Annotated in this window: 49 protein-coding genes, 1 tRNA gene and 1 pseudogene; 23 read left to right on the top strand and 28 right to left on the bottom strand. The window is 70.0% G+C overall.

What is annotated here, in order from left to right; genetic code table 11:
* Positions 1-160 precede the first annotated feature (160 nt).
* The 4 genes from MEICH_RS24365 to MEICH_RS0109145 all read right to left on the bottom strand — a co-directional run bounded on the left by MEICH_RS24365 (position 161) and on the right by MEICH_RS0109145 (position 5,577).
* Positions 161-1,747 (bottom strand): YfjI family protein, encoded by a 1,587-nt coding sequence (locus tag MEICH_RS24365; protein WP_051304066.1) that lies wholly within the window; start codon positions 1,745-1,747, stop codon positions 161-163.
* Entirely contained in the window at positions 1,744-2,607 is an 864-nt protein-coding gene (locus MEICH_RS0109135) for a toprim domain-containing protein (protein WP_027892357.1), read from the bottom strand. The genes MEICH_RS24365 and MEICH_RS0109135 overlap by 4 nt, the downstream gene beginning before the upstream one ends.
* 11 nt (positions 2,608-2,618) lie before the next feature.
* Positions 2,619-2,840, bottom strand: a complete 222-nt coding sequence (locus tag MEICH_RS0109140) for a MerR family transcriptional regulator (RefSeq protein ID WP_157202688.1) — start codon at positions 2,838-2,840, stop codon at positions 2,619-2,621.
* A 520-nt stretch (positions 2,841-3,360) separates the two neighbouring features.
* Positions 3,361-5,577: a diguanylate cyclase gene (locus MEICH_RS0109145; RefSeq protein WP_027892359.1), complete on the bottom strand. Its 2,217-nt coding sequence runs from the start codon at positions 5,575-5,577 to the stop codon at positions 3,361-3,363.
* A gap of 240 nt (positions 5,578-5,817) precedes the next feature.
* Between MEICH_RS0109145 and MEICH_RS0109150 the strand changes: the two genes are divergently transcribed.
* Entirely contained in the window at positions 5,818-6,855 is a 1,038-nt protein-coding gene (locus tag MEICH_RS0109150) for a LacI family DNA-binding transcriptional regulator (protein WP_027892360.1), read from the top strand.
* A gap of 225 nt (positions 6,856-7,080) precedes the next feature.
* Here MEICH_RS0109150 and MEICH_RS0109155 read toward each other — a convergent pair whose 3' ends face one another.
* Positions 7,081-8,493: a lyase family protein gene (locus MEICH_RS0109155; protein WP_027892361.1), complete on the bottom strand. Its 1,413-nt coding sequence runs from the start codon at positions 8,491-8,493 to the stop codon at positions 7,081-7,083.
* Between the two features lie 199 nt (positions 8,494-8,692).
* On the opposite strand from MEICH_RS0109155, the gene MEICH_RS0109160 reads away from it, so the two are divergent.
* Complete coding sequence (locus MEICH_RS0109160; protein WP_027892362.1) at positions 8,693-9,514, top strand: transglutaminase family protein; 822 nt, start codon at positions 8,693-8,695, stop codon at positions 9,512-9,514.
* A 113-nt stretch (positions 9,515-9,627) separates the two neighbouring features.
* On the opposite strand, the gene MEICH_RS0109165 is transcribed toward MEICH_RS0109160, so the two are convergent.
* Together MEICH_RS0109165 and MEICH_RS0109170 are read right to left on the bottom strand one after the other, a co-directional pair.
* A complete protein-coding gene (locus tag MEICH_RS0109165; protein ID WP_174422432.1) occupies positions 9,628-10,266 on the bottom strand; it encodes an anti-sigma factor in 639 nt (212 codons plus the stop codon).
* Positions 10,266-10,820 (bottom strand): RNA polymerase sigma factor, encoded by a 555-nt coding sequence (locus MEICH_RS0109170; protein WP_027892364.1) that lies wholly within the window; start codon positions 10,818-10,820, stop codon positions 10,266-10,268. The genes MEICH_RS0109165 and MEICH_RS0109170 overlap by 1 nt, the downstream gene beginning before the upstream one ends.
* A 262-nt stretch (positions 10,821-11,082) precedes the next feature.
* On the opposite strand from MEICH_RS0109170, the gene MEICH_RS0109175 reads away from it, so the two are divergent.
* The 4 genes from MEICH_RS0109175 to MEICH_RS0109190 all read left to right on the top strand — a co-directional run bounded on the left by MEICH_RS0109175 (position 11,083) and on the right by MEICH_RS0109190 (position 15,058).
* Positions 11,083-11,730 carry a response regulator transcription factor gene (locus MEICH_RS0109175; RefSeq protein WP_027892365.1) on the top strand — a complete coding sequence of 216 codons (648 nt, stop codon included), beginning with the start codon at positions 11,083-11,085 and terminating at the stop codon, positions 11,728-11,730.
* The gene (locus tag MEICH_RS0109180) at positions 11,727-12,989 is read left to right on the top strand and encodes a sensor histidine kinase (protein WP_027892366.1); all 1,263 of its coding nucleotides are present in this window, start codon (positions 11,727-11,729) and stop codon (positions 12,987-12,989) included. Before MEICH_RS0109175 ends, MEICH_RS0109180 begins: the two co-directional genes overlap by 4 nt.
* 138 nt (positions 12,990-13,127) lie before the next feature.
* Positions 13,128-14,510: a monooxygenase gene (locus MEICH_RS0109185; protein WP_027892367.1), complete on the top strand. Its 1,383-nt coding sequence runs from the start codon at positions 13,128-13,130 to the stop codon at positions 14,508-14,510.
* 11 nt (positions 14,511-14,521) lie between these two features.
* On the top strand, positions 14,522-15,058 hold the full coding sequence (locus MEICH_RS0109190; RefSeq protein WP_051304067.1) for a hypothetical protein: 537 nt from the start codon (positions 14,522-14,524) through the stop codon (positions 15,056-15,058).
* A gap of 190 nt (positions 15,059-15,248) precedes the next feature.
* On the opposite strand, the gene MEICH_RS0109195 is transcribed toward MEICH_RS0109190, so the two are convergent.
* Positions 15,249-16,037 (bottom strand): PhzF family phenazine biosynthesis protein, encoded by a 789-nt coding sequence (locus MEICH_RS0109195; protein ID WP_027892369.1) that lies wholly within the window; start codon positions 16,035-16,037, stop codon positions 15,249-15,251.
* A 45-nt stretch (positions 16,038-16,082) separates the two neighbouring features.
* Between MEICH_RS0109195 and MEICH_RS0109200 the strand changes: the two genes are divergently transcribed.
* Positions 16,083-18,380, top strand: a complete 2,298-nt coding sequence (locus tag MEICH_RS0109200; protein ID WP_027892370.1) for a PD-(D/E)XK nuclease family protein — start codon at positions 16,083-16,085, stop codon at positions 18,378-18,380.
* Between the two features lie 307 nt (positions 18,381-18,687).
* Here the strand turns inward: MEICH_RS0109200 and MEICH_RS0109205 are convergent, their stop codons facing one another.
* Genes MEICH_RS0109205 through MEICH_RS0109215 form a run of 3 tightly spaced genes read right to left on the bottom strand, consistent with a single transcriptional unit; the run spans position 18,688 to position 20,225 of the window.
* Positions 18,688-19,560 (bottom strand): aminotransferase class IV, encoded by an 873-nt coding sequence (locus MEICH_RS0109205; RefSeq protein WP_027892371.1) that lies wholly within the window; start codon positions 19,558-19,560, stop codon positions 18,688-18,690.
* Between the two features lie 42 nt (positions 19,561-19,602).
* The gene (locus MEICH_RS0109210) at positions 19,603-19,989 is read right to left on the bottom strand and encodes a type II toxin-antitoxin system death-on-curing family toxin (RefSeq protein ID WP_027892372.1); all 387 of its coding nucleotides are present in this window, start codon (positions 19,987-19,989) and stop codon (positions 19,603-19,605) included.
* Positions 19,986-20,225: an AbrB/MazE/SpoVT family DNA-binding domain-containing protein gene (locus MEICH_RS0109215; RefSeq protein WP_027892373.1), complete on the bottom strand. Its 240-nt coding sequence runs from the start codon at positions 20,223-20,225 to the stop codon at positions 19,986-19,988. The genes MEICH_RS0109210 and MEICH_RS0109215 overlap by 4 nt, the downstream gene beginning before the upstream one ends.
* Positions 20,226-20,287: 62 nt before the next feature.
* Here MEICH_RS0109215 and MEICH_RS0109220 point away from each other — a divergent pair, with 62 nt between their 5' ends.
* Both MEICH_RS0109220 and MEICH_RS24370 read left to right on the top strand, forming a co-directional pair.
* A complete protein-coding gene (locus MEICH_RS0109220; RefSeq protein ID WP_027892374.1) occupies positions 20,288-23,008 on the top strand; it encodes a UvrD-helicase domain-containing protein in 2,721 nt (906 codons plus the stop codon).
* Between the two features lie 212 nt (positions 23,009-23,220).
* A complete protein-coding gene (locus MEICH_RS24370; RefSeq protein WP_084542251.1) occupies positions 23,221-24,372 on the top strand; it encodes a serine hydrolase in 1,152 nt (383 codons plus the stop codon).
* A 177-nt stretch (positions 24,373-24,549) separates the two neighbouring features.
* On the opposite strand, the gene MEICH_RS28545 is transcribed toward MEICH_RS24370, so the two are convergent.
* Positions 24,550-25,302: a hypothetical protein gene (locus MEICH_RS28545; RefSeq protein ID WP_157202689.1), complete on the bottom strand. Its 753-nt coding sequence runs from the start codon at positions 25,300-25,302 to the stop codon at positions 24,550-24,552.
* A gap of 62 nt (positions 25,303-25,364) precedes the next feature.
* Here MEICH_RS28545 and MEICH_RS0109235 point away from each other — a divergent pair, with 62 nt between their 5' ends.
* A complete protein-coding gene (locus tag MEICH_RS0109235) occupies positions 25,365-26,288 on the top strand; it encodes an arginase family protein (RefSeq protein WP_027892376.1) in 924 nt (307 codons plus the stop codon).
* Between the two features lie 63 nt (positions 26,289-26,351).
* Positions 26,352-27,113 carry a carbon-nitrogen hydrolase family protein gene (locus tag MEICH_RS27950; protein WP_084542254.1) on the top strand — a complete coding sequence of 254 codons (762 nt, stop codon included), beginning with the start codon at positions 26,352-26,354 and terminating at the stop codon, positions 27,111-27,113.
* A gap of 138 nt (positions 27,114-27,251) precedes the next feature.
* Here the strand turns inward: MEICH_RS27950 and MEICH_RS24375 are convergent.
* The 5 genes and pseudogenes from MEICH_RS24375 to MEICH_RS0109265 form a co-directional block, all read right to left on the bottom strand.
* Positions 27,252-27,407: pseudogene (locus MEICH_RS24375) on the bottom strand (addiction module antidote protein); the annotation flags it as partial.
* Between the two features lie 178 nt (positions 27,408-27,585).
* Complete coding sequence (locus tag MEICH_RS0109250) at positions 27,586-28,512, bottom strand: hypothetical protein (protein WP_027892378.1); 927 nt, start codon at positions 28,510-28,512, stop codon at positions 27,586-27,588.
* Positions 28,475-29,722: an imidazolonepropionase gene (gene hutI, locus MEICH_RS0109255; RefSeq protein ID WP_027892379.1), complete on the bottom strand. Its 1,248-nt coding sequence runs from the start codon at positions 29,720-29,722 to the stop codon at positions 28,475-28,477. Before hutI ends, MEICH_RS0109250 begins: the two co-directional genes overlap by 38 nt.
* A 103-nt stretch (positions 29,723-29,825) precedes the next feature.
* The gene (gene hutU, locus MEICH_RS0109260; protein WP_027892380.1) at positions 29,826-31,472 is read right to left on the bottom strand and encodes a urocanate hydratase; all 1,647 of its coding nucleotides are present in this window, start codon (positions 31,470-31,472) and stop codon (positions 29,826-29,828) included.
* Complete coding sequence (locus MEICH_RS0109265; protein ID WP_027892381.1) at positions 31,469-32,164, bottom strand: GntR family transcriptional regulator; 696 nt, start codon at positions 32,162-32,164, stop codon at positions 31,469-31,471. Before MEICH_RS0109265 ends, hutU begins: the two co-directional genes overlap by 4 nt.
* Before the next feature lie 125 nt (positions 32,165-32,289).
* Between MEICH_RS0109265 and hutH the strand changes: the two genes are divergently transcribed.
* Complete coding sequence (gene hutH, locus MEICH_RS0109270) at positions 32,290-33,810, top strand: histidine ammonia-lyase (RefSeq protein ID WP_027892382.1); 1,521 nt, start codon at positions 32,290-32,292, stop codon at positions 33,808-33,810.
* A 171-nt stretch (positions 33,811-33,981) separates the two neighbouring features.
* Here hutH and MEICH_RS0109275 read toward each other — a convergent pair whose 3' ends face one another.
* Positions 33,982-34,452 carry an EVE domain-containing protein gene (locus MEICH_RS0109275; protein ID WP_027892383.1) on the bottom strand — a complete coding sequence of 157 codons (471 nt, stop codon included), beginning with the start codon at positions 34,450-34,452 and terminating at the stop codon, positions 33,982-33,984.
* Between the two features lie 67 nt (positions 34,453-34,519).
* Between MEICH_RS0109275 and MEICH_RS0109280 the strand changes: the two genes are divergently transcribed.
* The 3 genes from MEICH_RS0109280 to MEICH_RS0109290 are packed head-to-tail and all read left to right on the top strand — an operon-like array spanning position 34,520 to position 36,963.
* Positions 34,520-35,032 (top strand): hypothetical protein, encoded by a 513-nt coding sequence (locus tag MEICH_RS0109280; RefSeq protein WP_157202690.1) that lies wholly within the window; start codon positions 34,520-34,522, stop codon positions 35,030-35,032.
* A gap of 21 nt (positions 35,033-35,053) precedes the next feature.
* Positions 35,054-36,400 carry an FAD-binding oxidoreductase gene (locus MEICH_RS0109285; RefSeq protein ID WP_027892385.1) on the top strand — a complete coding sequence of 449 codons (1,347 nt, stop codon included), beginning with the start codon at positions 35,054-35,056 and terminating at the stop codon, positions 36,398-36,400.
* Between the two features lie 17 nt (positions 36,401-36,417).
* The gene (locus MEICH_RS0109290; protein ID WP_027892386.1) at positions 36,418-36,963 is read left to right on the top strand and encodes a DUF1648 domain-containing protein; all 546 of its coding nucleotides are present in this window, start codon (positions 36,418-36,420) and stop codon (positions 36,961-36,963) included.
* 82 nt (positions 36,964-37,045) lie between these two features.
* Here the strand turns inward: MEICH_RS0109290 and MEICH_RS0109295 are convergent, their stop codons facing one another.
* The 3 genes from MEICH_RS0109295 to MEICH_RS0109305 form a co-directional block, all read right to left on the bottom strand.
* Positions 37,046-38,125, bottom strand: a complete 1,080-nt coding sequence (locus MEICH_RS0109295) for a prephenate dehydrogenase/arogenate dehydrogenase family protein (protein WP_027892387.1) — start codon at positions 38,123-38,125, stop codon at positions 37,046-37,048.
* A 122-nt stretch (positions 38,126-38,247) separates the two neighbouring features.
* Positions 38,248-39,285, bottom strand: coding sequence for a 3-deoxy-7-phosphoheptulonate synthase (gene aroF, locus MEICH_RS0109300; RefSeq protein ID WP_027892388.1), 1,038 nt, complete (start codon positions 39,283-39,285; stop codon positions 38,248-38,250).
* A 591-nt stretch (positions 39,286-39,876) separates the two neighbouring features.
* Positions 39,877-40,290 carry a hotdog fold thioesterase gene (locus MEICH_RS0109305; protein ID WP_084542255.1) on the bottom strand — a complete coding sequence of 138 codons (414 nt, stop codon included), beginning with the start codon at positions 40,288-40,290 and terminating at the stop codon, positions 39,877-39,879.
* An 84-nt stretch (positions 40,291-40,374) separates the two neighbouring features.
* On the opposite strand from MEICH_RS0109305, the gene MEICH_RS0109310 reads away from it, so the two are divergent.
* From MEICH_RS0109310 to MEICH_RS24380, 3 genes are read left to right on the top strand one after another with little or no spacing between them, the layout of a single operon-like run.
* Positions 40,375-41,109: an alpha/beta fold hydrolase gene (locus MEICH_RS0109310; RefSeq protein ID WP_027892390.1), complete on the top strand. Its 735-nt coding sequence runs from the start codon at positions 40,375-40,377 to the stop codon at positions 41,107-41,109.
* 9 nt (positions 41,110-41,118) lie between these two features.
* A complete protein-coding gene (locus MEICH_RS0109315; RefSeq protein WP_027892391.1) occupies positions 41,119-41,478 on the top strand; it encodes an alpha/beta fold hydrolase in 360 nt (119 codons plus the stop codon).
* 18 nt (positions 41,479-41,496) lie between these two features.
* Positions 41,497-42,285, top strand: a complete 789-nt coding sequence (locus tag MEICH_RS24380; RefSeq protein ID WP_051304070.1) for a sporulation protein — start codon at positions 41,497-41,499, stop codon at positions 42,283-42,285.
* Positions 42,286-42,583: 298 nt separating this feature from the next.
* On the opposite strand, the gene truD is transcribed toward MEICH_RS24380, so the two are convergent.
* Positions 42,584-43,651 (bottom strand): tRNA pseudouridine(13) synthase TruD, encoded by a 1,068-nt coding sequence (truD, locus tag MEICH_RS0109325; protein WP_027892392.1) that lies wholly within the window; start codon positions 43,649-43,651, stop codon positions 42,584-42,586.
* A gap of 41 nt (positions 43,652-43,692) precedes the next feature.
* On the opposite strand from truD, the gene tilS reads away from it, so the two are divergent.
* A complete protein-coding gene (gene tilS, locus MEICH_RS27075) occupies positions 43,693-45,264 on the top strand; it encodes a tRNA lysidine(34) synthetase TilS (protein ID WP_157202691.1) in 1,572 nt (523 codons plus the stop codon).
* Between the two features lie 22 nt (positions 45,265-45,286).
* Positions 45,287-45,378 (top strand) — tRNA-Ser (locus tag MEICH_RS0109335).
* A 449-nt stretch (positions 45,379-45,827) separates the two neighbouring features.
* Here the strand turns inward: MEICH_RS0109335 and MEICH_RS30575 are convergent.
* The 4 genes from MEICH_RS30575 to MEICH_RS0109355 all read right to left on the bottom strand — a co-directional run bounded on the left by MEICH_RS30575 (position 45,828) and on the right by MEICH_RS0109355 (position 49,016).
* A complete protein-coding gene (locus MEICH_RS30575; RefSeq protein ID WP_027892394.1) occupies positions 45,828-47,243 on the bottom strand; it encodes a glycosyltransferase in 1,416 nt (471 codons plus the stop codon).
* The gene (locus tag MEICH_RS30580; RefSeq protein ID WP_027892395.1) at positions 47,243-47,491 is read right to left on the bottom strand and encodes a HEAT repeat domain-containing protein; all 249 of its coding nucleotides are present in this window, start codon (positions 47,489-47,491) and stop codon (positions 47,243-47,245) included. Before MEICH_RS30580 ends, MEICH_RS30575 begins: the two co-directional genes overlap by 1 nt.
* A gap of 889 nt (positions 47,492-48,380) precedes the next feature.
* Entirely contained in the window at positions 48,381-48,734 is a 354-nt protein-coding gene (locus MEICH_RS0109350) for a response regulator transcription factor (protein ID WP_027892396.1), read from the bottom strand.
* A 60-nt stretch (positions 48,735-48,794) separates the two neighbouring features.
* Positions 48,795-49,016, bottom strand: coding sequence for a response regulator (locus MEICH_RS0109355; protein WP_027892397.1), 222 nt, complete (start codon positions 49,014-49,016; stop codon positions 48,795-48,797).
* A gap of 839 nt (positions 49,017-49,855) precedes the next feature.
* On the opposite strand from MEICH_RS0109355, the gene MEICH_RS24395 reads away from it, so the two are divergent.
* Complete coding sequence (locus MEICH_RS24395; RefSeq protein WP_051304072.1) at positions 49,856-53,185, top strand: ATP-binding protein; 3,330 nt, start codon at positions 49,856-49,858, stop codon at positions 53,183-53,185.
* Between the two features lie 105 nt (positions 53,186-53,290).
* Here MEICH_RS24395 and MEICH_RS0109365 read toward each other — a convergent pair whose 3' ends face one another.
* On the bottom strand, positions 53,291-53,779 hold the full coding sequence (locus tag MEICH_RS0109365) for an RrF2 family transcriptional regulator (RefSeq protein ID WP_027892398.1): 489 nt from the start codon (positions 53,777-53,779) through the stop codon (positions 53,291-53,293).
* Between the two features lie 125 nt (positions 53,780-53,904).
* Between MEICH_RS0109365 and MEICH_RS0109370 the strand changes: the two genes are divergently transcribed.
* Positions 53,905-54,765 carry a sulfurtransferase gene (locus MEICH_RS0109370; protein WP_027892399.1) on the top strand — a complete coding sequence of 287 codons (861 nt, stop codon included), beginning with the start codon at positions 53,905-53,907 and terminating at the stop codon, positions 54,763-54,765.
* 41 nt (positions 54,766-54,806) lie between these two features.
* Here the strand turns inward: MEICH_RS0109370 and MEICH_RS0109375 are convergent, their stop codons facing one another.
* Positions 54,807-55,094 carry a rhodanese-like domain-containing protein gene (locus tag MEICH_RS0109375; RefSeq protein ID WP_027892400.1) on the bottom strand — a complete coding sequence of 96 codons (288 nt, stop codon included), beginning with the start codon at positions 55,092-55,094 and terminating at the stop codon, positions 54,807-54,809.
* A gap of 305 nt (positions 55,095-55,399) precedes the next feature.
* Here MEICH_RS0109375 and MEICH_RS0109380 point away from each other — a divergent pair, with 305 nt between their 5' ends.
* Positions 55,400-55,867 carry a redoxin domain-containing protein gene (locus MEICH_RS0109380; RefSeq protein ID WP_027892401.1) on the top strand — a complete coding sequence of 156 codons (468 nt, stop codon included), beginning with the start codon at positions 55,400-55,402 and terminating at the stop codon, positions 55,865-55,867.
* Positions 55,868-55,881: the final 14 nt, after the last annotated feature.

Raw genomic sequence — 55,881 nt, forward strand, 5'->3', positions numbered from 1 at the left:
GCGTCCCCCCAAAAATCTTCAAAACCCCTCGAAGGGGCGTTGACAAAACCGACAAAACCTGGGGTAGGGGGGGTTTTGTCAGTTTTGTCAACGGGGGTAGAGGGGGTTTCCGTGATTTTTTGCTCCGCCTCAAGGCGGATGTGGCGGGGACGGTAGACCTTCATCCTTGCCCCCCCCTCAGCTCGGGGTGCAGCCGCACCACCTCGGACGGGCGGCCTCCCAGCGGCCCCGGCTCCACCTCCACCACCCGCAACCAGCCCAGCCGCTCCAGCAGGGCCAGGGCCTCGCCCAGCCGCTCCCCGTCCGACCAGTAGCGGCTGGAGCGCTGCACCTCCCGCACCGTCTGGCCGTCCGCCACTGCCCCGGCCTCAATGTCCTCGGCCAGGCGGTGGGCGGCCAGGACGGCCCCGTTCGTCTCGGGAGCGTAGGCCTTGCGGGCGTGCTCCTCGAGGAACTCCACCCAGTCCAGGGCCATCTGCACCGCCTCCAGGCCCACCGGGGGGAGGTCGCTCAGCAGGCGGTAACGCTCCCCTTCGCAAATCCACAAATAGTCTTGGGCGGCAACTCCCACCAGATGAAAGACCACCGCCAGCGACGCGGCCAGGCTCCCGTACTTGGCGATGTGGGCGGCGAAGTGGGGGGTAGCCTCAAGCTCCCTGCCCCTCAGCCTGCGCTCGTGGCCGTCGTGCCACGCGGCGAAGGCTCGCCCCGCCTCGGGGGTGAAGCATACAAGATGCGGCTCCAGGTCGTTTTCGTTGTCAGGGGAACGGAACTCGAGACCGTCCAGCCGGGCGAACACCTCATAGGCCCGCTCACGGGCGGCCTTGTCGGGCCAGGACTGCGGGGGGCTCCAGGGGGGCATCTCGTCGGGCCAGACGAGCAGCTGGAAGCGTTGGAGCATCCCATCGGCGCGGGTGGGGTCGCGCCGCAGGCGGTCAAAGACGGCCTCCAGGGGCCTGGGCTGGATGGCCCCGACCACGGCCACGCAGGTGGCGGGGATGTGGATGGTCCCTCGACCGATCCGGTCGAAGGTGTAGCCGGTGAGCCCGTTCCAGGCCGTCAGGAAGAAGCCACGGGCCACCGCGTTTTCTTCTTGCTCGAGGGAAGCAATCCAACTTGCCAGCTCGTCTCGCACCAAGACGATGCCCCTGGGGTTGTCGCGCAGCAACTCGCCCAGCTTCTCAACCGTGGCATCCTGCGTGGCATAGCGCTTCTCGGGCAGGCGCTCCAGGGCCTCCAGCCTGCCCAGCAGGGCGGCGATGTCGGCCTTGCCGGCCTCGCCCTTCTTGGCCCTCTGCGTCGCTCCCTGGAGCTGGGCCTTCAGCAGGGCCTGCTCGGCGCGGGCCTCAAGCTCGGCCTGCTGGTGGGCCTTGCGGGCCCTGTTCTCCAGCGAGTGCAGGGGGCGCAGGGCCTCGGCCAGGGCGTCGCTCTTTTTCGCGCCCGGGGGTGCGACGATGGCCCCCCACAGGTTAGGAATGGCCGTCCATTCCGAATATTCGCGGGGGCGGATGGCAACACTGCGCCCAATCAGCCCTGACAGCCCTACCAGCGCGGGGACGGCCAGCATCTCCAGCGGCAAGCAGGCCCGCTCCGCGATGTCCACCAGCCAGGGGCGGATGCCCTCGGGCAGCATCTCCGGGGGCAGGGTGGGGGCCTCAGGCAGCTTGCGCGGGAGAGGGTGGCGCTCCGGCCACACCTCAGTGCCCTGCATCTCGGTGGCATTGACGAGCAGCTCGCGGGGGGTCACCGGGCCACCTCCCCGGCCACCACGTCAAGCCAGTCGAGGCCGGGCTTTGGCGGTATCGCTAGCCGCACCTTGCGTCCCTCGGCCAGCAGCCGCCGGGCCAGCTTGCGGGCGGCCTCGAGTCCTGCCCGATCGTGGTCGGCGCAGATCACCACCTCACGGGCCTCGGCAGGTAGCTGCACCCGCTCGAGGCCGCCAGCCGATACGCAGGCCCAGCACGGCCAGCCGGTGGACTGGTGCACAGCTAGGGCGGTCTCGACGCCCTCGGCCAGGGCCAGGGGTTGGCCGAGCTGGTGCTCGTACAGGCGGATAGCCCCGCCCATCGGCTTGCTACCGGCGGCCAGGCGCTTGCTCACCCGCCCTGAGCCATCGGGCAATAGCTCGGTGGCGTGCAGCCCTACCAGCCCGTGCGTGGGGTGCTCCACGCGGGCCAGCACCAGCGGGGTGCCACCCCACACGGCCAGGCGCAGGGTGGGGGGCGGGGTGAGGCTCAGCCCTCGAGCCCGCAGGTAGGCCCGCAGGAGGGGATGCCCCGGCGTGGCGCTGCTCCACCACCGGCCCCACCGGGCTACCCGCTCGCCCTCGGGGGTGGCGGGGGCCGGTGCAGGGCGGTAATAGCCGGGGGCCTCCCAGGGCCGGGCGGTATCGGCGTACAGATCGCGCCACTCGAGCCCCAGAGCCCCAAGCACCGCGTCGCCGTCGCAACCCGCGAAGCAGTGGAGCAGGATTTTATCGTCGAGGACGCGGATGCTGAGGCTAGGCTTGCGGTCGGGGTGGGCCGGGCACAGGGCCATCCACCGGCCGGGGCCGGTGGGGTGGACGCGGTGCAGGCGCTCGAGTAGAATATCGACGTAAGGCCCCATCTTTTTCTCCTTTACTCACCCCCGCCGGCCCCGGCGGGGTCTTTCGCCGCTCGTGCGGCAGCTAAAGCCTCGCGGCGGATATCACGCCCCTCACGGGCGGCCTGCTCGAGGTAGCGCTCGAGGTCATCCCGCAAGATGAGGTAGCGCGCTCCCACCCGCAGGCTGGGGAGCGTGCGGATGAGCCCGTAGCAGGTCTCCCTGCCCAGGCCGTACTCGCGGCGCAAAGCCGCCACATCTAATAGCCGAGTTGCCGTGTGGTGTTGATCCGTGTTGCGCATGCCCGTAGGGTGCCACGTTTTTTTAGCACGATGGGAGATGCAGAGTTTAGCGAGGAAATGCTGTTCTGGATGGCGAAAACCCCTGAAGTCTCAGCATTGGGAGGGGTAATGCTGGGCGCTTAGCCCAGCAGTGGCTCTGCCGTCCTGAACGGCGTTTATCGCGGTTAGTTGCACCGGTGAACCTCGTCACCCGATCCGAAGAAGCAGTCAAAAACCAGGTGCAATGTGGGTGCAATAAGGGTGCAATGCAACCCCCAAACCGCCCCGGTAAGGGGTGGAAAGTGGCGGGAAGAACAAACGGAGTTTTAGCGTCCTGGGCGTGTATTCTGTGGGGTAACCCGGCGTTATACAGAACGCTTTGGAAAGCCAAAAATGGCTCTTACAAGGATGGGGTCGGGGGTTCGAGTCCCTCAGCGCCCACCAACGAAAGCCGGCCTCCGGGCCGGCTTTTTGTCGTACCTTTGCACCCGAACCTTCACCCCGCCGACAGCGGCATCCCCCGCGACTTGGCCTGGTACATGCGGTTGTCGGCCAGGCGCAGCAGGGACTCGGAGTCCTCGGCGTCGGTGGGGAAGCAGGAGGCGCCGATGTTGACCCCCAGCCGCATCTCCCCGACCTCCAGCGCCCCGATGGCCCGGTGGTAGCGGGTACCTGCCGCGACGGCGCCCTCGAGGTTGGCGTGGGGCAGGATGGCGGCGAACTCGTCGCCGCCCCAGCGGTAGAGGCTGTCGCCGTTGCGCCGCTGCTGGCGTAGGGCCTGCGCTACCGCCTGCAGGGCCCGGTCGCCCTGCTCGTGGCCCAGGCGGTCGTTGATGGCCTTGAAGCCCGAAAGGTCCATCACCAGCAGCGAGACGGGGTAGGCGTAGCGGCGGGCGCGCTCGAGCTCCTCGCCCAGGCGCACGTCGAAGGCGCGGCGGTTGAGCAGCCCGGTGAGCACGTCGGTGAGGGCGGCCTCCTCGAGGCGCTGGCGGTAGTGCAGGTCGTGGAGGAGGGTGGCGACGACGGGGGCGAAGAGCTGGGCGGCCCGCAGGGAGTCCTGGTCGAAGGCGGCGGGGTCGTGGAGGTTGTCGAGATTGAGCAGGGCCAGCACCTCGCCCCCGTAGCGGATGGGCAGGTGGAGGTTGGCCTTGATCTCCTGGACCCGCGCGTCCCGCATCTTGCTCACGGTAAGGCCGGACTCCAGGCTGGACTCGACGATGGCGCTCGAGCGCACCCTCGGCAGGCCCCGCTCCCAGCTCTCCAGGTCCCCGTGCCAGGCCTGCTGCTGGCTGAGGCTGAACTCCACGTCGCGCAGGTCCTCCAGGCTGAAGCCGTGCACGGCCCGGAAGACGAAGACCTCGCCCTGCCACGCCATCAGCGTCCCTGCCTCGGCCCCGGGCACCATGGCGACGGCGGTCTGGAGGATGCGGTGGTAGGCGGCTTCGGGGGAGAGCTCCAGCACCGTCTGCTGCAACTCCAGCAGGGTCTGGGTGTGCTGCCGCTCGAGCATGCCCTCCAGCGCCAGGCCTACCGCGCGGCAGGCCCGGGCCAGCAGCTCCTTCTCGCTCTGGCGCCAGCGCCGCTGCCGGCGGCTCTGGAAGCCCAGCATGAAGCGAACTCGAGCCGACCCGGGCAGGGGGATGGGGTGCAGCACCAGCGCCTGCACGCCCGCGTCCTTGAGCGCCTGCAGGCCCCGCTCGTCGGTGGCGTATTTGTCGTTGAAGACGGGCTGGCCCGTGCGGTGGACCCCCCAGGCCAACCCCTGGCCGAAGGGGATTCCCTCCTCCAGCAGCGCCCGCTCCTGAGGGTGCACGTCGCCCCAGAACGTCACCGCCCGCAGCCGGCTGCCCTCCTGCCGCACCAGCGCCCCGGAGTCGAAGTCGAGCACCTGGCCCAGCAGCGCCAGCACCCGTTCGCCCAGCCCGGGGAGGGACTGGGCGGAGTACATCGTGCGGTTGAGGTTCTCCAGCAGCGAGAGCTCGGTGCGCTCGACCAGCCGGCTCAGGCGGCGGCTGACCCCCTCGGCGAACTCGAGCAGCGCTTGCAGGGCTTCCTCGCCCAGGGGTTCGGGGTACTCGAGGTTGAGCACCGCCACCGCCTCCCCCTGCTCCACCAGCGGCAGCGCCAGCTCGCACCGCGCGGGGCGGCCGGGCACCGGCACGTAGTCGCGCTCCGAGGCCACGTCGGTCACGTGGACGAAGCGGCGCTGTGCGAAGGCCCGCCCGACGACCCCGTGCTCGGGGATCGTCCGGTAGTCCTGGGGGAAGCTCCGGGACGCGGCGACCCGCACGAAGCCCTCGCCCGCGGGGCTGGGCTCCCAGACGCTCACGTTGCCCTGGCCGTAGGCCTCGAGGATGGCCGGCAGCGCCTCGAGCACCTCGCCGCGGCTGTCCAGGCCGCTGAGTTCCTTCTGGGCCCGGATCAGCAGGTTGAGCAGGCGGGAGGCCCGCTTCTGCTCGTGGAAGGCATGGCGCAGGCGGGCCCCCAGCCAGGCCGCGAGCAGGCTGGAGACTGCGTAGATCGTGGTCAGCTCGAGCAGGGGCTGGCGGGTGCTGAGCAGCGCGTCCAGGAGGCTGGCCCCCGCCGCCAGGGGCAGCACCCAGCGGTACCCCAGCACCGAGGTGAGGGTGGCCAGCGCGACCATCATCCAGGCTTCGGGGAAGCCCAGCCGCAGAACTCCCACGTGGCCCAGCAAATGCAGCACGAGCGCCACGGCGGCGGTTAACCATGCACTCCTGCGCACTGAGTCCATGCAGCGTTTCCTTACCCTAGAATCTTAGCGCATCTACGGGCTTGTTGGGCTGGTTCTTCCGAACGGGCTGTTCACGAGGCGTTAACCAAGACCTCCTGGCGCGCCCGGTGGTCGTGCGAACGAAGCGCGGGCGGGAGGAAGGCCCTCGAGTGCGGCGTGGGCGCTTACAATGATCGAGGGGTGGAACCAATCCCTGAGGTTATGGCGCGCACCAGTTACACCCTCGAAGACGTGGCCCGTGCGGCGGGGGTTTCGCCCAGTACGGTTTCGCGGGTCATCAACGGGACCGCCCGGGTGCGCCCGGGCAAGCTCAAGGCGGTGCTCGAGGCCATCGAGCGGCTGGGTTACCAGCCCAACCTCATGGCCAAGGGCCTGGCCCAGGGCAAGTCCCTGACCGTCGGCGTGATGGTGCAGGAGATCGCCAGCCCCTTCTACGGCGAGATGATCAAGGGCATCGAGCAGGGGCTCGACGGCACGCTCTACCACCCGGTGTTCTCCACCGGGCACTGGCGGGCCGAGCAGGAGAGGGAGGCACTGCGGGTGCTCAGCGCCCGCCAGATCGACGCCCTGATCGTGCTCGACGGCCTGGTGTCCGAGGAGTACCTCCTGGGCCTGGCCCGCAAGATGCCGCTGGTGCTGTTCGGCCGCCGGATCCGGGGCTTAGAGCACAACACGCTGCTGGTGGACAACCTGCAGGGGGCCTACCTGGGGACCCGCCACCTCGTCGAGCTCGGCCACACCCATATCGTGCACATCGCCGGCCCCGCCTTCCACCTCGACGCCAAGAGCCGCCTCGAGGGCTACCGCAAGGCCCTGGAGGAGGCGGGGATCCCCTTCGAGCCCGAGCGGGTGATCGAGGGCGACTACGTGGAGCCCTCCGGGATGCTCGCCGTGGAGAGCCTGCTCGCGCGGCGCGTACCTTTCACCGCGATCTTCGCCGCCAACGACCAGATGGCCTACGGCGCGCGCCTGGCGCTGTACCGCCGGGGCATCCGCGTCCCCGAGGACGTCTCGCTGGTGGGCTTCGACGACCTGCCGGGCTCGAGCTACATGACCCCGCCCCTCACCACCGTCCGCCAGCCGACCCTCGAGCTCGGCCGCGAAGCCGCCCGCGCCGCCTTGCTGATGCTCGAGGGCCAGCCCTACGAACCCCCGCTGTTCGGCACCAGCCTCGTTGTGCGCGAGTCCACGGCGATGCTGCGTCACAGCCGGGTGGCCCTGCCGAGCCGGTGGTCGTGAAGCGATAAGCCCTCAGCCGTCAGTGGTCAGCGGTCAGCCGTCAGCGATCAGCGGGAGGCCTGTGGCCCGTGGTTGCCCCTCTCCCCGCCGGCGGGGAGGGTTTATCCCCCCCAGCCCCCCTTGCTAAGGGGGGTGACAAAACGTCTTGCGTTTGGCGTTTTGCGTACGACGTAGGACGTACGACGTAAGACGCGCGTCCGGCGTTCAGCTATCGGCGTCCCGCCTTCACTCCACCTCCGCCAGCAACTGCCGGGCCAGCCGCACCCGGTTGCGCACGGCCTGGGTCTCCTGGCGGTCCTGGGCCAGCCGGCGGCGGGCGAGGCGGAGGTGCTGGTCCTGCGCCTGGGGGGCCACCCCGCCCATCACCCGGCGGCGCTCGAGGAAGCGGCGGGGCTCGAGCGCCGCCTGGAGCTCGGGGGTGTCGTAGCCCAGGTGGGTTTGCAGGTCGGGGGGGGTGGCCTGGGCCAGGGTGCGGCCCTCGGCGGCGAGCGCGCCCAGCAGGTTCTTCACCCGGCGGTAGGCCTCGCCCAGGGGCAAGTAGCCCCCGGCCACCAGCACGTCGACGAGCTCGGAGGCCAGCACCGCGCGGTCCTCGAGGCCCTTCAGCAGGCTCTCGGGCCGGAATTCGCTCTCCTCCAGGGCCACGCGCATGAGCTCGAGCGCCCCCTCGGCCATCTCGCAAAGGCGGTCGAGGGGCTCGAGCACCCCTGTGGAGTGGTCGTTGAGGTCGCCGAAGGCGGTGGAGTGGTTGAGCTGGGTCATGAGGCTGGCTCCGCTGATGAGCTCGGCGATGTAGACCCGGGCGTGCTCGAGGATGACCGGGTTGTGCTTCTGCGGCATGATCGACGAGCCCTGCGCCACGCGCTCGCCCACCCGGAAGGCCCCGGTCTCAGCCCAGGCCAGCAGGTCGCGGATGAGGCGCGAGAGGCTTGCGCCCAGCCCGGCGAGGGCCTGGGCGAGCTCGAGGGCCCAGTCGCCCGCCGCGATGGCGTCGTAGGTGTGCTCGACCACCCCGCCGAAGCCCAGCCAGCGGGCCAGGGCCTCGCGGTCGACGGGGTAGGGGCTGCCCGCCAGCGAGCTCGCGCCCAGCGGGGAGCGGTCGGTGGTGTCGAGGGCGGCCCGCAGGCGGCGGAAGTCGCGGCTGAGCAGGTTCTCGAAGGCCGCCAGGTAGTGGCCCAGCGAGCTCGGCTGCGCGGGCTGGTGGTGGGTGTAGGCGGTCATCAAGGTGTCGCGGTGGGCCTCGGCCAGCACCAGCACCCTCTGGCGCAGGCGCAGCAGGTCGCCCATCACGGCCAGGGCCTGGTCGCGGGCGTAGGCGCGGAAGACGGTGAGGTCGAGGTCGTTGCGCGAGAGGCCCCGCCGCAGGGCTCCGGCCACCTCGGCCCCGGCGGTCTCGTTGAGCTGGAGGTCGATGGCGAAGAACACGTCCTCGACGAGGCCGCTGAAGGCGGGGAGGGGGAGGGGGCGCAGGAGCTGGAGGGCCTTCACCGCCTCGGCGGCGTGGGGGACCCGCAGGGCGGCGAGCCCCTTGGCGTAGGCGCTCAGGGCGTCGAGGAAGTGGGGCACCAGCCGCTCGCGGGCGAAGCGGTAGTGGCGCATCAGGACGCGGCGTCGGTAGGTGGTGTTCCAGGGGGACATAGGTACTCAGCTTTCACTCAGCTAAGGCTCAGGGCTTTCTCAGGCGCTTACTTCAAACTTTTTGGCGTGAGGGTCACGCCACAACCCCCTCACCTCCCTTGACCGCCGGATCGCCACTCCGGCGGATTTTTTTTGCACCCGTGCGGACACCCGCTCAGTTTAGCCAATCGAAGGCCCGGGGTGGGGTAACCTGAACCCGGTGCGCCTGCGCGTCCGCCACACCACCGAGTACCGCTACCTCGAGGAGGTCCAGGACTCCTTCAACGAGCTGTGGATGACCCCGGTCGATGATCACCGCCAGTGCCTGCTCGAGCACCGCCTCTTCGTCGAGCCCCTCACCGCCGTGCGCGGCCGCCAGGACTACTTCCACAACCGCGTGCACGACTTCCACGCGACCACGCCGCACAAGAGCCTCAGGGTCGAGGTCTTCGCCCGGGTGCTCACCTTCCCCAGCCCCACCCCCCTCCCGGTGCCGGTGGGGCAGCTCGAGCCCCTGCGCGAGCGCTTCTTCGAGTTCCTGGCCCCCACCGCCCGCGTGCCGCTGCACCTCGACTGGGGCCAGATGCTCGGCTTCCGCAAGCCCCACGCGGCCGAGAGCCTGCACGGCTACTTGCTCGAGGTCGCCCGCCACCTCTTCCGCTCGTTCACCTACGACACGGGGGCCACGCGGGTGGACACGCCGCTGCGGCGCTTCGTGGAGGGGCGCCGGGGCGTCTGCCAGGACTACGCCCAGGCGATGCTGGCCCTGTGCCGCAGCCACGGCATCCCCGCCCGCTACGTCTCGGGCTATCTCGCCACCGGCGTGGGCGCCGAAGGCAACCACGCCTGGGTCGAGGCCTTCGTGCCCGGCTCAGGCTGGGTCGGCTACGACCCCACCAACGGCGACGCCGTCACCGAGCTGTACGTCAAAACCGCCCACGGCCGCGACTACGACGACTGCCCACCCCTCAAGGGCCTCCGCCGCGGCGGAGGCCAGGAGGAGCTCAAGGTCTTCGTCAGCGTGGAGGCAGAGCCGAGATAGGGAGGCGGGGAGGGTTTATCCCCCTGGCCCCCCTTGCTAAGGGGGGAACAAGGCGTCTTGCGTTTTGCGTTTAGCTATCGACTATCAGCTATCGACTATCGACCATCGACCCCTCACGACACCGAAACACTCCCCAGCGGCTCGGTAGGCTGCGCGCTGCCGCCGGGGGGCTCGAGGCTCACGCCCATGCGCTCGAAGCCCTCGAAGCGGGTCTCGTAGACCCGGCCCCGGAACACGCCCAGCGAGACGGGCTTATCGCCCTTGCGGCCCCAGGCCTGGTAGACCTTGCCCTCGGGGGCGGGGTCCTTCATGACGATGAGGCAGCCGCCGTCCTCGAGCCAGATCATGGTGCCGACGCCCTCGCCCCGGGCGTTCTTGATGGCGCGCCACTTGCCCTCGGGCTCGGAGAGCCAGTGCGCCACCTTGGCCTGCTCGGCACGCAGGGCGCGTAGGGCCTGCCACTCGTAGAGGCCGAAGCTGGCGAAGACCAGCGCCAGACCGGCCGCGATCCCGGTCACCCAGGGCCAGGGCACGCCCCTGCCCCGCCGGGTGCGCGCCTGGATGCCCTGCCAGGCCCGGGGGGGCGGGGTCACGGGGGCGAGCTGATCGGGCAGGCGGAACAGGGCGGCGCGCAGGGCCTCGAGCTCGGCCCGCAGCTCGGGCGAGCGCTCGAGCTGTTCCTCGAGCCGCCGCGCCTCCTCGGGCTCGAGCTGGCCCAGCAGGTAGTCGGGGAGCAGGTCGCGCGCCTCCATCACTCGCCCCCCTCCCGCACCCGGCCCTCCAGGAACTCGCGCAGGCGCAGCAGGGCCCGGCGCACCCGGGTCTTGACGGTCCCCAGCGGCATCGCGTGGCGCTCGGCGAGCTCGCTGTGGCTGTAGCCCCAGTAGAACGACTCCTCGAGCAGCCTGCGGTCCTCCGGCGCCAACTGGGCCAGCGCCCTCTGCACCAGCACGCGGTCGGTGGGGTCGTGCTCGTGCCACAGCCCCAGCTCCTGCTCGGGGTCGTGCAGGTCGTGGTCGAGGACCTTCTGCGGCCGCGCCCGGCGCGCGCGCAGCCTCGAGAGCGCCAGGTTGCGCGCGATGGTGAACAAGAAGGTGCTCACGCCCCCGCGCTGCGGGTCGTAGCGCCGCGCCTCCTTGTAAAGCTGTACGAAACTGTCCTGCAAAACCTCTTCCGCCTCCTCGCGCCCGCCCAGCACGTGCAGCAGCAGGGCGTACACCTTGCCCCCGTAGCGCCGGTAAAGCTCCTCGAGGGCGGTTTCGTCTCCCTGAGCCACCTGCCGTATCAGGTCGCTGTCTGGCTCCACGCCCTCTATTCAACACTACGTGAGGGTGTGGCGCTATAGATGTTCAACTGGGGTCGATAGTCGATGGCTGATAGCCGATAGCCGGACGCCGGGCGCGGGGCGTGCGTCGTACGTCCTACGCCGTACGCCAGACGCCAAACGCCAAACGCAAAACGCAAGACGCCTTGGCCCTCGACCCTCGACCCTCGACGAGCCGCTAGCCACTGGCCACGGGCCAAATTTCAGCCTCACTTCAGGTGAGGCGTGCCACAATGGCGGCAGTATGCCCAAAGTGCTCCTGATCGAGGATGACCCCGGCGTGCGGGACGCGTTGCGGATGGGGCTCGAGCTCGAGGGGTATGAGGTGCTCGAGGCGGGGAGCGGGGCTGAGGGGTTGCGGAAGCTGGGCCAGGAGCCGGAGGTGGTGGTGCTCGACGTGCTGCTGCCGGGCGGGGACGGCTTCGGGGTGCTCAAGGAGATCCGGCAGCACAGCACGGTGCCGGTGCTGATGCTCACCGCGCTCGACGAGGTGGAGTACCGCGTGAAGGGCCTGCGCGGCGGGGCCGACGACTACCTGGTGAAGCCTTACGCGCTCTCCGAGCTCGTCGCCCGGCTCGAGGCCCTCCTGCGCCGCGCCTCCCGCGACCAGGAGATGCTGTGCTACGCCGACGTGGCGCTCTTCCCCGGCCGCATGGAGGCCCGGCGGGGGGAGCGCGTGCTCGAGCTCTCCCCCAAGGCTTTCCTGCTGCTCAAGACCTTCCTCGAGCACCCCGAGCGGCTCCTGCCCAAGGAGAGCCTGATGCAGCGGGTGTGGGGGGAGGAGGTCGAGCCCAACACGCTCGAGGTGCACCTCTCGGCCCTGCGGCGGGCGCTGGGCGAGCCGCCCCTGCTGCACACCCTGCGGGGGCACGGGTACATCCTGCGCCGATGAGCCCTCTGAGCCTGCGCACGAGGCTTTTGGTGTGGCTGCTGCTGGCCCTGGCGGTGCTGCTGGTGCCGCTGTGGGTGCTCACTGTGCGCGAGGCCCAGGCCACCGCCCGCTCGGCGCTCGAGCGGGCCCTGCTGGCGCGGCTGGGCTTCCTGGCGGCCACGCTCAACGTCAGCCCGCAGTCGCTCAGCCAGGTCACCAACGACTTCGGCGGGGTGGGCTTCCTGCTGGCCTCCGGCGGCACCCGCCCCGTCTGGACCGACCAGGGCGACAACCGCCTGCCCGAGGGGGTCTACGAGGCGCTGCGCGAGGGCCGCACCTTCCGCCGGCTCATCGAGGGCCGGCTTTGGGTGGCGCAGCCGAGCGAGCAGGGGGGCTTCGGGGTGGCGGTGCCGCTGGAGGAGGTGGCCGAGCTGCCCGCCCGCTTCTTCCGGCTCTACCTGAGCGTGGGGCTGGTGCTGCTGCTGCTGGCGTGGCTGGTGGGCGCGGTGGGGCTCTCCCGCTCCTTGCGCCCGGTGCGCTCGCTGGCGCGGGAGCTCTCCCTGCGCGGCCCGGAGTTCCTCGAGCCCCTCCCCACGCCGCCCCTGCCCGAACTGCGCCCGGCGGTGGAGTCGCTCAACCGCCTGATGGAAGCCCTCTCCCAGGCTTTCGAGCGCCTGAGGGAGCAGGAGCAGGCCGCCAAGCGCTTCGCCTACGGGGCCTCGCACGAGCTGCGCAACCCCCTGGCCGCGCTCAAGGGCTACCTCGAGGTCCTGCAACGCCGCCCCGGCGAGCCCCGCGCCCTGGAGGGGGCCACGCGCGAGGCCCGGCGCATGGAGGCCCTGCTGGGCGGGCTGCTGACCCTGGCCCGCCTCGAGGGCCGCGGCCAGGCCCAGGCCGAGCCCCTCGACCTCGCGGCCTTCCTGCGCGAGCGCTACGGGATGCGGGTCGAGGGGGAGGCTACCGTCACCGCCGAGCCGGCCCTGCTCGAGCTCGCCCTCGACAACCTGCGCCAGAACGCCGAGAAGCACGGGGGGCTGCCGCTGGAGGCCCGGCTCGAGGCCGAGGGCGGCGGGGTCTGGCTCTACCTCGACGACCACGGCCCCGGCTTCCCCGAGGCCCTGTTACCCCGGGCCTTCGAGCCCTTCGTCAAGGGCGACGGCAGCGGGACCGGGCTGGGGCTGGCCCTGGTGGAGGCGGTGGCCCGCGTCCACGGCGGCCGTGTGACGGCGCGCAACCGTCCCGGAGGCGGCGCGCGGGTGGGGATCTGGCTCCCGGCGTGACCCCGCTCCGGCCGGCCTGGGCCTTAAGGCACAGTTAAGCCGGGTCACGTAGCCTTAGGGCGTGAGATCCCTCGCCCTCGCCGTCCTGCCGAGCGCGGTCCGGCCCGCTGGTGAATTGCAACGCCCCGGAGGTCCGTCGTGAAGCCGTACCGCTGGATGCTGGCAGGCCTGCTCCTCTGCCTCGGGGGCCTCCTGGGCGCCGCCGACGGCTCGCCCACCTACCGCGGCGCCGTGAGCGCGATCCTCGGCGCCAACTGCACGGGGTGCCACACCGAGGGGGGCATCGCGCCCTTCCCGCTCGACGACGCCGAGTGGGCCGTGAAGATGGCCCCGGCCATCGCCTCGGCGGTGGCGGAGGGCCGCATGCCGCCCTGGCCGCCCGGCGAGGCCTCGCCCCGGATGCACGGCGAGCGCCGCCTGAGCCCGCAGGCCGTCGAGACGCTGGTGAGCTGGGCCAAGGCCGGGGCCCCGCTGGGGGAGGGCGAGAACGCTGCCCCCGCCGCGGGGAAACCCCCTGCCCGCACCCCCGACCTCACCGCCGCGATGACCAAGGCCTATACCCCGGACGCCAGGCTCTACGACGACTACCGCTGCTTCCTCCTCGACACCGAGTTCCCCCGCGACACCTTCGTGCAGGGCTACCGGGTGCGGCCGGGGCAGAGCCAGCTCGTGCACCACGTCATCCTCTTCGTCGTCGGCCCCGAGGCGGCGCAGCGGGCCAGGGCCCAGGACGGCCGGGACGGGCGGCCCGGCTGGCCGTGCTTCGGCGGGCCCGGCGTGGGGGCCGACACCGGGACCCTCGGCAACGCGCTGGGCTTTTGGGTGCCCGGCACCCAGGGCACCGACTACCCCGCCGGGACCGGCAAGGAGCTCAAGGCGGGCTCGAGGGTGGTCATGCAGGTGCACTACAACCTCAGCGCCCCGGCCCGCCCCGACCAGACGCGCCTCGAGCTCTTCCTGGCCGACCCCACCAGCCGCCCCAAGCCCGTCCGGCGCATGACCCTGGCCGCGCCCGTCGAGGTGCGCTGCCCGCCCGGTGTTTCGGGCCCGGCCTGCGAGCGCGGCTACGCGCTCGAGCGCAGCGAGCTCAAGCGGGTGGCCGAGGGCATCCACTGGCTGTGCGGCACCTCGGTCGAGGACTACCTGCGCCGCCCGCTCGGCGACGGCAGCCGCCAGGCCACCCACTGCGACTTCCCCGTGCGCGAGGACGGCACCGCGCTGGGCGTGCTGGCCCACATGCACCTGCGCGGCACCGCCTTCCGCATCACCCTCAACCCCGGCACCCCCGCCGAGAAGATCCTGCTCGACATCCCCCGCTGGGACTTCCAGTGGCAGGGCGAGTACTGGTTCGAACGGCCCATTGCCCTCAAGCAGGGCGACCGGGTGCGCATAAGCTGCGTTTACGACAACGCCGAGGCCATCCTCGGCCCCGACGGGAAGCCGCTCGAGCCCCGCTACATCACCTGGGGCGAGGGCACCTTCGACGAGATGTGCCTGGGGGGCATCTCCTGGGTGAAGTGAAGGTCCGTGTCATGAAACGCCTCGTGTTCCTGCTGCTCCTGCTCGCCCCGGCGCTGGCCCAGTACTCCGACGCCGAGGTGCTCGCCCGATGCCAGGAGGTCTTTACCCGGATGCGCCCGGTGGGGCTGTACTTCGAGCCCGTCGGCACCGCCCGCCCCCAGGGCTGGCTGATCCGGGTGCTGCTGGGCGGCGGAGCGCCGGGCACCCTGCAGCCCCTCTCCCGCCTGACCCTCGACAACCGCCTGGCCCTGATCCCCGTGGGCCTCGAGGACCTCGCCCAGCCCATCGAGCGCCCCGCCGCCACCGCCCTGCGCCTGCTCAACCAGGGACGCAAGCGCATGGAGCAGATCGGCCAGCGCCTGCAACTGGCCAACTGGATCGTCCCCGAGGCCCAGGCCTACCGCTGCTTCCTCCTGGTCGACGGCCGCGTGGTGGGCTTCCTCCGCCTCGACCGCCGCCTCGAGCCCCTCCCCGAACCCCGCTGGCTCGCCGACTACCGCCGCTCGCCCTACCGCTGGCCGCGGGATGAGACGCAGGCGAACCCGTAGGGGCATCGGGTGTCGGGAGGCTCGTGGCCTGTGGCTAGCAGTGAAAGGAACCCCTCCCCTTCCCTCCCCGGCGATGGGGAGGGGGTATCCCCCCAGCCCCCCTTGCTAAGGGGGGTAAGGAAAGGGCATCTTGCGTTTGGCGTTCGGCTATCGGCTATGGGCTATCAGCTATCGACCATCGACTATCGCCCTAATCCACCAACTCCGCCCTCATCACCGTAACCGCCTGCCCCTGGATGAACACCCGGTTATCGGCCAGCGTCACGCGCAACTCGCCGCCGCGGGCCGAGGCCTGGTAGGCCATGAACTCCTTCTTGCCCAGCTTGGAGGCCCAGTAGACCGGCAGGGCGCAGTGGGCCGAGCCCGTGACCGGGTCTTCGGGGATGCCGATGCCGGGGGCGAAGTAGCGGGAGATGAAGTCGTAGCGGGGGTCGTCGGAGCGCGCGGTGACGATGAGGCGGCCCGGGGCGACCTGCGCGAGGAGGCTGAGGTTGGGGCGGAGCTTGCGCACGGCGTCGGCCGACTCGAGCTCGGCGAGGAAGCGCACCGGGGTCTTGCCGGTGAACACCGGCTTGGCGCCGATGGCCTCGAGCAGGGCGGGGGAGAACTCGACGGGCATCACCGGCTCGACGGGGAAGTTCATCTCGATCCAGTTCCCGGCCCGCACGGCGGTGAGCAGGCCGCTGAGGGTGTGGAACTCGAGCATGGGGCTGCGGCTGTGGCCCTCCTCCCACAGCACGTGGGCGCTCGCCAATGTCGCGTGCCCGCAAAGGGCGATCTCGGCCTCGGGGGTGAACCAGCGCAGGCGGTAGCCGCTGGGCTCGGGGTTCAAAAATGCCGTCTCCGAGAGGTTCATCTCGCGCGCGACCGCCTGCATCCAGGCGGCGGGCCGCGGGGCCTCGAGGATGCACACGGCGGCGGGATTGCCGGAGAACGGCCGGTTGGTGAAGGCGTCAACTTGGACGATTCGCAGACCCATAGCGCGGTACCCCCGACAGCATACCCGGCTGGGTAGACTGTCGGTGTGCGTTTGATCGTCGGTCCACCGGCCTCGGGGCGAACCGGGCTGCTCCAGGAGCGCGCCGCGGAGGCGCTCGGGGCCCGCAAGCGCGTGTGGTGGCTGTGCCTGCCCCACCAGCGGTCTTACGTCTACCGGAGGATGGCCGGGGCGGGGGCGGTGCTGGGGCTCGAGGTGCTCTCCTTCCAGCAGGCCTACTACCGCCTGCTGGCCGCCAGCTACGGCCTGCGCCCCATCCTCACCGGCCCGGCCCGCGTCGCGCTGGTGGGGGAGGCCCTGCGCAGCGAGGCCCAGGGCCTGCCCAACCCCGGCGAGGCCCGCCTGTTCGCCCGCGCCGTGGCCGAGGCCAAGCGCTACGGCGTGCGCCCCGACCACCTTCCGGCCCTCGACCTCGAGAGCCAGCGCTTCAAGCGCGTCTTCGGGCGCTACGAGGAGCTCAAGGCCAGTTGGGGCCGCTGGGACTACGACGACTTCCGCGACGCGGCGGTGCAGCTCGTGGAGGCCGCCCGCTTCGAGCCGCCCGCCGACGTGGTGATCGTCGACGGCTTTCGCGAGCTGCTGCCTTTGGTGCTGCGCTTCCTGAAGGGCTTGGGGCAGGTCGTGGAGGTGTGGGCCGCGCTGCCGGAGGCCCCGCCCGGTCACGCCCCCCTCGAGGTGCTCCCCCCGGCGGCGGGGGCCTGCCGCACCGAGGTCTTCCGCGCCCCCAACCCGGTCGCCGAGGCCCGCTGGGTGCTGCGCTCGCTCAAGCGCGACCTGGCCCAGGGGATGCGCCCTACCGAGGTGGCGGTGGTCGCGCCCGAGTCCCGCCTGCCCGCTCTGATGACCCTGGCCGACGAGTACGGCGTGCCCCTGGTGGACTACACCCCCCGCACCGCCGCCGACACCCCCGAAGGCCGCCTGCTGCTCGACCTGCTCGAGCTCCCCGACTACCCCACCCCCACCCGCCTGCTCGCCATCCCCGACCTCGCCCCCCTGGGCCGCGCCGCCCTCGACGCCGGGCTGGCCGGGCTGGCCCCCGTCCAGCGCCTGGCCCAGCAGATGGGCCTGCAGGCCCAGCTCTCGGCCTGGCTCGAGCGCCTGGAGCCCGCGGGCGACCCCGAGGCCTGGGCCCGCACCCTCATGGACTCCATCCCAGAGGTGCGGGCCGGGCCGCGCCGCGACCTTCTGCTCGAGCGGGCCAAGGAGGCGGGGCGCATCGCCTACGGCCCCGACTTCCGCCGCTGGTGGGCCGCGCTGCTCACCGAGACTTACGAGCCCGTGCGCCCGCCGGGCGGCGTCCCCCTGCTCACCCCGACCCTGGCCTCCGGGGTGCGCTTTTCCAAGCTCTACCTGACCTACGCCGTCGAGGGGGCCTACGGCGCGGGCGAGCGCGAGGACTACTTCATCCCCGAGGAGGAGCGGCTGGCGCTGGAGGCGCTCTACGCCCGCGCCGGCCTGCCCCGCCGCTTCCTGGGCCGCGACCCCCTGATCCTGCGCGAGCTCGCCACCCGCGCCCCCTGCGTGACCATCACCTACCCCGAGGCCGACCAGAGCGGCCCCCTCGAGCCCGAGCCCGTCCTCATCCCCGACCCCCGCCGCCTTCCCCGCATCCCCGACCTCCCCACCGCCAGCCGCCTCGAGGTGCCCGGCGACGGCCTCTACCGCCCCCCCGACGGCCCGGTGCGGCTGGGCCCGGCCACCGTCGAGGACCTGCGCCGCTACGACGAGTGCGGCTTCAAGTTCTGGGTCGAGCGTGTGGCGGGCGGCCCGCGCGAGGAGGTGAGCGGCTGGCGCGCCCTGGTGCGCGAGCTCCGCGCCCTCAAGCGCCTCAACGAGGCCCGGCTCGAGGCCCTCGCCCAGCGCTTCCCCGAGGCCGAGGGCTGGCTGCGGGCCCACCAGGAGCTGCTCTTCGCGCTCAACCTGGGCTTCGCCTGGCCGGAGAACGCCACACCCCAGGCCCGCGTGGACGGCGCGCTCAACCGGGGCGGCGAGTACAACTTCTACACCTTCGCCCCCCCCGACACCGACGACCCCACCGCCTTCCTGCGCGGCCGCTGGGGCGAGCTGTGGCTGGCAGGCTACCTGCTCAAGCACAACCCCCGCCAGGTCAAGAGCGTGCGCCTGTGGGTCTGGCCCGTCCTGGGCTCCCCGCTCCCCGTCTACGACAAGCCCATCTCCCAGATCACCGGCCCCATCCAATGGCGCAACGAGAAGGTGCGGGCCACGCTCGAGCGCTACCAGCGCGGCGAGGTCAAGCCCAACCCCGGCTTCATCTGCCGCGAGTGCCAGGTGAGGGACGTGTGCCGGGAGGGGAAGGTAGGGTGAGAAGCGGTAATACCAGATTCGGTTGGTCCGTCACCGAACGGTGACGGACCAACCCGGCCGAAGGGAGACGCTTTCTTCGCCGGCCGTCAGGGAGGGGTGTGCTCTAGGATTCAAAAAGATAGCCTCCGGGGCTCTTTGGATCGGATGATTATCTTTTTGAATCCGGTATAAGCCGTCAGCGGTCAGCTTGTGGCTCGTGGTTACCCCACCCCGGCCCTCCCCGCGGGCGGGGAGGGGGTATCCCCCCAGCCCCCCTTGTTAAGGGGGGTGAAGAAGGGGCGTTTTGCGTTTTGCGTTTGGCTATCAGCTATTGGCTATTGGCTATCGACCATCGACTATCAACCGCCGCATGCCGCGCTACGTACTCCTCCACGTGCGCCTGGAAGGCCTTCACCAGCGCGCTTACCTTCGGCCCTACCTGCCCGTTGCCCACTAGGCGGTCGTCGATACGGGTCACGGGCATGACGCCGCGGGTCGAGCTCGTGATGAACACCTCGTCGGCGGCGTAGAGCTCGTCGAGGGTGAAGGCCCGGTGCTCGACGGGCATGAGCTGTTCGGCCAGGCGAAGGGCGTGGATGCGGGTGATGCCGGGGAGCACGCCGTCCTTGGCGGTGACGAGCACGCCGTCCTTGACGAAACCCAGGCTCGAGCGCGCCCCTTCGGTGACCCACTTCCCGTCGTGATAGATCACCTCGGCAGCGCCCTCGGCCTTCATGCGCGGCCCCAGCTTGACGGCGGTGAGGTAGGCGGTGGTCTTGGCCTCGGGGATCTCGCGCTCGTGGCGGTGGGTGATGACCTTCACGCCCTGCTGGTAGAGGGCGGGCGGGTACTCGCGCAGGGCGATGGGGGCGATGATCAGGTTGGGGTGGCCGGGGGTGAAGATGTCCTCGGAGTAGCCGCCCGTGAGCACGAGCTGGATCCCCGCGCTCTGGAGGTTGTTGGCGCGGATCAGCTCGCGCACGAAGCCCTCGAGCTCGGCCCTGGAGTAGGGCACCTCGAGGTCGATGGCGCGGCTGGAGTTCTCGAAGCGGTCGAGGTGGTCCTCGATGAACACCGGGACGCCGCGCAGCACCCGGAAGAACTCGAAGGCCCCGTAGCCCCGCCGCAGCCCCAGGTCGCTGATGTGGATTTTCGCGTCGGCGTCGCGCACCAACTGTCCGTTGAGGTTCACGTATTCCATCGCCACAGCCTCTAGTGTGCGTAGTTTAGCGCATCGCGCCCCTCAGCCCTCGAGGTTCCTGAGCCGTGCGGCGGTCTGGGCCTTGTCCAGCTCACCCCGGCCCACGGCGAGCGCCAACTCGTAGGCGGCGTCCTCGCTCAGGGTGCAGGGGGAGCCGTTGAGCTCGAGGAAGGTCAGGGCGGCCAGCAGCCCGGTGCGCTTGTTCCCGTCGACGAAGGTATGACCGGTGGCGATGTGGAAGAGGTAGGCTGCCGCCTGCTCGTGGAGCGTGGGGTGCAGCAACTGTCCCCCGAACTCGGCCTGGGCTTGCAGGACGGCGGACTCCAGCCGCCCAGGGTCCAGACACCCCGGCTCGCCTCCGTGCATCTCCAACGCCAGGTCGTGCAGGAGCATGACCTCGGCCACGCTCAGCCAGCGGGTGGGCCTCATTCGTCCCCACGGTCGTAGGCGGCCAGCCGGCGCAGGGTGTTGCCGTACCGCCCAACCACCGCCCGCAGGGCCCGCTCGAACTCGGGGTCGAGGGCCCTGGCCGGGCGGATCAGGATGCCATCCTCGGTGGCCTCGACCTCCACGGTGTCGCCGGAATGGAGCCCTAGGCGCTCGAGCAGGTCGGGCGGCAGGGTCACGGCGGTGCTGTTGCCCAGGCTCAGCAGGGTGCGCTTCACACCGGAATTATAACGCTGTTTATACCTGGCCCTGAACGGGTAAGATTCGGGCGGAAATGGGCATGAGGGTTCGCGTGGCCTCCGCCGGGACTGGCAAGACCGCCAGCCTGGTGCTGCGCTACCTCGAGCTCATCGCCTCGGGCACGCCCTTGCGCCGCATCGCGGGCGTCACCTTTACCCGCAAGGCCGCCGACGAGCTGCGGGTGCGGGTGGGGCGGGCCGTCGAGGACGTGCTGGCCCAGGGGCAGCACCTCGGCTTCGTGGCCGACCCCGCGGGCCGCGCGCGCTTCGAGGAGGCCCGGCTCGAGCTCGGCGGGGCCACCCTCACCACCATCCACGGCTTCATGGCCCAGGCCCTGCGGCTCTCCGCGCCCCTGCTGGGCCTCGACCCCGACTTCAGCCTGATGGGCGACTGGGAAGCCAAGGCTATCTTCGAGGAGGAGTGGCAGTCGCTGCTCTACCTCGCCGCCGACCCCGAGCACCCCCTGCACGGCCTGGCGACCCCCGACCTCGGCGAGGCCCTGCTCTTCCTCTTCGACAAGCGCTCGCTGGCGGGCGCCTTCGAGCCCGCCCCCGGCGAGGCCAACGAGCGGCTGGTGAGGGTGTACCAGGCGGTGTTCGCGGCCTACGAGAAGCGGCTGGGGTTCAACCTGCTCTCGCCCTCGGAGATCGAGCGGCGGGCCATCGGGATGGTGGGCAACCGGCGGGCGGTGGAGCGGCTGCTGGGGCGCTACCAGGTGATGCTCGTGGATGAGTTCCAGGACGTGAACCCCTTGCAGGGCGAGTTCTTCAGCGTGCTGCGCGACGCGGGGATGCCGATGGAGGTGGTGGGCGACCCCAAGCAGTCCATCTACGCCTTCCGCGACGCCGACGTGGAGGTGTTCCGCCGGGCCCGGCGCGAAGGCCTCGAGCTCGAGCCCCTCTCCACCACCTACCGCCACGCCAGCGTGCTGGTGCGCTTCCTCAACCGCCTCACCGCCGAGCTCGCCAAGCGCGGGCTGGGCTTCGGCCCGGAGGAGGCTCCCAGCGTGGCGGGGGTGCGGGGCGAGGTGGGCAAGCTCGAGCTGCACTGGGTCGAGGGCGACGTGCCCATGGACGAGCTGCGCCGCTTCGAGGCCCAGGTGCTCGCCGAGCGGCTGCGGGCGCTGTCGAGCCGGGTGCCCCTCTCGCAGATGGCCGTGCTGGCGCGCTCCCGCGCCAGCTTCCCCTTCCTCGAGGAGGCCCTGCAGCGCGAGGGCCTCGACTACGTGCTGCTGCAAGGGCGCGGCTACTACGAGCGGCAGGAGATCCGCGACCTCTACCACGCGCTGCGCGTCGGGTTCGACCTGCTGGCGCACGGCGTCCCGAAGGGAACGGCTCTTTCCACGCTCTCGCTGGCGGCCTGGCTGCGCAGCCCCTTCGGGCAGATGGGCCTGGCCGACCTCGAGCGCGTCCTCACCTCCGAGGCGCCGCTCTCCACCCTCGAGCTCGCCTACCCCGAGGTGTGGGAACGGCTGGAGCGGGTGCGCCGCCGGGTGCGCCAGTCGGCCCCGCTCGAAGCGCTCAAGTTCCTGGTGCGCGAGCCCTTCATCGGGGGGAAGTCCTACCTCGACTTCCTCGACTCCCGCGCCCGCGAGAACGTCGACGCCCTGCTCTTCGAGGTGGCCCGCCGCCCGCCGCGCGACCTCGAGGTGCTCCTGGAGCGCCTGCAGATGCTCTCGCGCCAGGCTGAGGCCGGCGACGTGCCCCAGAGCGGGGAGGGCATCCAGCTCCTCACCGTCCACGCGGCCAAGGGGCTCGAGTGGCCCCTGGTGGCGGTCTTCGACCTCGGGCGCATGAACAGCCACCGCGCCCAGCCGCTCTACCTGGGCGAGGGCGGGCGGGTGGCCCTGCCCGACACCCCCTGCTTCGAGGCTTTCCGCGAGCAGGTCAAAGCCCGCGAGGAGGAGGAGAGCTACCGCCTGCTCTACGTCGCCGCCAGCCGCGCCCGCGACGTGCTGGTAATGACCGGCAGCGTCAAGGAGGGCAAGCCCACCGGCTGGGCCCAGGCCTTGGTCGAGGTCGGCTTCGGCCCCGACGCCCCCGCCTACCAGCGCCCCGACTACTTCCACCAGACCTGGCGCTACCGCCCCGTAGCCGAGGTGCGCCCCCGGCCCGTTGCGGCCCCGCCCGAGATCCCCGAGTGGCTCGAGGCCCGCTTCCACCCCAACCCCTACCCCCCGCTCTACTCCCCCTCCGCGCTCAAGAAGGAGGAGGCCGCCCCGCTCCCCCTGCCCGACCTCGAGGAGGGCGAGGAGATCCCCGGCCGCGCCCGCGCCGTGGGTACGCTGGTCCACTACGCCATCGGCCAGAACTGGCGCTTCTCCAACCCCGACCACTACCGCAACCTCGAGGCCCAGGAGGTGATGTTCCCCTTCGACCCCGACGAGCGCGGGGCCATCATGCGGGAGGTGGGCGAGCTGCTGGGGCGCTACGAGGCCCTGCTCGGCGACGGCCTCCCCTGGCCCCGCGACGAGGACTACCCCGAGTTCCCCATGGCCCTGCCGCTGGGCGACACCGTGTGGCAGGGCGTCATCGACCGGCTTTACCGGGTGGGCGAGCGCTGGTTCCTCGAGGACTACAAGACCGACCGCGAGATCGAGCCCAGCCGCTACCACTTCCAGCTCGCCGTCTACCGCGAGGCCATCCGCCAGGCCTGGAAGGTAGACCCTGAGGTGCGGCTGGTGTATCTGCGCTTCGGGGAGATCGTGCCGGTGGGGAGGGGGGAGCTCGAGGCGGCGTTGAGGGAGGTCGATGGTGGATAGCCCATAGCCGATAGCCGATAGCCGAACGCTGAACGCGGGTCGTACGTCCTACGTCGTACGCAATACGCAAGACGCAAGACGCAAAACGCAAGACGCTTTGGCCCTCACCCCTTGACCCTAGGCCCTCGACAAGCCGGAAGCCACAGGCCACTAGCCACTAGCTCCCCTCTCTCAGCTAAGAAGCGCCAAAAGGCCGTAGAGTTAGGCCGAACGTGCGGGGATCGGTCTGGACACTGTTGGTTTTGTCGGCGCTGGTCGGGGCTTGGGTGCTGTGGAGCAATTCGGGGAGCAGGGCTCGGCCTGGCCTGCCGCAGGCGGCGGAGGTGCTCGAGCAGCCCCTTCCGGTCGAGAGCCCCTGCCTCGAGCTGCCCGAAGCCGAAGAGGTAGCGCCGCCAGCGGTGCCCCCGGCCATCCGCGGGCGGGTGGGGCTCTACGTGGCCCGTTTCGAGCCGGGGGAGAGCGAGTTCCGGCCCTCAAAGGTGGTGCAGATCGCCCCGGAGGACGTGTTCCCGCTGGCCTCGAACTACAAGACGGCGGTGTGGCTCGAGGTGCTGCGCCAGGCCGACCGGGGCAGCCTCGACATGGAGGAGCGCTTCGTCGTCACGCGGGCTAACCAGTCGCTCGGCGGCTACCCCTACGACAACACGCCGGTCCTGGGCCTGGGCTATCGCATGATCGAGCACTCCGACAACACCGCCACCGACATCCTCCACCGCCGCGTGGGGCTGGGCAGCCTGCAACCCCTGGCCGACGAGCTCAAGCTCTGCAAGACGCGCCTCCTGCTGCCCACCAAGACCTGGTGGACGGCGGAGAGCGGCCTCGGCGGCCCCGACTTCCCCCGCTACAACCTGCTGAGCTCGAGCCGCCGCTTCGCCCAGGCCCCGCCGGAAGAACGCCTGCAGATCGCACAGCGCCTCGACGCCATCGCCCAGACCCTCCATCCCGACCGCCTGTACCGGGCCTTCAAGACCTTCTACGCCGGGGGCTACACCTGGGAACAGATGGCCCAGATCGACCGCAACCTCCAGAACGCCTCCACGCCCGTGGAGTGGGCCCGCTTCCTGTGGGCGGCCTTCACCCACAACGGCCTCTCGCCCGAGACCGACGCGCACTTCCGCGAGGTGATGGCCAAGGGCTACGGCTGGCGCCACCTGCGCGTGCGCTACAGCTACTACGGCGGCAAGTCGGGCAACACAGCGGGGGTACTGGGCTTCACCGGCTACCTCGAGGCCCCCGACGGCTGCCGCTACGTCTACGTCTTCCTCAGCGACACCATCCCCGAGATCTACACCTTCCACCTTCGCCGCGACGCCTTCAGCCTGATCAACCAGGCGTTGCTGCGGCTGGGGATGGAGGGGAGGTGAGGGAAAAGCGCTCAGCCGTCAGCGCGTGGCCTGTGGTTTACCCCTCCCCGCCGGCGTCGAGGGTCCAGGGCCGGGGGCCAAGACGTCTGGCGTTTTGCGTCTTGCGTACTGCGTTTGGCGTACGACGCAGGACGTACGACGCAGGGCGCAGGACGTACGACCGCGCCCAGCGCCCGGCTATCGGCTATCAGCTATCAACCGCACCGGGCACAGCTCAGGCCGGAAGGTCATCTGCACGAGCTGTTGGGCGAAGAGGGGAACCCGGCTGGTGCGGAGCCTTAACTCGACGGCGTAGCGCCGGTCAGGGCTGAGCTCGAGCAGGCAGCGGGTGAGGCTGTAGCCCTCGGCGGCGAACTCGAGCACGTATCGGCCGGGGTCGTGGTAAAAGGTGAAGCTCCGCGGCAGGATCACCGAGCGGTGCAGGGGCTGGCCCTGGGGGGTCTCGAGCGTGACCGTGAGGCTCTGGGGCGGGGCGGCCTCGAAGCTGAGCCGGACGCGCACCTCGGCGGTGCCTCTCAGGGCCTGAGCCTGGGTGCCGGGGGCCAGGCTCGAGCGCTGCCCCGGCACGGGCAGGGTGGCCTGCAGGCCGCCCAAGCCCACGTTGCTGGGGTCCGTCGGCAGGGGCGGGGGGGCCTGCCGGGGCACCAGGTTCATGATGGTGGCGAGGATGGCGGTGCCGATGTAGAAGGCGGTCTTGGTGGAGTTGGCCTCGAGGATCAGCGCCAGCAGCGCCCCCAGCACGACGAAAAGCCCGGCCGCCAGCAGCGGGCTCACGAAGGCCAGCCCCAAGCTCCCCAGCACCTGCGCGGCCTGGAACACCGTGGAGTTGGTGCGCTGCCCGATCAGGTCGGAGAGCACCGCCACGAAGGCCCCTACCGCCCCCGCCCCGGCCAGGCTCCAGGCCGGTGTGACTGCCGCCGTTCGCGCCATACTTCCTCCTGGTTCCATGGTAGCGCGCCTCCATGAGCCCAGCCGGAGCCTAAAATCGGGGCATGCGCCACCTCGAGCTCGCCTTCACCGGCCCCGCCACCTTCCTCAAAGCCCCCCACCGCCCCCTGAGCGAGCCCTGGACCGCCGACGTGGGCTTTTTGGGCCTGCCCTACGACTTCGCCGTGGGCTACCGCCCCGGCGCCCGCTTCGCGCCGAACGCCCTGCGCGAGGCCAGCGGCCGCTACGCCCCCGGACCCGAGGGCTACTTCGACCTCGAGACCGAGACCTACCGCCTGCAGGACGTGAGCCTGGTGGACGCGGGCGACGTGGACCCGGCCCAGCTCGAGTACGCCGAGTCCTTCCGCCGCATCACCGAGACCGCCCGCGAACTCAGGAAGCGCGTCCGGCTGCCCGTGTTCGTAGGCGGCGACCACTCGGTCACCTACCCCGTGCTGCGAGCCTACGACGACCTCGAGGAGCTCTACGTCGTCCAGCTCGACGCCCACCTCGACTTTTCCGACCTCCGCAACGCCACGCGCTACGCCAACTCTTCTCCCTTCCGCCGCGCCGTCGAGGACGTACCCGGCCTGAGGCACATCACCGTGATCGGCCTGCGGGGCCTGCGCACCAACCCCGAGGCCTACCGGGCCGCCAAAGAGCGCGGCCATACGCTCATCCCGGCAACCAAGGTGCGGCAGAACCTCAGCGAGGTCCTGGCCCAGCTTCCCCAGGGCAAAAAGATCTACCTCAGCTTCGACGCCGACGTGCTCGACCCTTCCATCCTGCCCGGCACCAGCAGCCCCGAGGTCGAGGGCCTGACCTACGGTGAGGCCATGCAGGTGGTGCGGCAGACCATCGCGCAAAACGAACTCGTGGGCTTCGACTTCGTGGAGCTTACGCCGGGGTTGGACTCGAGCGGGCTGAGTTCTCTGGTAGGGGCACGGCTTCTGGCTGAGGTGCTGGCGGTGTGGGGGCACTTGCCGTGAAAGCGATCTAATGTGTAGTACGCACGTGTGAGTTGAGAAGCATACTATCTAAGGGGTTTGGATATGCGTGTCGCTCTTGCTATTCCCGGTGTTACGCCGCATGTCGATAAGAACATCCAGAAGATTTACGACTTTTCAGTACAAGCCGCTCAGAGTGGCGCGACAGCTATTTTCTTTTCCGAAGCCGCAATTACAGGCTTCATCAATACCGGTGATCCGCTCTACGATAGAACACTCGGATACACGGTGCCAGGTCAAATCACTGCCCAGATCGGCCAAGTCGCCCGGTCGTTCTCTCTCTGGGTCGGCATTGGTGTATTTGAGCAAGACTCTGGGAAGTTGTACGACACTTATGTTGTTCTGTCGCCACAGGGGACGATCGAAACGAAATATCGTCGTATAGACAACCACTGGCACCATTGGCACAGTAGACCATGCAACGACATGATCTATGCAGAGGGAGAGCAGATCTCCGCAAGTCGTCTGCCTATCGGCACGACTACCTATCTGCTCTGTGGCGACCTCTTCAACGATGCCGCACTCGAGCAGGTCAAACAACTCCACCCCGACTGGTTAGTCGTGCCAATGGCACGAGGGTACGACTCAGAAGTCTCCACAGCGGAGCAATGGTATGCCCAGGAACGTTATTACTATGTCGAACGATCGCGAGCAGCGGGGGTGAATCTCCTCCTCGTTAACCAGTTGGCAAATTGGGACACGAACTTCACATACTTCGGCGGCGCGATGGCAGTTACGAAAGAGGGCATCATCCTGAATGAATACCCTCTCGAACAAGAAGGAATCCTGTATATCGACATCAATTGAGTGCAACTCCGGGCGGGCCAACAAGCCCATGCCGTTGACGCCGCTGCGTGTTCCCAACATTCTGGCTTTTTTGAAGGTCAGAAGCAACCCAAATGTCGTCCCGATCTATCAGTAGCGGCGCAACTGATGGGCAATCCGTTAGGCCCCGATCGGCTCGAGGCGCAGCTTAAGCCCCAGCGCCCTAATAACCTTCATCACGGTGGCGAATTCGGGGTTGCCCTCCCTGGAAAGTGCTTTGTACAGGCTCTCGCGCGAAAGCCCGGCATCCCCTGCCGCCTGCGACATCCCCTGAGCCCGGGCTACACTCCTGTAAGGACAGAAGTCTGCCCCTCCTCGAGCCGTTCGGCGTTACCTGGACTCGAGCGGCCTGAGTGGCCTGAGTGCTCTGGCACGGGCGCGGCTGCTGGCTGAGGCGATATCCAGGTGGCACCCGCACTCTCGCTGACCCACCTTCACGGTAGGTCGATCGTGGCTAGGCCGTTCCAGGCCTCGAGGGCGATAAGACGCCATCGGCAGAGGTAGCGGTCGAAGGAGATTTCCGGGGGCGCAGCCGGTAGTGCAGCCGTAGGAAGACCTGGCCCCATATCCGGAACTCGTGGTCGGCCCGTACGTCGGCGCCGGAGGGGTAGACCCGGATGGTCTCGCGCATCGTGGGCACGTAGCGCACCCAGAAACGGCTCCCACGGTCGCGTACGGTGAAGTAGAACCCGGCGTCCCCGAAGCCCTTCCCGCTCGAGGTGATCGAGAACGAGCCGTCGTCATGGGCTTTAGGCTTCATCACAACGACGGCGTTCCCGTTGGGCAGGGGGAAGACCACCTTGACGCAGGCCCCCTCCTGCCCGGGAATTTTGCACACGGAGTAGGTGCCGGCGTAGAGCACGTGGTTGTTCGAGCGCAGTTGCCGGACCCAGGCCGTGTAGCGCACCCTCCCGGTGTAGGGCTCCACCAGCCGCACCACCTCGCTCGTGACGCCCAGGCTCGTGTCCAGACCCGTCAGCGGCACGTTGAGCTGCTGGAGCCTCCGGCTGAAAAGCCCTGCCAGCGCGCGCCCGAGGGGACGGAACAGGCCGTTCCACTCGGCCCAGGCGTCGAGCTCGTAGTTCGAGGTGTGCTCGTAGAAGTCGATGATTTGGGGGCTGACCTTTTCGGGCGAGAACTCCGCCGAGGCCAGCCGGCCGAAGTCCTCGATGAGGCCGCTGTTCGGCGGCTGCCGTTGCACGAGAAGGCCGGATTCGGCGGCGAGCTCCTCGAAGAACTGCGGCCCGATGCCGGTGGTTTTCCCGACGGGCCCCTCGAGCCAGGGTTCACGCTCGAGATCGACCCGTTTTCCCGTGAGCTGCACCCAGCGTTGAGTAACCCAGTCAGAGAGGTAGCCCTGCCGAGGGCCTAGCCATAGCATGGTTCCCATCAATATAAACGGAATGGATCGGAGTATGGCCCCAGCGGTAGAGGGCCTCGAGCGCATTCCCTGAATCCACTACCACGAAATCGGCCCGCGCCCCCACCTCAATCCTTCCCAAATCCTTCCTTCCTAAGGCCAGCGCCGCGTTCTCGGTGTGGGCGATCAGGGCTTCCTCGGCGCTGAGGCGGCCCAGGCTCATGGTGAGCTGCATCCCCAGCCAGGGGCTGTAGAGGGGGCTGGAGCCGGGGTTGTGGTCGGTGGCGATGGCGACCCTCACGCCCGCGTCCCACATGGCCCGCGCGTCGGGGAAGGGCTTGCGCAGGATGACCGCCGCGCCGGGCAGGACGGTGCCCACCGTGCCGCTCTTGGCCAGGGCCTGCCAGTCGCCCGGGGTGGACTGCTCGAGGTGGTCCGCCGACAGTGCCCCGAGCTCCGCCGCGAGCTTGGTGGCCCCGGTGTGGGCGATCTGCTCGGCGTGGACCTTGACCTTGAGGCCCTGGGACAGGGCGGCCTCGAGGATTCGCCGGGTTTCCTCGAGGGTGAACGCCCCCTGGTCGCAGAACACGTCCACGGCCTCGGCCAGCCCGCTACGGGCCACCTCGGGGATGAGCTCGGCGGTGAACATCGCCACGTACTTTTCCCGCTCCCAGCCCTTAGGCACCACGTGGGCGAGCAGGGTGGGGAAGACGCGCTGGGGCAGGGTTTCCCCGAGCCGCCGGATCACCCGCAACATCTTGAGCTCGGCCTCGGGCTCGAGGCCGTAGCCGCTCTTGACCTCGAGGCTGGTCACGCCCTGGGCCAGGAAGAGGGCGGCGCGGGCGGCGGCCAGCTCGTAAAGCTCCTCCTCGGAGGCCGCAGCCGTGGCCCGCACCGTCGAGTAGATCCCGCCCCCGGCGGCCAGGATGGCCTCGTAGCTCTCGCCCCTCGCCCGCTGGAGGTACTCGCCCAGCCGGTTCCCGCCGTAGACCAGGTGGGTGTGCGCGTCCACGATGCCCGGCACCACGCCTAAGTACCGGCGTCCGCCGGGGGCCGATGGCCCTTCACTGCGCCCGCCCAGGGCGGTCTGGGGCCAGCCGCGGTACTTCTCCGGCAGGTCGGCCTCGGCCCCGACCCAGACAAAGCGCCCGTCCTGCACCGCGAGGGCGGCGCGCTCGAGCCTTTCCCTCGGCGTGTAAAGCTCAGCGATGCCCGTAAATACCTGTTTCATTCGACCCCTCGCGAGAGTGCCCGCGAGTCTCCTCGGACTATCGGGCCCGTTGTCGTGGCTATCGACCATCGACTATCGACTATCGACGGCTTCTGAAGGAAGCCTACTTCTCCCACCCCGCCAGGTCGAGGCCGCGTTCCCTCGCTACTTCCTTCGCCGAGTCGTAGCCCGCGTGGGCGTGGCGCATCACGCCGGTGCCGGGGTCGTTGGTGAGGACGCGCTCGAGGCGGTAGGCAGCTTCCTCCGAGCCATCCGCCACCGTGACCTGCCCGGCGTGGAGGCTGTAGCCCATGCCCACCCCGCCGCCGTGGTGGAAGCTGACCCAGGCCGCGCCCGAGACCGCGTTGAGCGCGAAGTTGAGCAGGGGCCAGTCGGCCACGGCGTCGGAGCTGTCGAGCATGGCCTCGGTCTCGCGGTAGGGGGAGGCCACCGAGCCCGCGTCGAGGTGGTCGCGCCCGATGACGACGGGGGCCCCCACCTCGCCCTTGCGCACCATCTCGTTGAACAAGAGCCCGGCCTTGTCGCGCTCCTTGTAGCCCAGCCAGCAGATGCGGGCGGGGAGGCCCTGGAACTTGAACTTCTTCACGCCCTCGGTGAGCCAGCGGGAGAGGCCCTCGTCCTCGGGGAAGAGCTCGAGCACGGCCTTATCGGTCTTGTAGATGTCCTCAGGTCTGCCGGAGAGCGCCACCCAGCGGAAGGGGCCGCGCCCCTCGCAGAACTGGTCGCGGATGAAGGCGGGCACGAAGCCGGGGTAGCTGAAGGCCTCGCTGAAGCCGCCGAGCTGGGCGAAGGCCCGCAGGTTGTTGCCGTAGTCGAAGGCCACCGCGCCCTGCTTCTGCATCTCCACGATGGCGGCGCAGTGCCGGACCATCGACTCGAGCACCCGGCCCCGGTAGCCCTCGGGGTCGGCCTTGCGCAGGGTTTCGGGGTCCTCGTCGGCGTGCAGGACGGGGATGTAGCCGTAGAGGGGGTCGTGGGCGCTGGTCTGGTCGGTGACGAGCTCGGGGGTGAAGCCCCGGCGCACCATCTCGGGCAGGACCTCGGCGGTGTTGCCCAACAGCCCGATGGAGAGGGGCTCGCCCCCCTGCTTGGCCTCCTCCGCGAGCCGGAGGGCTTCGTCGAGGGAGTCGGCCCGCACGTCGAGGTAGGCGGTGTCCAGGCGGCGCTGGATGCGCTCGGGGTCGATCTCGACGCAGATCGCCACCCCGCCGTTGAGGGTCACGGCCAGGGGCTGCGCCCCGCCCATGCCGCCCAGCCCGCCGGTGACGGTGACGGTGCCCTTCAGCGAGCCGCCGAAGTGCTTGCGGGCCGCGGCGGCGAAGGTCTCGTAGGTGCCCTGGAGGATGCCCTGGGTGCCGATGTAGATCCAGCTTCCCGCCGTCATCTGGCCGTACATCATCAGGCCCAGACGGTCCAGGCGGTCGAACTCCTCCCAGGTGGCCCACCTGGGGACCAGGTTGGAGTTGGCGAGGATGACCCGGGGGGCCAGGGGCTGGGTCTTGAACACCCCCACCGCCCGGCCCGACTGCACCAGCAAGGTCTCGTCGTTCTCGAGGCGCTCCAGCACCTCCAAGATGCGCTGCAAGTCCTGGGGCGAGCGGGCCGCCTTGCCGCGCCCGCCGTAGACGATGAGCTCTTCGGGCTTCTCGGCTACCTCGGCGTCGAGGTTATTCAAGAGCATGCGCTTGGCGGCTTCCTGGATCCAGCCTTTGGCGGTTTTGGCGGGGCCTCGAGGGGCTTTGTAGGTCATGGGCGTTCTCCTTGGGGCGTGAAGGTGTCTTCAAAAAAGTAGCGGTCCCCGCGCATCAGGTACTCGACCCAGGTCACGGGGGTCTGTAGGGTGTAGGTCACGCGCTCCAGCCGCAGCCCCGGCGCCCCGGCGGGCTGGGCGAGCAGGGCGGCGACCTCGGGATCGAGCGCCACGGCCCCTAGGCGCTGCCAGACCCTGGTGAGGGGCAGGCCCAGCGCGTGCACCAGGATGTCGTGGAGCGACTCGGCGGTGAGGTCGTGCTCCAGCACCGCGCCGCAGCGCGCGGCGTCGAGGTAGCGGGTCTCGAGGATCACCGGCTCCTCGTCCAAAAAGCGCAGACGCCGCACGCAGAGGGTGTCGGCGGTGCCCAGCTTCTCGGCCACCTCGGCGGGGGCGGGTCGGGGCTCGGCCACGAGCACCTGGGTCCGGGGCACGGCCCCCTGCGCGGCGGCGAACTCGTAGAAGGGCCGCACCCGCAGGGAACCCTGGCTGAAGCGGCGCTCGGCGGGGAAGCTGCCCTTGCCCTGCTGCCTCGAGAGGTAGCCCTCGCGCTCGAGCTCCTGCAAGGCCCGCCGCGCGGTCATGCGGCTGACGCCGAAGCGCTGGGAGAGCTGGTTCTCCGAGAGGGGAAAACCGGGCTGGGGCTTGGCGAGTTCGCGCAACACCGCTTCCTTGACCTGGAGGTACTTCACAAGGGAACCTCTTTCGACCCCGTAAACGGGTTTTCAGGGCATGAGGGTTACGGTTTAGCGCACCGGGGGTTTACGGGGACCCCTCACAAGTTGTATATACAACCTAGCGTGAAGCGAGGTCAAGCATGGTCGAACTGGATGCGGGCGTGAGCCTCGAGGCCTTTGAGCGTGTGGTGCGCGGGGGCGAGCCCGTCAGGCTCGCGCAGGCCGCGCGGGAACGGGTGGCCCGCTGCCGGGCCTTCGTGGACGAGCTGGTGGAGAAGGGGGCGCCGGTCTACGGCCTCAACACCGGCTTCGGCAAGCTGGCGACGGTGCGGATCGCGCCGCAGGACCTCAGGCTCTTGCAGCGCAACCTGCTGCTGTCCCACGCCATCGGGGTGGGGGAGCCCTTCGCGCCCGAGGTGGTGCGGGGGATGCTTCTGCTGCGGGTGCAGAGCCTGGCGATGGGCTACTCCGGGGTCCGCCCGGTGGTGCTCGACTACCTGACGGAGTTCCTCAACCAGGGCGTCACCCCGGTGGTGCCCTCCCAGGGCTCGGTGGGGGCTTCGGGCGACCTGGCCCCCCTCGCCCACATGTGCCTGCCGCTGATCGGGGAGGGTGAGGTGGAGTACCGGGGGCAGGTGCGCCCGCCGGGCGAGGTGCTGCGGGAGCTGGGTTTGGAGCCCTTAGAGCTCGAGGCCAAGGAGGGCTTGGCCCTCATCAACGGCACCCAGGCCATGGCCTCGCTGCTGGCCCTGCTGCTCCTCGACAGCGCGACGTTGCTCAAGAGCGCCGACCTGGCCGCCGCCATGAGCGTCGAGGCCCTCAAGGCCAGCCACCGCCCCTTCGACGAGGCGGTGAGCCGCCTGCGCCCCCACCCCGGCATGGCCGCCACCAGCGCCAACGTGCGGAAACTGCTCGAGGACTCCGAGATCATGCGCTCGCACATCGACTGCGACAAGGTGCAGGACGCCTACAGCCTGCGCGCCGTTCCCCAGGTGCACGGGGCCAGCCGGGATGCCCTCGTTCACGTGCGAGAGGTGGTGCTGCGCGAGATGATGAGCGTCACCGACAACCCCCTGGTGCTACCCGACGAGGCCCGCACCCTCTCAGCCGGCAACTTCCACGGCCAGCCCCTGGCCCTGGCCGCCGACTACGCCGGCATCGCCCTGGCCGAGCTCGCCAACATCTCCGAGCGCCGCATCGAGCAGATGCTCAACCCCTCGCTCTCGGGCCTCCCGGCCTTCCTGGCCGAGGGCAGCGGGCTCAACTCGGGCCTGATGATCAGCCAGTACACCGCCGCCGCCCTCGTCAGCGAGAACAAGGTGCTCGCCCACCCGGCCTCCGTGGACTCCATCCCCACCAGCGCCAACCAGGAGGACCACGTCTCGATGGGCACCCACGCCGCCCGCAAGGCCCGCGCCATCTACGAGAACGTGCTGTGGGTGCTGGCCATCGAGCTCGCCTCCGCCTCCCAGGCCCTCGACTTCCACGCCCCGCTGCGGCCGGGCAAGGGCGTGGAGGCCATCTACCGGCGTATCCGGGAGGAGATCCCGCACCTCGACCGCGACCGTTACCTCAAGCCCGAGCTCTCGCGCCTGCGGGAGCTGATCCGCTCGGGAACGCTGGTGCGGGTGGCGGAAGAGGTGGTGGGGGAGATGGTTTGAGGGGGGCGTGCGCCGGACGCCGATAGCCGATAGCCCATAGCCTATAGCTGATAGCCGATAGCTAAATGCAGAACGCCCCTTCTTGACCCCCCTTAGCAAGGGGGGCTGGGGGGATACCCCTCCCCGCCGGCGGGGAGGGAAGGGGTGGGGTGAACCACAGACCACTAGCCTCTAAGGTGAGCCGACGGCTTCCCCGGCTAGCTCGAGGATGCGCCGTGCGGCTTCCTCGCTCACCGGCATCACCGAGAGGCGGTTGCCGCGCCGGACCACCCACAGCTCGTCGGGGGTGAAGGTCTGGCGCAGGGTCTCGAGGCTCACCATGTGCCCGAAGCGCCGGGCGAACTCGACCTCTACCGTCCACCAGCGGGGGTTTTCCGGCTCGGCGGCGGGGTCGTGGTACTCGCTGTGCGGGTCGAACTGGGTGGGGTCTGGCACGCCGGTACGCACGACCTTGCACAGCCCCACGACGCCCGGGGGCTCGGTGCTCGAGTGGTAGAAGAAGGCCAGGTCGCCCGGCTGCATGGAGCGCAGGAAGTTGCGGGCCTGGTAATTGCGCACCCCGTCCCACAGGCTGCGGTGGGCGCGCTCGAGGTCGTCGATGCTGAACGCGTCGGGTTCGGACTTCAACAGCCAGTACGCCATAATGCCAGTCTAATGTTGCCAAAGACGGGCCTAACCCATTTCTTATGTAGGTTGCTACCCTGAGAGTATGAGAAAACTTTGGTTAGCATTCCCGTTGGCCCTCCTCCTCGCAGCCTGCACCATTACCATCGACATAAGCCAAGGCCGAATCCCTGGGCTGTATGTCAAGATTCTCGGTTATGAGACGGAGTATCAAGACAGCAAGGGGCGCTCGTACATCTGCGACAACACCTTCACCACCGGGCGCTACAACTTCCGCTTCGAGGGCGACCTCGACCGCTGGGAGTCGGTGTTCGTGGGCCAGACCACGGGCGAGCGCAGCACGGTGAGCACTTACGTGTACGGCGATAACACCTACGTCGAGGACCCGCCCGGCTACATCCAGGTCAACTTCGCCTTCGGCCCCGGGACCGCGCCCTACCTCGTCAGCGGCCAGCAGATGTCCAAGATCGTGGTGGTGCCCACGCCCAACATCATCGGCTACACCCAGCTCGAGCTCACCTTCTACAATTCGGCGGGCAACTCGGGCAAGGTGCTCCTCAAGGGCATCCCGGTCATTGACAACTGCCCCAACCCTTGAGCACGCGGCTAGACTGAGGGGGTGAAGCTGCTAGCTCCCCTGCTCGAGCGCCTGAGCCCCCGCAAGGTCCTCACCGACCTGCCGCAACGACAGCTCTACCGCTACGACGCCATCGCCGTCGGGGAAACCCCGGCGGCGGTCGTGTTGCCCGAGACCACGCAGGACGTGGTGGAGGTGGTGCGCTTCGCCAAGGCGGCGGGCCTGCCCGTGGTGGCGCGGGGGGCGGCCAGCGGGTTATCGGGCGGGGCGGTGCCGGTGCGGGAGAGCCTGGTGGTGGCGTTCACCAAGATGACGCGCCTCGAGCTCGACCCCATCCGCCGCATCGCCATCGCCCAGCCGGGGGTGGTCACGGCGCAGATCAGCGAGCAGGCCAGGCCCCACGGGCTGTACTACCCGCCCGACCCGGCCTCCTTCCGCACCAGCACCCTGGGCGGCAACCTGGCCGAGAACGCCGGGGGCCCGATGTGCTTCAAGCGCGGCGTGACCGGCGACTACGTGCGCGAGCTCGAGTTCGTGGATGCCGAGGGCGAGGTGCACCGCCTCGGCCGCGAGGCCTACGACCTGCCGGGCCTGCTCATCGGCAGCGAGGGCACGCTGGGCCTGATCACCGAGGCCACGGTGGGCCTCGAGCCCCTCCCCAAGCACACCCGCACCCTCATGGCGCACTTCGCCGAGGTGGGGCAGGCCGCCGAGGCCGTCTCCAAGGCCATCGCGGCCGGGGCGGTCCCGGCGAAGCTGGAATTCCTGGACCAGGGCTGCATCCGCGCGGTCGAGGACTACCTGCACCTGGGCCTGCCGGTGGACGCGGCGGCGCTGCTGCTCGTGGACACCGACGGCGACGACCCCGAGGTGGTGGCGGAGGAGCTGGAGTGGGTGGCCCAGGCCTGCTGCGCGGCGGGCGGGGTGGTGCGGCTGGCCCAGAGCCCGGCCGAGGCCGCCCAGCTCTGGCAGGCGCGGCGCTCGGTGTCGCCGGCCATTGGGCGCATCCGCTCCAAGCGCATGAACGAGGACATCGCGGTGCCGCGCTCGAGCCTCCCCGCCGTAGTGCGCGAGATCGAAGCCCTGGGCAAGCGCTACGGGCTCCCGCTGGTGCAGTTCGGCCACATCGGCGACGGCAACCTCCACCCCAACATCCTCTACGACCCCAAGACCGACCCCGAGGACAAGGTGTGGGAGCTGGCCCACGAGGTCGCGCGGGTGGCGCTGCGCCACGGCGGGGTGCTCTCGGGCGAGCACGGCATCGGCCTGATGAAGCGCGAGTTCATGAGCGAGGCGGTGGACGCCCAGACCCTCGCCATCCTCTGGGACGTCAAGCGCCGCCTGGACCCCGAGGGGCGGTTGAACCCCGGAAAAGTCCTCCCGGAGTAGGGGAGTATCCTGGAGCCATGCTCAATTGGCTGTTGGCCGCCCTCGACCTGCTGCTCCTGCTCGGTCTGTGGGGGTACGGCCTGCTGGCTTACGAAAAGCTCCCCGACCGGATTCCCACCCACTTCGACCTTCAGGGTAACGCGCTGGCGTGGGGGCCGAGGTCGAGCCTGCTCCAAGTTCTCCTTATCTTCAGCGGACTCGCCGCTTTTATCGTTGCCCTTTCGGCCCTGACCTTGCGGGACGCCCGCCTCACCTGGCTGAACGTCCCGCACAAGGACCGGCTGCTCCGCCTCCCCCCGGCGGCCCGGCAGGAGGCGCTGTCGGTGGTGTGGGGCTTCCTGTGGGCGCTGCTGCTGGCGGTGCTGCTCGTGGCCTGGCTGATCACCTGGATGATGGCCCGCTACGCCCACGGCACCCCGTTGCCGGGCGGCTTGGTGATCGCCGGGTGGGTGCTCATCCTCGCCTATCTGGTGCTCCTCGCGAGCCTTCTGGGGCGCAGCTTGCGGGGGGTGCTCGAGCGCCTCGAGGACAGGCAGGGGAGAGGCCAAGCGCCCCAGCCTTAGTGGCTGGGGCGAGAAGAGGGATACCCCTACGTCCGGTGTCTTGCGTTTGGCCTTTGGCTATCGGCTATCGACACTCCCACCATCACCGCAACCGGTAGCCGATGTTCTCCAGGATTCGCCGGGCCGCCTCGCGCTCTTCGGCCGAGGCGAAGCCCATGCGGATGGCCCCGCCCTCGTCGCGGATGGCCAGCACCTCGAACTGCTTGATGTTGATGTAGGCGTCGCCCAGGGCGTTGGAGATCTTGGCGATCTGGCCGGGCTTGTCGGGCACCTGGACCACCAGCTCGTGCAGGGTGGGGAGCAGGCTGCGCTTGACGATGGGCAGCGAGTCGCGGGTGCGCTTGGCGGCCTGGGCGGCCTCGAGCAGCTCCTCGGGCGCCCCGAGCAGCTCCTCGAGCTCGGCCAGCACGGCCCGCAGTTCCTCCACCGCCTCGCGCAGGGCCTCGCGGTTGCTCACCACCATGTCGCGGCTCATGCGCGGGGAGCCCGAGGCCACGCGGGTCAGGTCGCGGAAGCCCCCGGCGGCCAGGAACATCAGCAGTTCCTGGTGCTCGTCGCGGGCGACCATGCGGTTGAGGGCCACGGCCAGCAGGTAGGGGAGGTGGGAGATGCGGGCCACCAGCCGGTCGTGGAGGGCGGGGGGGATCTCGAGCGGGTAGGCGCCGAGCTCCTTGACCAGGTGCCGCAGGCGCTGTAGGGCGGGCTCCGGCGTCTGGGGAGCGGGGGTGATGACCCACACCGCGTTCTGCAGCAGCCCGGCGTGGGCGGCCTCCACCCCGGCCTTCTCGCTGCCGGCCATCGGGTGGCCGCCCACGAAGTTGGGCAGCACCCCCGAAAGGGCTTGCACCACCGGCCCCTTGACGCTGCCCACGTCGGTCCAGAGGCTGTCGGGGCGGGCGTGGGGGGCGAGCTGCCGGCCCACCTCGGTGAGCACGCCCACCGGCGCGGCCAGCACCCCGAAGTCGAGCTCGCCGATCCAGCTTCCCGGGGCGGTATGCACCTTGTCGGCCACGCCCAGGGCGAGGGCGTCCTCGAGGGCCGAGGGGTCGGGGTCGTAGGCGTGGACCTCGTTGGCCAGGAAGCGCTCGCGCAGGCCCAGCGCCACGCTGCCCCCCAGCAGGCCGATGCCGAAGATGCCCACCTTGTCGAACAGGGGCTTCATGGACGACGCCCAACGCCCAACGCCAAACGCCAAACGCCGAATGCCGGCGGCCAGGGGGATGCAGGGGGCTCAGAACGGGCCGTGTGGCTCATGGAAGGGCAGTTTACCCGTGCCCTTCGGGCTCAGGCAAGCTCGAGGCCCCCCACCATCTCCTTGCCCACGGCGGGCAGGATGGCCCGGACCTTCTTCATCAGCAGGGCGAACTCGTGCTCGTGGAGCTGCTGGGCCGCGTCGGAGAGGGCCTTTTCGGGCTCGGGATGGGTCTCGACGATGATCCCGTCGGCGCCCACCGCCACCCCGGCCAGGGCCAGCGGGATCACGTAGTCGCGCTTGCCCGCGGCGTGGGAGGGGTCGATCCACACCGGCAGGTGGGTCCAGGACTTGAGCGCCGGCACCGCCGAGACGTCGAGGGTGAAGCGGGTGGCCTTCTCGAAGGTGCGGATGCCGCGCTCGACGAGGATCACCTTGAGGTTGCCCCTCGAGAGCACGTACTCGGCGCTCATGAGGAATTCCTCGAGCGTCATGCTCATGCCGCGCTTGAGCATCACCGGCTTGTTGGTCTCGCCCACCGCCTGCAAGAGCGCGAAGTTCTGGGCGTTGCGCGCGCCGATCTGGAGCATGTCGGCGTGCTCGGCGACCAGCTCGACCTGCTCGGGGGAGAGCACCTCGGTCACGACGGGCAGGCCGGTCTCGGCGCGGGCTTCGACCAGCAGGTCGAGGCCCGCGCGGCCCATGCCCTGGTAGGAGTAGGGGGAGGTGCGGGGCTTGAAGGCGCCGCCGCGGAGCATCTGGGCGCCGTGGCGTTTGACGAAGCGGGCGGCGGTGAGGATCTGCTCGCGCGACTCCACGCCGCAGGGCCCGGCGGCGACCATGAAGGCGTTGCCGCCGGTGGACCCGGTGGGCCAGGAGATGACCGAGGGCTTGGGCTGGACCTCGAGGCTGGCGAGCTTGTAGGGCTTGCTGATGGGGATCACTTCGGCTACCTCCGGCAAGGCCCTAAAGTGCTCGAGCAATTCGGGCGTAGGGCCTTTGCCGATGGCCCCGATCAGCGTCGTGGACTCGCCCTCCGAGACGTGGGGCCGGTAGCCTACCCGTTCGACCTCCGCGACGATGGTCGCGATCTGTGCCTGTCCTGCGCCGTGCTTGAGGATGATCAACATGCCTTCCCTCCTTGGCCGTGCTCGGGGTTGGGGATGCAAAAAAGCCTCCGGGGGTGGTCCCCGGAGGCGTCTGTGCAAGCCCAAATGCGCTATGCCGACCTCACGGGGACCGTAGGCCAATAAAAGTACCCGAAAAAGCGGGCACTGGCTTTGGCGACCCCGTGCGTCTGCATATGCCCAGGAGTGTAAGGGCAGTCTGGATTGCCTGTCAATACGTGCATGGGGGCCGTAGGGTCAGCCGTAGTGTTCGTCCCGTTTTCATTCCGCGTGTTGCGGCAGGAGGGGCCGGTCTGCGGTGGGGTGGTTTGGCGGGGACCGCTCCGCCGTCGGAGGACGTAGGGGGAGGCGATTCCCCATCACCTCCCCCTTTCGCCCTCCGAGGGACTCGCAGACATGCCGCCGGCCCCGGCGGCATGCTCGTCTGCGCCACCTCCCTCACCCCCTCCCTCGCGAGCCGCACACCCCGGCCGGGGACCGGCTCGCGGGGTGAGTGCCCTTCCGCGGGGAAGTGGGGCTGTAGTTGGCTGTTGGGCGGGGCACAACCCCAGCGGATGATTTATCCCAATAGGGCGTTCAGCTATCGACTATCGACTATTGGCTATCTCCCCGAGCCGCCACGATCGCCAGCGTGCAGCGGGAGATGCAGACCAGCCGGGATTGGTCGTCGCGGATTTCGATGTTCCAGACGTGGGTGGTGCGGCCTTTGTGCAGGGGGGTGGCTACGGCGGTGACCTTGCCGGAGCGCATGGGGCGGAGGTGGTTGGCGTTGATCTCGAGGCCGAAGGAGGTGTGGCCTTCGGGGGCGGCGAGGAAGGCGCCGATGCTGGCGACGGTTTCGGCGAGGGCGACGGAGGCGCCGCCGTGGAGGAAGCCGAAGGGCTGGTGGTGGCGGGGGGTGACCTCCATCTCGGCGACCACGCAGTCGGGGGTGGCTTCGGTGACGCGGATGCCGAGGGTGCTCATGAGGGTTTCGGGGGGGAAGTGGGAGGGGTCCATGTGCGGCATGGCGCCACTTTACGGCGACGCCGAGCGGCCAGACTGGATGGGCAGGCGCATTTGGCCGTGCGGCGGCGTGACAAGATTGGGCCTGTGGAAACGGTGGTCTTTCTGCCCGGCCTGCTGGCCCCGCCCGCCGGGTTTCGCTCGCTGCGGGAGAACCTCGAGGGCTTCCGCTGCTTAGAACTCGCCCCCCACGCCACACCCGCCGAAGCGCTCGAGGCCTGGCGCGGCGAGGTCCCCCCCGGGGCGCACGTCGTGGCCTTCGCGGAGGCAGGGTGGGCCGGGGCGCAACTGGCGGCGCAGAGCCAGGCCAGGAGCCTGACGCTGCTGAGCCCGGTTTTGCGGGTGGACGCGGCGTTGCGGGCGCGGCTGAGGGCGCTCGAGCAGGCCCTGGGCCGGGGGCCGGAAGCCTTCGTCACGGCGGCCAAGCCCTGGCTGTTCGGGCCGGTGCTGCTCGAGCACGGCCAGGAGGCGATGGCGGCCTGGGCGGAGGGCTTGCGGGAGGAGGAGCTGGGGCGCTGGCTGCGGGCCCTGCCCGAACTGCCCGACGGGCGCAGGGCCCTGCGCCTGCTGCGCTGCCCGGTGCTGGTGGTGATCGGGGCCGAGGACGTGTTCACCCCCAGCCGCTACGCCCAGGAGGCGGTGGAGTGGGTGCCCGAGCAGCGGGCGATGCGGGTGAGCCTCGAGGCCACCGGCCACCTGGCCCCCTGGGAGAACCCCGGCGAGGCGCTGGCGGTGCTCGCGGCCTTCCTGGACGACGCCGAGGGCTTCCTGCAGGGGCCGCCGGCCTGGCACGACGGCCCCGACGAGCTGCCGGTGCTGTAGGGTGGGGCCGTGTACATCAACCTCTACGGCCTGAACGTGGTCTACGACGACCGGGGACGCGGGCCGCTGGTGCTCCTGCTGGCCGAGACGGCGGAGCAGTGGGCCGACTGCGAGCCGTTGCCCGCGGGTTACCGCTTCATCGCCCCGGACCTGCCGGGGTTTGGCCGGAGCGAGGGCTCGAGCATGGCCCCCGAGGAGCTGGCCGAGTTCGTGGTCGCCCTGGTCACCCTGCTCAACGCCGGGTTGCCCCGGCTGCTGGTGCGCGGAGCGGGGGAGGCGGTGGGGCGGGCGCTGGCCGAGCGGATGGGCCTAGAGCCCCGGCCCTGCCCCGACCGGGATGCGCTTTTGCGCTTGCTGGAGGCCGGTTAGCGCTATACTCGGCTGGTCATGGTGCGGCGTCTGCTGGCGAGTTTCGGCATCGGTTCGGCCAAGGTGGACACCCTGCTCACCTCGCGCACCCTGCGGCCTGGGGAGCGGCTCGAGGGCATCGTGCACCTGCGCGGCGGGCAGGCGGAGCAGCGGGTCTCGGGCATCTACCTCGACCTGATGACCCACGTCGAGCACGACGACCGGCCAACCGCCCACCGCGTGGCCCGCTTCGACCTGGAGGAGGACGTGCGACTGGGCGCGGGCCAGGAGGCCGAGGTGCTGTTCAGCTTCGTGCTCCCGCCTTACACGCCGAGCACGCTGGCCCCCGACCCCCAGCGCCCCGCCCGCAACCAGGTCTGGCTGCGCACCGGGCTCTCGGTGGCCTGGGGCCTCGACCCCCAGGACTCCGACCCCCTCGAGGTGCTGCCCCTGCCCGCCGTGGAGGTGGCGCTCGAGGGCGTGCGGCAGGCGGGTTTCCGCCTCGAGGGCGTGCGCAACGCCACCCAGCTCATGCTCCAGGGGGCCTGGCTGAGCCTGCCCCTGCCCGTGCTCCAGACCTTCAGCTTCGTGCCCACCGGCGGCTACCAGGGCCGCCTGGACAAGCTCGAGCTGACCCTGAGCGACCTGGGCGAAGAACTCGAGTTCGTCCTCCAGCTCGACCAGAGCACCTCGGGGCTGGGGGGCCTGATCTCCGACATCCGCGACACCGACGAATCCGCCGAGCGCCTCCGCTTTCCCGCCGACCTCGACGACCCTGGGCTCGTGCGCCAGCGGCTGGAGGAGGCGCTCGAGCAGGCCGGGGTTTGATCGGTAGGGGATGCTGATAGCTGATAGCCGAACGCACAGCGTGGGTCGTACGGCGTACGTCCTACGTCGTACGCGAGACGCCAAACGCCAAACGCCGAACGCCAAACGCAAGACGCAAAACGCCAAACGCAAGACGCAAGACGCCTTGTCACCCCCCTTAGCAAGGGGGGCTGGGGGGGATATTCCCTCCCCGCGCGCGGGGAGGGAGGGGGAGGGGTGCCTTTCGCCACGAGCCTTTCGCTTACCGCTGACGGCTGATAGCTGAAAGCTGACAGCCACAAGCGCTGTCCTCCGCGCCCTACTCCTCCAGCTCCTCGCCCTCCTCCGCGTTCTCTGGGTTGCGCTTCATCACCTCGCGCAGCACCGTGGTGGCGTAGGCCCCCTTGGGGAGGAAGAAGCTGACCCACACGCCTTCGGGGGCGGGCTCGAGCGCCCATTCCTGTAGGGGGAAGCGGATCCAGCGGCGGTCGCCCTTGCGGGCGGCGAACTGTTCGCGGCTGAGGGCGTAGCGGGAGAGGACGCGGTCCTCGAGGGCGCGGGCTTCGGCTTCGGCCTCGCGGTACTTCTTGCCGTAGAGCGGGCCGGTGGCGCTGATCTCGAAGCGCTGGGCGCGGGGGTTCTCGGCCTCGGGGTCCTGCACCACGAACTCCCCGCCGGTGTCGTGCTTCTTGGCCACGTCGCCCTGGATCACCCGGTCGAAGAGGCCCTGCCGCAGGCGCTCGCCCAGCCAGTCGTTGAACAGGAGGCTTTGCAGGCTGCCGATGAGGAAGCGCTTGAGCCAGGGGTTGCCCCGGCCCTTGCCGGTGGTGACGAGCTCGTAGCCGCGCAGGGGGTTCTGCCCGCCGATGCCGAAGCGCTGGGGGCCGTAGTAGTTGGGGACGCCGTGGCGCTCGAGCCGCTCCAGCACGGTCCGGGCGGTCTGGGGATCGGGCGGGGCGTCGGTGCGCACCAGGATGCGGAAGCGGTTGCCCTTGAGGTGGCCCACCCGCAGCTTGTTGCCGTGGACGCTGGTCTCGAGCACCCGCACCCCCGGCAGGTTCTCCAGCCCGTCCAGGCGCTCGGCGGCCCGCAGGGGCACGCTGAACCACTGGCGGGTGAGGGCGTGCTTGTCCTTGAGCCCCGCTACCCCGATGGCGGCCTCGTTGATGCGCAGCTCGTCGCGCAGGAACTCGAAGACGGCGCGGGTGGTGAGGCCCTGTTTCTCGAGGAAGAAGTAGAAGTGCTCCCCCTCGCCGCTAGGGAGGTAGGCGGGCACCTCGGTCACCTGGAAGTCGGCGTTCTCCACGCGGATGCGCCCCTCGAGGCCCGGCAGGCCCTCGGTGAGGTAGGGGTAACGGTCGAAGTCGAAGCGCAGGTCTACGTCCATTCGCCCAATCGTATAGCCTGGAGCCCAGGATGACCGATGGCATGACCGAGTTGCTCCGGCGCCTCCGGCACGACCTCGAGCCCCTCCCCCCTGACGCCCTGCTGGTGGCGGCGGTCTCGGGCGGGGGCGACTCGGTGGCGCTGCTGCACCTGCTGCACGCGCTGGGGCGGCGGGTGGTGGTGGCCCACCTCGACCACGCCCTGCGCCCACAGTCGGGCCGGGAAGCCGCCTGGGTCGCGGCGCTGGCCGGGCGGCTGGGGATGGCGTGCGAGGTCGAGCGCGTGGAGGTGGCCGAGGTGGCGCGGCGCAAGCGGGCCAACCTCGAGGCCACCGCCCGCGAGCTGCGCTACGCCTTCCTGGCCCGCGTCGCCAGGAAGCACCGCGCCGCCGCCATCCTCACCGCCCACACCCAGGACGACCAGGCCGAGACGCTGCTGTGGCAACTGGCGCGGGGCAGCGGGCGGGCCACGGGCATCCGCCAGCGCCAGGGGAGGGTGCTGCGGCCCCTGCTGGGCTTCAGCCGCCAGGAGCTGCGCGACTGCCTGCGCGCGCTGGGGGAGGACTGGCTCGAGGACCCCACCAACCAGGACACCGCCCTCGAGCGCAACTACCTGCGCCACGCGGTGCTGCCCAGGCTGGAGGAGCGCTTCCCGCACAGCAGCGCCCACCTCGCGGGGTTCGCCCTGCTGCGCCAGCAGGAGGACGAGGCGCTCGAGGCCCAGGCCGCCGCCCGCCTGCTCCCCGACCCGCGCTGGCCGGCCCTGGCCTTCCGGGCGGCCCCGCTGCTCAAGAGCCCGCCCGTGCTGCGGGCCCGCGCCCTGCGGCAGCTTCTCGAGCGCCTCGAGCTGCGCCCCGAGCGCCGCTTGGTGGAGGCGCTGGGGCTCGCCCTCGAGGGCCAGCCCCAAAGCCTGCCCGAGGGCTGGCTGGCCCGCCGGGTCGAGGGCAGCCTGTTCCTCCTCCCGCCTGTGCCCCCGGTACCGCTGCCGCCCGGCCTCCGGGCGGCGAAGCCCGGCGACTGGCTCGAGCGCCCCTTTGGCCGCAAGCGGCTAGTGGAGTTCCTGGCCGAGCAGGGCGTGCCCCCCGAGCTCAAGCGGGTCTGGCCGGTGCGGGCCGAGGGCTCGCGGGTGCTGGAGGTGAGCGGGCTCGAGCCCGCCCCCCAGGACCGCCGCTGGATGGCCGAAGCCCTGCGGCTAGCCCGGGAAGCCGGGGCCCGGGGCGAGGTGCCCATCGGCGCGGTGCTGGTGCGGGACGGTGAATTGCTCTCCTCAGCCCCCAACCGGGTCGAGGAGCTGCGCAACGCCACCGCCCACGCTGAGCTGCTGGCCCTGAACGCGGCCATCGAGCGGCAGGGCGAGAAAGTCCTGCCGGGCAGCACCCTCTACGTCACCCTCGAGCCCTGCCCCATGTGCTACGGCGCGCTGCTGGAGGCCCAGGTCGCGCGGGTGGTCTACGGCAGCGAGAACCTCAAGGCCGGGGCCTTCACCGTCCACGGCGTCCGCCCCGCGATGCGCTGGGAGGGGGGATGGCTCGAGCGCGAGGCCTCGAGGCTGCTGCGCGATTTTTTCGCCCGGTTGCGGGGGCGGCATCTTGACGAGCGCGAAAACGCCCCCTAAAGTTGTAAGGCGGCCCTGTTTTGGAGGGGTGCCAGAGCGGTTGAATGGGCCGGTCTCGAAAACCGGTATATCCCTTGCGGGGTATCGAGGGTTCGAATCCCTCCCCCTCCGCCACCGAAGCAGCGAGTCCCCCTGGTTTTGCCGGGGGGATTGGGTTTTGGGTGGATGGCGGGATGCCGATAGTCGATAGCTAATAGCCGATAGCCCAATGCCGAACGACAAACGCCCAACGCGGGTCGTACGTCGTACGCAAGACGCAAGACGCAAGACGCAAGACGCAAAACGCAAGACGCAAAACGCAAGACGCAAAACGCAAGACGCAAAACGTATGACACCTTGGCCCTCGGCCCTGGACTCTCGGCCCTCGACAAGTCATACCAGATTCGGTCAGTTCGTTCCCGAATGGGGACGGACTGACCCGACCGAAGGGATACGCTTTCTTCGCCGACCGTCAGGGAGGGGTGTGCTCTAGGATCCGAAAAGATAGCCTCTGAAGGTCTTTGGTTTGGGTGATTATCTTTTTGAATCCGGTATCACTAGCCACGAGCCACTGGCTACGGCCCTCACGGCCTTTTGGCTTGCTGCGTCTCGAGCCCCTTGCGGGTCATCTCGCCCCAGACGCCGCGTTTGCGCCAGACCTGGAAGCTTGCCAGGAAGCGTTCGAAGGTCAGCAATTGGCGGTAGCCCAGAACCTCGAGCAGCCCCAGGCCGAGCAGCAGGGCGCGTTCCCAGAGGTTGTGGTAGCGCTTGAACAGCAGGGTCTCGATGCCGATGGCGAGGTGGGAGAGCAGCACGCCGAAGCCCAGGGCCAGGAGCAGGAAGAGCAGGGCGAACTCGAGGTTGAGCAGGCCGAGGGCGTAGGCCACGGGGAGCATGAGGTAGCCCAGCACCTCGACCACGGGGGAGAGGGCCTCGAAGAAGAGGAAGTAGGGCATCGCCAGTACTCCCAGCCGGCCGTAGCGGGGGTTGAAGAGCATGGCGCGGTGGGCCCACAGCACCTCCCACAACCCGCGGTGCCAGCGGTTGCGCTGCTTGCGCAGGGTCTTCCAGTCGGTGGGGACTTCGGTGTAGCAGATGGGGTCGGGGGTGTAGACGATGCGGTAGTCCTGCCGCTGTTCGCGGGCGCGGCGGTGCAGGCGCACCACGAGCTCCATGTCCTCGCCCACCGTGCCGGTGCGGTAGCCGCCCACGGCCAGCACGGCCTGGCGGCGGAAGAGGCCGAAGGCGCCGGAGATGATGAGCAGGGCGTCCATCGCGCTCCACCCGGCCCGGCCGCTGAAGAAGGCCCGGGCGTACTCCACGATCTGCATGCGCTCGAGGAAGCCCCTGGGCAGCCGCAGCGCCTCGACCACGCTGCCGCGCACGGTGGCCCCGTTGAGCGGGCGGATGGTGCCCCCCACCGCCAGCACGGCGTCGTCCTCGAGGAAGGTGCGGCTTGCCCGCAGCAGCGCGTCGCCGTCGAGCAGGCTGTCGGCGTCGACGGCGCAGAAGACGGGGTAGCGGGCCAGGTTGAGCCCGGCGTTAAGCGCGTCGGCCTTGCCGCCGTTGTCCTTGTCGAGCACGACCAGGTTGGGGTGGCGCAGCGAGCGGTAGATGGCGCGGATGGGCTTGCAGTCGATGGCCTTGCGGAAGACCACGGGCTCTTCGACCAGCGCGTAGGCCTCGCGCAGCTTCTCGACGGTGCGGTCCTTGGGGCCGTCGCAGACGACCACCACCTCGAACTCGGGGAAGTGCAGCGCTAAGAAGGAGCGCACCGACTCCACGATGGTCTTCTCCTCGTTGTAGGCGGGCACCAGGATCGAGACCGGCAGGTAGGCCTCGCGCTCGAGCAGGTCCTTCAAGGCCAGCTCGGAGAGCTCGCGGGCGTAGCGGGCCACCATGCTCAGCCCCGCCAGCGAGAAGGCGGCGTACATCAGGTTGAGCACGGCGAAGTAGCCCAGCACCAGCACCTGGTAAGCGAGGTAGAGGTCGGCCAGCATCAGCGCTCCCGCAGGACCTGGGCGGCCATGTCGCGGCCGTAGCGGTCGGGGTGCTCGGCGGCGGCGTGCTCGAGGAGGGCGGGGCGGGTCTGGGCCAGCGCCTCGGCGGCGGCGCGCCGCACGTAGAAGGAGGGGTCGCCCAGGCGCTTCCACAGCTCGCCCTCGGCGAAGGCCGGGCTCAGCAGCGGCAGCAGGCGCACCGCGTGGATGCGCAGGAACTCCTGCGGGCTGTCGAGGGCCTCGCGCACGGCGGCCTCGTGGCCGTCGGGGGGGTAGCCCAGCCGGAGCAGGGCCCGCAGGGCGGCGGCCTTCAGCTCGGGGTCGGGGTGGGCCAGGAAGCGGGCGACGGTCTCGGCCAGAGCCAGCAGGGCGCAGGCGCCCGGCGGCCTCGAGCGCGGCCCACAGCTCGCGGGAGCCGCCCGCCTCCAGGAGGCGCTCGAGCACCGGCGCCGCGCGGTCTTCGAGCAGCAGCAGCACCTCGAGCAGCGCCCCCCGGGGCAGGCCGGTGTAGAGCAGGGCTTCGGCGAGGCCGCCCAGCGCCTCCGGCGGGGCCGAGCGGGCCGCGGCGCGGGCGGCCACGAGCCGCAGCAGGGGGTCGCCGTGGGTGAGGTAGGGCAGCACCAGCGGCACGGCCTGGGGGAGGCGGGCCTGGGCCAGGGCGTCGAGGGCGCGCAGGCGGGTGGCGCGGGAGGCAAAGCGGCGCTGGAGGGCCCGCTGCCAGGGGTTGGGCTGGGCCTCGAGCCAGGCCTGCACCTGCCGGGCCTCGGCGCCCTTGAGCACCTCGCGCATGTGCAGCAGGGCCTCGAGGGTGGGCTTAGGCCACGGCGGGGGCGGGAGCGGCGCGCCGCCGAAGAGCGCCTCGGTGAAGCGGGTGACCCACAGGTCCTTCTCCCTCCGCGCCCGCTGCTCGGCCACGCCGGTGAGGGCGTGGTAGAGCAGGATGTAGGCCGAAAGCAGCAGCAGGCTCAGCCCGGTGAGCACCACGCCCTGCAGGAGCACCGCGTAGGCCTGCCCGTAGGGCGCCAGGCCGAAGAGGCGCTCGAGGAACACCCCTGCCATCCGCCCCAGCGCCCAGCCCTCCGCCAGCAGGACGCCCAGCACCAAGAGCGTGTAGAGCCATTCCCCCTGACGCCACATCTACAGACACCGCTCCAGACGCAGGATCAGCTCCTGGGGGCTGAAGGGCTTGGTGAGGAAGTCGTTGGCCCCCAGCTTGAGGCCCCTGACGATCACGTCCTCCTGCTTCAAGGCCGAGAGGATGAGCACGGCGGTCCGGCTGCCCAGCTCCTCGCGCAGGTGGCGCAGCAGCTCGAGCCCGTTGCCCCCGGGGAGGTTGATGTCGAGGATCACCGCGTCGGCGGGCTCGGCCAGGGCGCTCTTGGCGCTCAGGAAGTCGCGCGCCAGCACCGGCTGGTGGCCCGCCCGCTGCAGGACCAGCTCGGTCACGCGGGCCACCACGGGGTCGTCCTCGATGACGAGAATGCGGGCCACGGCTTGCTCCACCCCCAGATTACCCGATGGCGGGTGGGAGGCCGGGTCGGGCGGGGCGGCTCAGCCCTCGAGCAGCCGCGCGACCTCGCGCAGCAATTCCTCCCGGCCGAAAGGCTTGGTCAAGAAGGCGTCGGCGCCGCAGGCGCGGGCCTCGAGCTCGAACTGCCGCTCCCCGCTGGCGCTGAGCACCAGGACGGGCAGCGCCGAGCGCTGCCGGATCTGTCGGATGAGCTCGAAGCCATTCGTTTGAGCGTGGAGAGATGGGAGCTGTCCTGTCCCCACTGGGGCCTCTACCCGGGAGTACTCCCAGGATCAGCTGGCTGCGTGTCCCTACGGCATAGCTCCCCTTTACCCAGCTCCGAAAGGGTCTACCCCGCCGGGTCTGAAAGTAGGCGCTGGCCTGGGTGGGGCGAAACCCGGTGCGATCTAAGGCTACTGCCTCCTCCACCACCCCTAAGCTCTGCAATAACTGCCGGTTCATCTCATCCAGGTGACTCGCCCGAAAGCGTTGATACATCCGGCTGAGGGTGCTGTAGTGAGGCACCGCTTCGAGTTCCAGTGCCTCCCTGAGTCCCTGGCTCATCCGCAAAAGCTCTACAAAGTCACGGTAGCTCATCTTGAGGTAGAAGCACAACACGACGCAGGCGGCCAGTTGGGGGAGGGCATATGTCTTGGGGCTATTGGGGTGGCTGTATTCGGGAAAGGCTGCTTGAGTCTGGACGTAGATGATTCGCGCAACCTCCAGGTGCAGGCTCGGTCGTGGCTGGGCTGCTTTACCCGCCCGGCAAGAATGTCTTGGGGAGCGTTGATGACCCATCTGGCTCTACTATACAAACCTTGCAACAGAGCAGGTTCAAAAAGATAATCGCCCAAACCAAAGACCTTCAGAGGCTATCTTTTCGGACCCCAGAGCACACCCCTCCCTGACGGTCGGCGAAGAAAGCGTATCCCTTCCGAGGGGCGCTACCGCCCTCCGCCATGCGGATAACTTCGGCTCGGTCAGTCCGGCGCCGAACCGACCGAATCGGGTATAAGGCCATTCTAGGGGCGGGGGCCGTCCTGCCGGGTTCACGCGGCCATACGCCCTACACCCCGGGGCCTCGAGGGGCTAACCTTGGCTTATGTTCCGCCGCGGCCGCCTCAGCAGCGAGCTCTTCGAGAAGCTGGCGGGCTTCCACGAGGCCCTGCTGTCGGAGCTCGAGCTTCGCCCCATGCTGCGCAACCTGCTCACCGCCGCGACCCACGGGCTGGGGGCCGAACGGGCGGCGATCTTCCTGTACCACGCCGAAGACGGCGAGTTGCGCGGCGAGGTGGGGACCGGGCTGGGCACCAACCACACCGTCTCGGCCATCTCGCTGGGGCTCTCCCACGACGGGCCCATCCAGCGGGCCTTCTTCGGGCCGCCGGAGGGGCTCGAGCTCCCCGGCGAGATCCTGCTGCCGGTCTACGCGAGCGCGGCCCCGGCGGGGGGCGAGCCCTTCTGCTGGGGCGACCCCGAGGCCCGCTGCAACCTGCGGCCCCGCGTCCGGACCGCCCAGCGGGCCGAGCGCTGCCCCTCCTGCCCGCACTTCGGCGGGGTGGGGGTGCTCTCGCTCGAGGGGATGGCCCTCGACGAGGAGACCCGCCAGCTCCTGCCGGTGCTGGCCCGCCTGGTGGCGCTGGCCCTGCGCAACGCCCGGCTCCACGAGACCGCCCTGGAGCAGAAGGCCCGCCTCTCCCGCCACACCCGCGTGCTCGAGCTCGTCAACGCCCTCTCGCACGAGCTGGTGCGCAACCTCGAGCTGCGGCAACTGCTCGAGGCCCTGGCCTGGGGGCTCTACCGCGACCTGGGCTACTACCGCGTGACCGTGGCGCTCAACCGCGGCGGCGTGCTCGAGGGGCTGCTGACGGTGAAGGAGGGCGAGCTCACCTGGACCGAGGGGGTGAGCCGGCTGCACCTGGACGTGCAGGCCTCCCCCGACCCCTTCGCCCGGGCCGCCCGCGAGCGCCGCCCGCTGGTGGTGGCCGAGGAGGAGCTGCCCCCCGCGGCCCACGCCCGCCAGATGGCCTTCGTGCCCATCACCGCCTACCTGCCGATCCTGGCCGAGGAGGAGGTGCTGGGGGTGGTGGCCGTAGACCACGGCGACAGCGGGCAGGCGGTGGGCGAGGAGGAGCTGCGCTACGTGGAGCTCCTGAGCTACGTGGCGGGCGCGGCCATCAAGAACGCCTACGCCTTCGAGGAGCGCGAGCGGGCCAACCGGGCGCTGGCGCTGGAGCGCCAGAAGCTCACCCAGGCCTTGGAGCTCATGGGCGACGCGGTGATCGTGCTCGAGGACTACGAGGGCTTCGCCAACCGCATGGCCCGCGAGGTGCTGGGCCTGGGCGAGCGCGTAGCCCTCGACGACCTGCCCCCCGAACTGTACCCCGCGCTGGAGGGCCGGCCGGTGGAGTACGTCCACGAGGGGCGCACCTTCTCGGCGCTGAGCACCAGGGAGGGGCGGCTGTGGGTGCTGGTGCTGCACGAGATCACCGCCATCCGCCAGGCCCAGCAGCGCCTCGAGGCCCAAAGCCGCTTCCTGGGCCACCTCGCCGACATCACCCGCCAGGCGCTGGAGAGCCCCGACAGCCCCCACCTGCTGGGCACCCTCGCCGACCGCCTATCCGACCTCTTCGCCGCCGGGTGGGTCTGCCTGACCCTGTGGGACGAGTCGCGCGGCGTGCCGCTGCCGGCGTGGGCCCGGGGCTTCGCGCTGCCCGCGCTCGAGCCCGCCCTGGGCGAGCCCTCCCTCACCCAGGCGGCGCTGCGGCTGGGCCGCGTGCTCACGCTGGAGGACGTGCGGGCGAGCCCCTACACCGACCCCGTGCTCGCCCACGCCCCGCCCACCGCCTCGGTGCTGGTGCTGCCTTTCATCGCCCGCTCGCGCTGGCTGGGCGCGGCCATCCTGGGCTACGACCGGCGCCAGGCCTTCGGCCCCCTCGAGCTCCAGCAGGCCGAGCAGGCCGCCCCCCTGCTGGCCCTGGCCCTGTTCAAGACCCGGCTGCTGGAGGAGCTCGAGCGGCGCGAGCGGCGCTTCCGCGCCCTCATCGAGAGCATCCAGGACGTGGTCTACGTGGTCTCGCCCGAGGGGGTGCTGCGCTACGTCAGCCCCAACGCCCACCACGTGCTGGGCTACGACCCCGAGGGCTACACCCGCACCGAGGTCAGCGGCCTGGCCTTCTTCCACCCCGACGACCGGCCCCAGGCCCGGGCCCTGCTGCGCGAGATCACCGGCCTGCCCGGGGCCACCCGCACCGCCGACCTGCGCGTGATCGACGCGATGGGCGAGGTGCGCTTCGTGGACCTGTGGGCCCGCAACCTCCTCGACGACCCCGACGTGCGGGGCGTGGTGGTGACCCTGCGCGACGTCACCGAGCGCAAGCAGGCCGAGGCCGCCCTGCGCGAGAGCGAGGCCCGCAACCGCGCCATTTTGCAGGCCCTCCCCGACCTGCTCTTCGTGATGGACGCCGGGGGCACCCTGCTGGCCTACCAGGGCCGGCGCGACCAGCTCCTGATGAGCTCGGAGGCCTTCCTGGGGCGGCGCCTCGAGGAGGTCCTGCCGCCGGAGGTCGCCGCGCGCGTGGGGGCTGCCCTATCCGAGGTGCTGGCGCAGGGCGGGATGCGCAGCGTGGAGTACAGCCTCGAGGTCCACGGCGAGCGCCTGGACTACGAGGCCCGCCTGGCCCGCAGCGGCCCCAACGAGGTGCTGGCGGTGGTGCGCGACGTGACCCAGCAGAAGCAGCTCGAGCGCATGAAGCAGGACTTCGTCTCGGCCGTCTCGCACGAGCTGCGCACCCCGCTGGTGGGCATCATGGGCTTCGCCGAGCTCCTGCTCGAGGACGCCCGGCTCGACCCCGAGTCGCTGGAGTTCGTGCAGCTCATCCGCGAGAGCGGCCTGCGCCTGAAGAACATGGTCGACAACCTCCTCGACACCAACCGCCTCGAGTCCGGCCGCTTCGAGGTCAACCGCCGCCAGGTCGACCTGACCCCCACCCTGCGCGACGTGGCCGCCGCCTTCCGCGGCGTGGCCCAGCTATCGGGCATCGCCTTCGAGCAGCACCTAGAGCCCCTGCCCCCCCTGCTGGCCGACCCCGACCGCGTCGGCCAGGTGGTCGGCAACCTCCTCTCCAACGCCTTCAAGTTCACCCCCAAGAACGGCCGCGTCACCCTGCGGGCCCGCGCCCGGGACGGCTGGCTGCGCCTCGAGGTCGAGGACACCGGCCCCGGCATCCCCCCCGAACAGACCGACCGCCTCTTCCAGCGCTACGGCCGCACCCACTCCGCCCTCGAGCGCGGCATCGGCGGCACCGGCTTAGGCCTATACATCTCCAAAGCCATCGTCGAAGCCCACGACGGCCGCATCGGCGTGACCTCCGAACCCGGCAAGGGGGCGTGTTTTTACGTAGAGCTGCCGCTCGAGGGCAGGCGGGTTTAGTGCGGCGCGTGGCTCGTGGTAGACCCCACCCCGGCGGCGTCGAGGGTCTAGGCGTCTTGCGTTTTGCGTAGGACGTACGACGTACGACCCGCGTTCGGCTATCGGCTATCTTCCCCGCGTCGTCAGCAACTCGATAGGGTGCAGCAGGTGCTCCAGACACTCCCCGTAGTCCACTCCCCGGCGGTAGTCCTCGGCCAGGTCGGCCACGCTGACCTGGCTCAAGGCCTCGAGCACCGCGTCGCGCACGCGCATCCAGACGTGGCTGCGGGCGTGGCAACGGGGCTCTTCGACGCAGGGCTTGGGCCAGTTGAGGCTCACGCAGGCCAAGGGGGCGATGGGGCCGTCGATGGCGCGCATCACGTCGCGCAGGTTGATCTCCTGGGGGGGACGGGGGAGGGTGTAGCCGCCGCCGATCCCTTTCTTGGACGTCACCAGGCCCTGGGCCACCAGCACGGCCAGGATGCGCACGAGGTAGGTGCGGCGCACGCCGGTGGCGCGGCTGAGCTCCTCGCTGCCCACGAAGCGGTCGGGGGGTTGGTTGGCCAGGTAGCCCAGCGCCTTGAAGGCGTAGATGTCGGTGGCGGAAAGCCGCATGGGAGTAGTTTACGGCTTTTGTAATCTGTGTTAGCGTAACGCTGGGCTGGTCGGCTTAAGGGTTCTCATGAGCAAAGCCGGCACGCCCGCTTCGGCTTCAAGACCACTGCCAGGAGGCTGAGATTATGAACTACGCCAACCCCGATGTTTTGGTATCGACGGATTGGGTGCTCGAGCGCCTCGACGACCCCAACATTCGCGTCCTCGAGGTCGACGAAGACATCCTCCTCTACGACACCGGCCACGTCCCCGGCGCCCAGAAGATCGACTGGCAGGGCGACTTCTGGGACCCCATCATCCGCGAGTTCATCCAGCCCGACGAGTTCGCGGCGCTGATGGAGCGCCTGGGCATCTCCAACGACACCACCGTCGTGCTCTACGGCGACAAGAACAACTGGTGGGCCGCCTACGCCTTCTGGTTCATGAGCTACAACGGCCACAAGAACCTCAAGCTCATGAACGGCGGGCGCATCAAGTGGACCCAGGAGAACAAGCCCCTCAGCACCGACAAGCCCTCCTACCCCAAGGGCCACTACGTCCCCGGGCAGCGCGACCCCAACCTGCGGGCCTTCAAGGACGAGGTGCTGCAGCACCTGCAGAAGGTCCAGGCCGGTTCGGGCGCTTTGGTCGACGTGCGCAGCCCCGCCGAGTTCACCGGCGAGAAGACCCACATGCCCGAGTACCCCCAGGAGGGCGTGCTGCGCGGCGGGCACATCCCCGGCGCCAAGAGCATCCCCTGGGCCACCACCGTCAACCCCGACGGCACCTTCAAGAGCGCCGACGAGCTCAAGGCCCTCTACGAGTCCAAGGGCGTGACCCCGAACAAGGAGGTCATCGCCTACTGCCGCATCGCCGAGCGCTCCTCGCACTCGTGGTTCGTGCTCAAGCACCTCCTGGGCTACCCCAAGGTCAAGAACTACGACGGGAGCTGGACCGAGTGGGGCAACAGCGTGGGCGTGCCCATCGCCAAGGGTGCCGAGGAGTAACTTCCTGCGAAAGCCGCGTCAGGGGCGCACCACGGTGCGCCCTACGTCTTTTTCAGCGCCCGCAGGCCGCCCTCGAGGTTGTACACCTGCGCGTACCCGGCGGCCTCGAGGTAGAGCCCGGCGAGCTCGCTCATGGCCCCCCGCTCGCACACCAGCAGGAGCGGGCGGTCCTTGGGCAGGTCGTGGTCGCCGTGCTGGATGGCCTTCACCGGCAGGTGCACGGCGCCCTCGAGGCTCCCCCGCGCGTACTCGGCCTCGGGGCGCACGTCCACGATGAGTGGGTTCTCCTGGAGGAAAGCCTCGAGCATCTCGGCTTTGAGCGTGCGCATGCCCGCAGGATAGCGCGGGGCGGACGCCGGGTGGGAGGGGGCATACGTCCTGGGGGGTGGGCTTAGGGTGCTGAACGCCGGGCGTGGGTCGTACGTCGTACGCCAAACGCCAAACGCCAAACGCCTTTTCTTCACCCCCCTTAACAAGGGGGGTTGGGGGGATATTCCTTACCCCGCGCGCGGGGAAGGAAGGGGTGGGGTTTACCACGAACTGACGGCTGAGGGCTGACCGCTGATAGCTGAAAGCTTCCCGCTTACGCTAACCATAGCCCCCAGGCGCGGGCGGGCGGTAATCTGGGGGCGCTATGGGTTTTGCTCTTGGAGATCTCCTGCCTAACGTCACCGTGTTCACCGCCACCGCCGAGGCGAAGTGCCTGCTCGAACTCGTGCGGGGTAAGCCCGCCGTGTTGCTGTTCTTCCCGGCGGCCCATACCCGGGTGTGCGAGAAGGAACTGTGCACCTTCCGCGACGGGCTCGCCCGGTACAACGCGCTGGGGGCGCAGGTTTTCGGAATCAGCGTGGACACGCCCTGGACGCTGGCGGCCTACGCGAGGGATCTGGGCCTCGAGTTCCCCCTCCTCTCCGACTACAACCGCGAGGCCACGCGGGCGCTCGGGCTCGAGATCAGCCTCAAGGGCCTCCCCGGCTTCTCCCAGCGCGCCGCCTACGTCACCGACGCCGAAGGCCGCGTGCGCTGGTCCTGGGTGGCCGAAGTCCCCGCCCAGGAGCCGCCCTACGAGGAAGTCGCCGCAGCCGCCCAGGCGCTGGTTTGACGGGCTTCGGGCGA

The sequence above is a fragment of the Calidithermus chliarophilus DSM 9957 genome (assembly GCF_000430045.1).
Taxonomy (GTDB): Bacteria; Deinococcota; Deinococci; order Deinococcales; family Thermaceae; genus Calidithermus; species Calidithermus chliarophilus.

Bases quoted from the DNA above. Each gene is read 5' to 3' on its own strand.
- MEICH_RS0109290 (WP_027892386.1), top strand. From the start codon at position 36,418: ATGCTCAATTGGCTGTTGGCCGCCCTCGACCTGCTGCTCCTGCTCGGT.
- hutU (WP_027892380.1), bottom strand. From the start codon at position 31,472: ATGACCTACAAAGCCCCTCGAGGCCCCGCCAAAACCGCCAAAGGCTGG.
- MEICH_RS24380 (WP_051304070.1), top strand. From the start codon at position 41,497: ATGGTGCGGCGTCTGCTGGCGAGTTTCGGCATCGGTTCGGCCAAGGTG.
- MEICH_RS0109210 (WP_027892372.1), bottom strand. From the start codon at position 19,989: ATGAGGCCCACCCGCTGGCTGAGCGTGGCCGAGGTCATGCTCCTGCAC.
- aroF (WP_027892388.1), bottom strand. From the start codon at position 39,285: ATGTTGATCATCCTCAAGCACGGCGCAGGACAGGCACAGATCGCGACC.
- MEICH_RS0109195 (WP_027892369.1), bottom strand. From the start codon at position 16,037: ATGGGTCTGCGAATCGTCCAAGTTGACGCCTTCACCAACCGGCCGTTC.
- MEICH_RS0109275 (WP_027892383.1), bottom strand. From the start codon at position 34,452: ATGGCGTACTGGCTGTTGAAGTCCGAACCCGACGCGTTCAGCATCGAC.
- MEICH_RS28545 (WP_157202689.1), bottom strand. From the start codon at position 25,302: ATGGCGCGAACGGCGGCAGTCACACCGGCCTGGAGCCTGGCCGGGGCG.
- MEICH_RS0109180 (WP_027892366.1), top strand. From the start codon at position 11,727: ATGAGCCCTCTGAGCCTGCGCACGAGGCTTTTGGTGTGGCTGCTGCTG.
- MEICH_RS0109205 (WP_027892371.1), bottom strand. From the start codon at position 19,560: ATGGAATACGTGAACCTCAACGGACAGTTGGTGCGCGACGCCGACGCG.
- MEICH_RS0109280 (WP_157202690.1), top strand. From the start codon at position 34,520: ATGAGAAAACTTTGGTTAGCATTCCCGTTGGCCCTCCTCCTCGCAGCC.
- hutH (WP_027892382.1), top strand. From the start codon at position 32,290: ATGGTCGAACTGGATGCGGGCGTGAGCCTCGAGGCCTTTGAGCGTGTG.
- truD (WP_027892392.1), bottom strand. From the start codon at position 43,651: ATGGACGTAGACCTGCGCTTCGACTTCGACCGTTACCCCTACCTCACC.
- MEICH_RS0109150 (WP_027892360.1), top strand. From the start codon at position 5,818: ATGGCGCGCACCAGTTACACCCTCGAAGACGTGGCCCGTGCGGCGGGG.
- MEICH_RS0109165 (WP_174422432.1), bottom strand. From the start codon at position 10,266: ATGGAGGCGCGCGACCTGCTCCCCGACTACCTGCTGGGCCAGCTCGAG.
- MEICH_RS0109135 (WP_027892357.1), bottom strand. From the start codon at position 2,607: ATGGGGCCTTACGTCGATATTCTACTCGAGCGCCTGCACCGCGTCCAC.
- MEICH_RS0109295 (WP_027892387.1), bottom strand. From the start codon at position 38,125: ATGAAGCCCCTGTTCGACAAGGTGGGCATCTTCGGCATCGGCCTGCTG.
- hutI (WP_027892379.1), bottom strand. From the start codon at position 29,722: ATGAAACAGGTATTTACGGGCATCGCTGAGCTTTACACGCCGAGGGAA.
- MEICH_RS30575 (WP_027892394.1), bottom strand. From the start codon at position 47,243: ATGCTGGCCGACCTCTACCTCGCTTACCAGGTGCTGGTGCTGGGCTAC.
- MEICH_RS0109380 (WP_027892401.1), top strand. From the start codon at position 55,400: ATGGGTTTTGCTCTTGGAGATCTCCTGCCTAACGTCACCGTGTTCACC.
- MEICH_RS0109370 (WP_027892399.1), top strand. From the start codon at position 53,905: ATGAACTACGCCAACCCCGATGTTTTGGTATCGACGGATTGGGTGCTC.
- MEICH_RS0109190 (WP_051304067.1), top strand. From the start codon at position 14,522: ATGAAACGCCTCGTGTTCCTGCTGCTCCTGCTCGCCCCGGCGCTGGCC.
- MEICH_RS0109155 (WP_027892361.1), bottom strand. From the start codon at position 8,493: ATGTCCCCCTGGAACACCACCTACCGACGCCGCGTCCTGATGCGCCAC.
- MEICH_RS0109365 (WP_027892398.1), bottom strand. From the start codon at position 53,779: ATGCGGCTTTCCGCCACCGACATCTACGCCTTCAAGGCGCTGGGCTAC.
- MEICH_RS0109375 (WP_027892400.1), bottom strand. From the start codon at position 55,094: ATGCGCACGCTCAAAGCCGAGATGCTCGAGGCTTTCCTCCAGGAGAAC.
- MEICH_RS0109305 (WP_084542255.1), bottom strand. From the start codon at position 40,290: ATGCCGCACATGGACCCCTCCCACTTCCCCCCCGAAACCCTCATGAGC.
- MEICH_RS0109220 (WP_027892374.1), top strand. From the start codon at position 20,288: ATGAGGGTTCGCGTGGCCTCCGCCGGGACTGGCAAGACCGCCAGCCTG.
- tilS (WP_157202691.1), top strand. From the start codon at position 43,693: ATGACCGAGTTGCTCCGGCGCCTCCGGCACGACCTCGAGCCCCTCCCC.
- MEICH_RS0109175 (WP_027892365.1), top strand. From the start codon at position 11,083: ATGCCCAAAGTGCTCCTGATCGAGGATGACCCCGGCGTGCGGGACGCG.
- MEICH_RS0109235 (WP_027892376.1), top strand. From the start codon at position 25,365: ATGCGCCACCTCGAGCTCGCCTTCACCGGCCCCGCCACCTTCCTCAAA.
- MEICH_RS24395 (WP_051304072.1), top strand. From the start codon at position 49,856: ATGTTCCGCCGCGGCCGCCTCAGCAGCGAGCTCTTCGAGAAGCTGGCG.
- MEICH_RS27950 (WP_084542254.1), top strand. From the start codon at position 26,352: ATGCGTGTCGCTCTTGCTATTCCCGGTGTTACGCCGCATGTCGATAAG.
- MEICH_RS0109250 (WP_027892378.1), bottom strand. From the start codon at position 28,512: ATGCTATGGCTAGGCCCTCGGCAGGGCTACCTCTCTGACTGGGTTACT.